Raw genomic sequence first — 47,884 nt, forward strand, 5'->3', positions numbered from 1 at the left:
GGGCGAGGCTGCGGCGGACCGCCGATTCGTTCCGGTGCCGCCCGGCCGGTCCTGCGCCGGCGCAAGCATTGCGGCAATCCTGCTGCTCGACCCGCAGACCGACGGCAATGGCGATGCAGTCCGGCTCGATCCGGTCGCGGCTGTGACGGGCCTGCTGACGCACCGACACCGGCCGCGCGTGCCGGCGCTGCTTGGGCGCCTCGCCGAGTCTTTGCGTCATGCCACTCTACTCGCCAGCGAAATCCCGCTCTATAGCTGGCACCGACGTGCGGGCGTGGCGCTGCTCACGCCCGGCGAGTTGATGATGCTCGAGCGGATCGGGATGGGGAAAGAGATCGAATGACCGACGCAAAATGGACACGGAACGACGACTGGGTCGGCACGGCGATCGAGGACAGTTTCGTGATGGTGAACATCGGCAATGGCAGCTATGTCGCGCTGAACGAGACCGCCCGGGCGATCTGGGAAGTACTTGATGCCCCGCGGACCCAGGCCGAGATCGAGGCCAGCCTGCGAGCGCAGTTCGACGTTACGCCGGACGCCTGTACCGCTGCCGTGACGCGTACGCTGGCGGACATGGAGGTCCAGCAGCTCGCTCATGTTGCCTGAGCCGCTCCACGCGGCGCATGCCTATGGACTGAACTGGACCAGCGCATTTCCGCTCGCTCAATTCGCACCGGGGATGCGCGCGGAACGCGCAACGGTGGCCGTGCATCGGGTGGCCGCGCTACAGCCGCGTACGCCGCTGATGCCCGTGCGGGCCGGGGCGGTCTATGCCGATGGAACGCGCTTTCCCTGGCATCGCCAGGCGGTTTTCGACATGCGCGACGGGCAAGAAATCGACGTGCTGCCCGGGCCGGGCTGGAGCGGGGCCTTGCCCCACGCCTTTTACGGGACCGTCGTCGCGCACCTGCTCGCGTGGCGCGGGCTGATCCCGATGCACGGCTGTGCCGTGGCGGTCGACGGGCGCGCCGCGCTGATTCTCGGCACCGCCGGCGCGGGCAAGTCCAGCCTTACCGCCGGGCTGATTGCGGCGGGTGCGACATTGGTCAGCGACGATCTGTCGGCTGTGGCGGTCGATGCCGCGGCGGGGGGCCATGCCATGGTCCTTCCCGGACGCACGACCATCCGGCTCGATCCACTGGTAGCCGACTGGATCGACGGTGAGCGACTGGCGCTGCCGGCGCACGACACGCGCGGCAAGGCGGTGCTGCGTCCTGCAGCGCTCAGCGGAACAGAGCCATTGCCGCTCGCCGGCGTGATCATCCTGCGCCGCAGGACGGAGGCGATTCCGCCGCTGGCGCGTGCCGCGCTGTTCGCAAGCCATCTGTTCCGCCCGGCATGGATGGCAGCGCTCCCCAACAGAGCGGAGCGGACGCGCGCCTTGCTGATGCTGGCGGCGAACCTTCCGGTCACCGACTTTCCGGCCGTCGCCGACGGCGGAGAAACAGCGCACCGGGAGCGTGCCCGCGCCGCACTCGCGCACATCCGCAATCTATAGCAATCCGCGCCACCAGGCGAAGAACGCTCCGGCCAGCGCCGTCAGCTGAACCCGGACCGCCTCGCTATAATCCGCAGTGGCACCGCGCGCCGCATGGGCGAGGCCGCGGTCCAGCGCTTCGAGATCGATCCACTCATCCGCCCCGGCGCGGCGGAACAACGGGATCTGCGCGCGCGCGGCCTCAGCTTCGCTGCGCAGCCTGAACATATAGTCCGGCGCGAACCCCGGTCCCTTGCCGCGCTGCACGATCGAGTCGGGCAGCTTGCCGGCGAGCAGCCGGCGGGCAGGGGTGCGCGCACCCGGCTCCGGGTACAGCATCGCCGCGGGAAAGCCGGCGAACAGCGCAATCAGCCGCGGATCGCGAAACGGCATCGCCACGCGCACCCGACCAAGGTCGAGCGAGGCGGGTGAGCGCACCGCCTTGGCGATGCCCTGGCTGACGCCCCATAGTGCGCCGGGTTCGGGAAGGCGCATCGGGCTGGCGGGCTGCTGCAGCGTTTCGCGCAGCGGCGCGGGTGGCTGGGCGAGCCAGTGCGGGGCAAGATAGACGTGAAAGGCCGGTCCGGGCCTGGGGGCCGATGTGCGCAGCCGCTGGCGCGCGGCGCGCCACCAGGATTCCCGGCGATGCAGTGGCAGCGGATTGGAGAAGGTGAGCTCGCCGAACAGCCCATCGAACAGCACATTGGACCCCGCAGCGTGGCACTGTTCGGCGAAGCGATGATAGAGATAATGCCGAACGCTAAGGCTCGGGCCGTTGGCGTCGCGGAATAGCTTCGGATCGGGGCGATAGGGACCAGGCAGAGCCGTGGTCACCACCGGCTCATGCGCAATGCCGAGATGGGCGGCAACGATTGCAGCTTCTGCGACTTCGTCGATCTGATCCGTGCCCGGGGCCGCCGCAGAGGTCAGGAATCGCAGCTGCTCGCCGGAATGCAACGCCTGCGCCGTCGCCCAGGCCAGTGTCGCGGAATCGAGCCCGCCGCTCAGCATGCACGCATAATTGCCGCCGACCATGCGCTGACGCACGATGCGCAGGATCATCTCCGCAGCCTCGGCCATCGCCGCGTTCAGGTCGCCGCGCCAGTCGGGATTGGCCCCGATCGCAACTGGCGGTGCCGTCCGGACGCCTTGTCGGTCGATCGTCACATGTTCGCCCGCGTCGAGCGCGCAGATCCCCTCGACCGGCGTGCGGGCGTCTCCGGTAGGTCGCAGGATCGGGCGCCCCAGCGCCATGAACAGCCCCGCCGGGTCGAACCGGTCGCCCACCCAGGATATTTGGCTCAACTGGCGCAGATCCGGGCCGATCGCGATCCGGCGGCCGCGCACGGCATAGAGCAGCGGGTCGCGCAAGGCAAGCGACGCGACCATTACCACTGCGCGACCGTCCCAGCGGACCAGCGTCCACTCGCCATGGAGCAGCGCCCGGATGTCGGAACCGTATCGCGCCAGCGCCGCGCGCGCGATCTCCACATGCGGCGTCTCCGGGCTCAGGCCGAGCTGCCGCGCAACCGGCACCGGTTCATCCAGTCGACCGAGGAACAGGGTCAGTGCGCCGTCATCCTGCGCGCACTGCGCCGCGCCGGGATCGGCCAGGTCAATCACAGCGGCAACGCCACCCGACCCGCCATCGTCAGGCCCCAGGCCGAGGATCGCCGCGGCCGCTGCATCGGGCGGTGCGCCGTCGAGATCGAACAGGCCGTAAAGTCCAGTGCGGTCCATCGCTTACCAGCTCCATCCGCGCCTGATCGCGTCCGCCGACCGGGGACCGTCGCACCGACAGGGGCATCGATCCTCCGCAAACGCGCGCGCTGGGAAGGCTTTACGCCGAGGCGGTGCCACGGTGCGCACTATTCGAAATGTCGATTAAGCCAGCCTGACCATTCAGGTCGCTGCGCTGCGACACCGTGTCTGCGGTGCGGTCATGCCCGCCGGACCGTCGGCACATCACCGCTCGACGGCGCACACCAATGATCGTCGCTGCCACCGGCAGCGGATAGGCAAAGGCGGGGCACGGTCGGTGACCGTTGCCCAGCGCCATGTGTTCAAAATCTGCTCAGGATTTCGTGCAATCAGACTTCGGGCCACCATCGAAACCGGCGGTTGGAAGACCGGCAGTCTCCTCGATCGCGAGCGTCGAGATTTCGGGCTCAACCCAGGTCCGCAGCGCTGCGACCGGCTGTTCGATGTCGTTACGATCCGTCATGATTACCCCTCTTCAGATCTAAGCCGTCTACACAAGCCAAGGTCGTGTGATCACATTCCTTGACGGCGCGCCTTAAGGCTCTGCGACTGTTACCTAACCATGCTCAGTATCGCTGACAAGTTACCAAATCATAGCGGACCAATTCGGTACAGTAACGAAATTCACGCCGCAGCGCGCAGCGCGAGGCGCTCCCAGATCTCCACCAGTGCCGCGGTCAATTCGGCCATCATCGCTTCGTCATGCGCCGGACCGGGGGTAAAGCGCAGCCGTTCGGTCCCGCGCGGGACGGTCGGATAATTGATCGGCTGAACATAAACACCATATTCGGCAAGCAGGATGTCGCTGATCTTCTTGGCGCGGACGGGGTCGCCAACCATGAGCGGCACGATGTGCGTCGTCGTGTTCATCACCGGCAGCCCGGCATCGGCGAACATCGCCTTGAGCGTTGCCGCTGCCGCCTGCTGCCCATCGCGCTCTTCGCTCGATTGCTTGAGGTGGCGCACCGACGCGAGCGCCCCCGCGACCAGCACGGGCGAGAGCGAGGTGGTGAAGATGAAGCCGGGCGCATAGCTGCGGATCACGTCGATGATCGTGCGATCGGCCGCGATATATCCGCCCATCACCCCAAACGCCTTGCCCAGCGTCCCTTCGACGATCGTGAGGCGCGACGCCGCATCGTCACGCTCCGAAATCCCGCCACCACGCGCGCCATACATGCCGACCGCATGCACTTCGTCGAGATACGTCAGCGCGTTATACTTGTCGGCAAGGTCGCAGATCGCGTGAATCGGCGCGACATCGCCGTCCATCGAGTAAACGCTCTCGAACGCGATCAGCTTGGGCACCGACGGATCGTCCGCCGCCAGCAATTCCTCGAGATGCTCCAGGTCATTGTGGCGCCACACCCGCTTCTCGCACCCGGAATTGCGGATGCCGGCGATCATCGATGCGTGGTTGAGCTCGTCGGAATAGATGATGCAGCCGGGCAGCACCTTGGCCAGCGTCGACAGTGTGGCCTCGTTTGAGACATAGCCGCTGGTGAACAGCAGCGCCGCTTCCTTGCCGTGCAAATCGGCCAGCTCGGTCTCCAAGTCGACGTGATAATGGGTGTTGCCGCCGATATTGCGGGTGCCGCCCGACCCGGCGCCGACATCGTGCAGCGCCTCTTCCATCGCGGCGATCACCTTGGGATGCTGACCCATGGCGAGATAGTCGTTGGAACACCACACGGTGATCGGCTTCGGCCCGTTATGCCCGGCAAAGCAGCGCGCGTTCGGGAACATGCCCTTGTTGCGCAAGATATCGATGAAGACGCGATACCGCCCTTCGGCATGGAGCCGGTCGATCGCCTGGTTGAACACGCGCGAATAATCCACCGCGCGCGGAGTTGCCTCGCTGGTCATCCGATCCCGTTAGCGAAATTCGGGGCGGCGCGCCACTGTGCCAATCACCTAGTTTTTCGATCAGCACGATCGGAACCTCGTTGCGCCCCTGCTTGCCCCAGATCAGGACTCGGGACTACCCATTATGGTATGATCTCCGCACCGCGGAACGGGACTCCGGGCATTTCCGTGGCTGAGAGACCATAGCGCTTCCGCTTGAAAAATTGGGAGATTACGATGTCGCAGACCGATATCGACTATTTTACGCGGCGTGAGCAGGCCGAGCGTGACCGGGCGGCCAAGGCGAACGACTCGGGCGCACGCTACGCGCATCTCGCCATGGCCGATGGGTATGCCAGGCGCGTCAAGGTGATGAGCGAGATCCCCGCGATCCCGCTGCGCTGAACGCAAGTTCCCGCGTCAGAGCGTCTCGACGCGGTCGAGGCCATAGGTCGCCAGCGCCGGGACCAGCGCGGGATCAGGTGCCGCGGTGAACACCGCCACGCCGGGCGCGGGGCGACCCGCCCAGGCCTGCCCCGCCGTCAGATGTGCGATTCGTCGCGATATCCCCGGCCCGCCATCGACGAAGCGCACGGGATGCGGCGCGGCGATGGCAAGTTCCTCTGCTACCAGTGGAAAATGGGTGCAGGCGTTGACGATCACGTCGATCCGCTCCCCCCCGGCCTGCCCGAACAGACCGTCGAGCACGGCGCGATAGTGCGCCGGATTCTGTTCCGCGCCGCGCAGTTTCGCCTCGGCGAGTTCGACCAGCGCCGCGCTGCCGTGGCGCAGGACGATGCAGTCGGCAGCAAAGCGCGCGGTCAGATCGTCGACATAGGGCTGGCGCACCGTCGCCTGCGTCCCGAGCACGCCGATCACGCGTGTGCGCGACGCTTCGGCTGCTGGCTTGATCGCCGGCACGGTGCCGACGATCGGCACGTGTAGCGCGGCGCGGACATGGGCAAGCGCGATGGTCGACGCGGTGTTGCAGGCGATGACGATCAGCCGCGGCTTGTATCGCTCGGCCAGCCGCCCGAGCAGCGCGGGCACGCGCGCCGCAATCTCCGCCTCGCTGCGCGTGCCATAGGGGAAACCGGCGCTGTCGGCGGCATAGACCAGGGGCGCGTTGGGAAGCAGCGCGCGCGCCGGTGCCAGCACCGACAATCCGCCCACGCCCGAATCGAAGAAGAGAAGGGGCCGGCTGTCGGCCATGCAGTGCGTCCGCTGATCGAGAATGTTGCGCCCGATTAGCGAACGACCTAGCCTTTGTCCAAGCAAGGGGACTCATGCACACGCAACTCACCACTATCGCGCCGGTGCTGGCCATCGTGCTGGGCTATCTCCTCGGGTCGATCCCGTTCGGGGTGATCCTGACCCGCCTCGCCGGGGCGGGCGACCTGCGCCAGATCGGGTCGGGCAATATCGGCGCGACCAACGTCCTACGTACCGGGCGCAAGGGACTGGCGGCGGCGACACTGCTGCTCGACCTGCTCAAGGGCGCGGCGGCGGTGTGGATTGCCGAGGCCCTCTGGCCCGGCCTCGGCATGCTCGCGGCGGCGGGCGCGTTCATCGGGCATTGCTACCCCGTCTGGCTGAAGTTCAAGGGCGGCAAGGGCGTGGCGACACTGATGGGTATTGTCCTCGCACTGCACTGGCCGTCGGGCATCGTGTTCGCGGTCGTGTGGCTGGTGCTGCTGGCGACGCTGCGTATCTCCTCGGTCGCCGGAATGGCGGCGGCAGTCAGCGCGCCGGTCAGTGCGGCGATCATGCACCGCTTCAACCTCGTCCTGCTGCTGGTCGTGCTCGCGCTGATCGTGTTGTGGAAGCATCGCGAGAATGTCGAGCGGCTGCTCGCCGGGACCGAGCCGCGCATCGGGCGCAAGCATGGCTGACGAGGCCGCGCGCCTCGCCCGCCTCCGCCTGATCCGGTCGCCGCGCATCGGCCCGGTCACCTATCGCCAGCTGATCGCGCGCTTCGGTGACGCCCAGGCGGCGCTCGATGCGCTCCCTGCACTCGCCCTGCGCGGGGGCGGGCAGGGCGCGACGCTCGCCGATCCCGCGCATGTTCGACGCGAGCTGGCGGCAGTCGAACGACTTGGTGCGCGCCATGTCTTTCTCGACGACCCCGATTATCCGTTTCTGCTGGCCGAGCTCGAAAATGCCCCGCCTGCGCTGATCGTGCGCGGCGATCTCGGGCTGCTCGCGCGGCCGTGCGTCGCGATGGTTGGCGCGCGCAACGCATCGGCGGCGGCGTGTCGCTTTGCGCGGCAGCTGGCACAGGGGCTGGGGGATGCCGGGGCGACGATCGTCTCGGGTCTGGCGCGCGGCATCGACACCGCCGCGCATCACGGCTCGCTCGCCAGGGGAACGGTCGGCGTGATCGCGAGCGGCATCGACATCGCCTTCCCGCCCGAAAATGCCGAACTTCAGGAACAGGTTGCGCAGCGCGGCCTGCTGATCGCCGAACAGCCGCCGGGCGCCGAACCGCTCGCGCGTCACTTCCCCTCGCGCAACCGCATCATCGCCGGGCTCGCGCAAGGGACGGTGGTGGTCGAGGCTGCGCCACGCTCCGGCTCGCTGATCACCGCGCGCATCGCTGCGGAGGCGGGACGTGAGGTGATGGCGGTTCCCGGCTCGCCGCTCGACCCGCGCGCGCAGGGCTGCAACCAGCTGATCCGCGAAGGCGCGACCCTGGTGCAGGGCGTCGATGACATTCTCGAAATGATCCGCCCGATCGACGCGCGCGCGGTCCGCTCGCCCGTTACGGGCTTCGGTGCCGAGCCGGGGAGCGAACCCGACGCGGCCGAGCGCAACCGGGTCGAGGGACTGCTCGGCCCGGTGCCGGTGCCGGTCGATGAACTGATCCGCCAGTCGGCCCTGCCCGGGGCGGCGGTGCAGCTGGTGCTGCTCGAACTCGAACTTGCGGGTCGGCTGGAGCGGCACGCCGGCGGGCGGGTCAGTCTGCGGTGAGCGCGCCGACCGCTCAGCGCAGATAACGGTCTTAACCCGCCATCATCCGCGCACCGGCCTCGCGCAAGGTGAGCGTGCCACAGGCAAGCGCCAGCGGATACAAAATCTCGTTTTCGATTCGCACCCGTGCCGCCAGCGCGGACAGGACGCGCTTGCTCGCCTCGACGAACAGCTCGCGGTCGCCGTCGATCTCGTCGGCGGTCCATTCATCGACATAGGCGCGCCATTGCCTGGCCAGCTGCTCGAAATCGCCCATGGCGATCTCCGCCGCCTCGCGCTGTGCCATGTCGCCCTTGGCGAGCAGATGCGGATAGACTTCAAGGTCTTCGGTCGCGAGATGCGCGACCAGGTCAGTGTCGAGCGCGACGATCATCGTGCGCAGCAACGTCGGCGATGCGCTGGCAGCCGCGCGGATCAGCGCGTCGCCACGGGCGGCGATCTGGGCATGTTCGGCAATCAGACGCTCGATCGAAACCATTCCTCACCCCTTCTCCGCCGACTCGTATAGGCCAAGCTGGTTAAGAGGGGGTGGCGTTCCGCTTGACGCCCGCTATTCAGCCTCCCCATCCTCGCGCGTACACGTAAGGACCGCCAGATTTCATGCAGCTCGTCATCGTCGAATCGCCCGCAAAGGCGAAAACCATCGAGAAATATCTGGGCAAGGATTATCGCGTCCTCGCCTCCTATGGCCACATCCGCGACCTGCCGCCCAAGGATGGGTCGGTGCAACCCGATGACGGCTTTGCGATGGAGTGGGAAACCTATCCCGACAAGGCCAAGCAGCTCAAGGCGATCACCGACGAGGCGAAGAAGGCCGATCGCCTGATCCTCGCCACCGACCCCGACCGCGAGGGGGAGGCGATCAGCTGGCACGTTCAGGAAGTGCTCGCGAAGAAGAAGGCGCTGCCCAAGGAGGTCGAACGCGTCACCTTCAACGCGATCACCAAGGCGGCGGTGACTCAGGCGATGGCCGCGCCGCGCCAGCTCGATACCGACCTGATCGACGCCTATCGCGCGCGCCGTGCGCTCGACTATCTGGTCGGCTTCACCCTCTCGCCGGTGCTGTGGCGCAAACTCCCCGGTGCCAAGTCGGCGGGCCGCGTCCAGTCGGTCGCGCTGCGCCTGATCGTCGAGCGCGAGCGTGAGATCGAGCTGTTCAAGGCACAGGAATATTGGTCGGTCGTCGCGCATCTGGAGCACGACGGCACCGCGTTCGACGCGCGGCTAGTGCGGTTCGAGGGCAAGAAGCTCGACCGGCTGTCGATCGGTACCGAAGGCGTGGCGATGCGCGCGAAGGCCGCGGTCGAGCAGGGCCGCTTCACCGTCGCGAGCGTCGAGACCAAGCCGGCGATGCGCAATCCGCCGCCGCCCTTCACCACCTCGACCCTGCAGCAGGAGGCGGCGCGCAAGCTCGGCTTCTCCGCCAGCCACACGATGCGGATCGCGCAGGCGCTCTACGAGGATGGCGCGATCACCTATATGCGGACCGACGGCGTGCAGATGGACGGCAGCGCCATCGACGCCGCGCGCAAGGCGATCCACGACCGCTATTCGGGTGCGTACGTTCCCGACAAGCCGCGCCAATATCAGACCAAGGCCAAGAATGCGCAGGAAGCGCATGAGGCGATCCGTCCGACCGATTTCAGCAAGGATCGCGCCGGTTCGGGCGACCATGCCAAGCTGTATGAGCTGATCTGGAAGCGCGCGCTGGCGAGCCAGATGGCGTCGGCGCGTATGGAGCGCACCACGGTCGAGCTGGAGGAGCCGACCGGCCAGGATGCGCTGCGTGCGACCGGGCAGGTGGTGCTCTTCCCCGGCTATCTCGCGCTCTATGAGGAAGGCCGAGACGACGAGGGCGATGAGGACAGCCGCCGCCTGCCGGTGATCCGTCAGGGCGACACCCCGGCGAAGAAGGGCGTCGATGCCGAACAGCATTTCACCCAGCCGCCGCCGCGCTTCTCCGAAGCCTCGCTGGTCAAGCGGCTGGAGGAACTCGGCATCGGTCGTCCCTCGACCTATGCCTCGATCATTCAGGTGCTCAAGGACCGCGCCTATGTGCGGGTCGAGAAGAATCGTTTCTTCGCCGAGGAAACCGGGCGGTTGCTGGTGGCGTTCCTGGAACGCTTCTTCGAGAAATACGTCAATTACGACTTCACGGCGGGGCTTGAGGAAGAGCTGGACGACGTGTCGGGCGGGCGCGCCGGGTGGCAGGCGGTGCTCGCCGCCTTCTGGCGCGATTTCCAGCCGCGCACGGCGGAAGTCATGGAGCGCAAGCCGAGCGAGGTGACCGAGGCGCTCGACCAGTTCCTCGAACCCTATCTCTTCCCCGACAAGGGCGACGGCACCGATCCGCGGCTCTGCCCGTCCTGCGGCACTGGGCGGCTGGCGCTGCGGGGCGGCAAGTTCGGCGCGTTCGTCGCCTGCTCAAACTATCCCGACTGCAAATTCACCCGCCGCTTCGGCCAGCCGGGCGGCGCGGACGGCGGGGACAGCGGACCGGAAGTGATCGGCACCGACCCCGACACGGGTGAGGAAATCAGCCGTCGCTCGGGCCGGTTCGGACCGTACATCCAGCGCGGCGAGGGCAAGGAGGCGGCGCGCGCGTCGATCCCGAAGGACATCCCCGAGCTGGATCTGGACTGGGCGGTCAAGTTGCTCAACCTGCCGCGCACGATCGGCGACCATCCCGAAAGCGGCAAGCCGATTACCGCGTCGATCGGTCGCTATGGCCCCTATCTGGCGCATGACGGCAAATATGCCCGGCTGACCTCGACGGCGGAGGTGTTCGAAACCGGCATGAACGCGGCCGTGGTGAAGCTGGCCGAAGCGGCAGCGGGCGGCGGACGACCGCAGCGCGGATCGCGCGATGCCTTGAAGCTGCTGGGGGCACACCCGGTGTCGGGCGCGGAGATCAAGCTGATGGAGGGGCGCTACGGCGCGTACCTCACCGACGGCACGACCAATGCGACCCTGCCCAAGACGGTCGATCAGGCGGCGCTGACGCTCGACGAAGCGGTTCAGCTGATCGATGCCAAGGCCACGGCCGGCCCTGCCAAGAAGAAGGGCGGGCGCAAGGCTCCGGCGAAGAAGGCACCGGCCAAGAAGGCCGCGCCGAAGAAGAAGGCGGCGGCGAAGACCTAACGGATCAGGCCGCGCGCAGGCTCGTCATCTGCAGCCAGGCGCGCGCCTGCTTCTGCGCTTCGATGATCTCGCGCGCGGTCATTTCTTCCGCGACTTCGGCCCGCATATAGGGGGCGTGCGCGCTGCCCTTCAGGGCGGCGATGTTGAACCATTTGTGGGCTTCGATCAGGTCCATGTCGACGCCCGACGCGCCGCTGGAATAGACCATGCCGAGCTCATAGGCCGCGTCGGCGCTACCGCGCGCCGCATCCGCCAGCCGGCTGTCGATCAGGAACTGTGCGCTCTTAATGCTGTTGCCCATGACTTTGCCCCACTTTGCTTCGCTCTCATCATGACAGCGAGCTTGGGGCATTCATGGTAAGCAAATGGTTAACGCGATTTACCGGTCAATCCGGGGCGGCCACAGCGACATTGTCGATCAGACGCGTGCCCGCGATCCGGGCGGCGGCGAGCAGTCGGCGGGCCTGGCCCGCGACTGGTGCGCCAAGGCTCGCGGCGTCGACCAGCTCGACATAATCGACGTCGAACCCCGCAGCTTCGAGCGACGCGCGGGCGGTGGTGAGCGCAGCGGCGGGATCGTCGCCCTTTTCGATCGCGCGCACCGCGACGCCCAGCGCGCGGGGCAGGGCGACCGCCGCCGCGCGATCCTCGGGCAAGAGATAGGCGTTGCGGGAGGAGAGGGCGAGCCCGTCATCGTCGCGCTGGGTCGGCACGCCACGGATCTCGATATCGAAATCCAGGTCGGCGACCATGCGCCGGATCACCGCGAGCTGCTGGAAATCCTTCTCCCCGAACAGCGCGACATCGGGCTTCACTTGGTTGAACAGCTTGGCGACCACGGTGGCAACGCCATCGAAATGACCGGGCCGGGCAGCGCCGTCGAGCGGCTCGCTGACGCCCGCCACCGAGATGTTGGTTGCGTGGCCCTCCGGGTACATGGCTTCGACCGGCGGCATCCACAACAGGTCGACGCCGGCTTCGCTGAGCATCCGCGAATCCGCGAGCTCCTTGCGCGGATAGCGGGCCAGATCCTCATTCGGCCCGAACTGCTTGGGGTTGACGAAGATCGACACCACCACGCGCTGCCCGGCCAGCTTTGCCTGCGCCACCAGCGCCATATGTCCTGCATGCAGCGCGCCCATGGTGGGCACGAACGCGATCCGCTCCCCATTGGCACGGAATCCCGAAACGGCATCGCGAAGGTCGGACAGCTGACGGATGGTTTGCACGCGCACAAGGCCTTGGATATGGAACGAAGCGCGGCCTTCTATGGGGGGCGGGCCGGCTGTTCAATCAGGGAAGTTGAGTGACCGACGCATCGAACTCGCTGCACGTGATCGTCTTCGCCAACGAAAAGGGCGGGACTGGCAAATCCACCACCGCAGTCCACACCGCGATCGCACTCGCGATGAAGGGCGCGCGGGTGTCGTGCTTCGACCTCGACCATCGTCAGCGAACGATGGGCCGCTATCTCGACAACCGGCTCGAAACGATGAATCGCGCTGGGCGTCCACTGCCGATGCCGCGTTACGAGACGCATGATGGGGACAGCATCGCGCGCTTTTCCGAATCGCTGGAGCGGTTGGGGCAGGATACCGACTTCCTGATCATCGACACGCCGGGGCGCGACGACAAGTTCGGGCGGATCGCGATCACCAATGCCGACACGCTGGTGACGCCGATGAACGACAGCTTCGTCGATTTCGACCTTATCGGACAAGTCGATCCCGATACCTTTCGGGTGACGCGGCCAAGCTTCTATTCCGAGCTGATCTGGGATTCGCGCAAGCGCCGCGCCAAGGCGGACGGCCAGACGATCGATTGGGTCGTCCTGCGCAACCGCATGCAGCATATCGAGGCGCGCAACATGAAGCGCGTGTCGGAGGCAATCGACCAGCTCGCCAAGCGCGTCGGGTTCCGCGTCATCCCGGGCCTCTCCGAACGCGTGATCTATCGCGAACTGTTCCCCAAGGGGCTGACCATGCTCGACAGCCGCGAGTTCGGTGAAATGGGCCTCGCCCATGTCGCCGCGCGGCAGGAATTGCGCGAGATGATGGCAGGCCTCGCTCTGCCCGAGGTCGAAGCGGCGATGCCGCTGTTCGCATGATCTTCAAATTCCTGATCGGGCTGCTGCTCGCCTGGATTGGCTGGCGCTTGTGGCATGGCTGGGGACGGCCGCTGCCCGGCACGCCCAAGCCGGCCCCGGCACCGGCCGCGCGCGATCCCGAAGAGGCGGCGGCCTATGCCATTCTAGGCGTCGCGCCCGGTGCCGATCCCGACGAGATTCGCGCCGCGCACCGCCGACTGATCGCCAGCGTCCATCCCGATCGCGGCGGATCGCCCGAGCTGACGCGCCAGGTCAACGCCGCGCGCGACACGCTGCTCAAACCCAAGCTCGGCCCGAAAAACTGAAACGCATTGCGCTTAGCCGCGTTTCACGGTTGCACTTTGCGGTACGCGCGCGAAATGAAGCGCGTGGAATTTCCTCCGGAGGCCCAATGACCCATCGTTTCGATCCGACCTCGCTGCGCGAATATGACATCCGCGGAATCGTGGGCAAGACGCTGGGGCCGGATGATGCGCGCGCGATCGGCCGCGGGTTCGCGACGCTGCTGCGCCGCGCCGGCGGCACCCGCGTCGCGGTCGGTCGCGACGGGCGCGTGTCCTCGCCCGTGCTGGAGGCGGCGCTGGTCGAGGGGCTGACCGCATCGGGCTGCGACGTGGTGCGGATCGGCCTAGGGCCGACCCCGATGCTCTATTATGCCGAAGCGATCCTAGAAGTGGATGGCGGCATCCAGATAACCGGCAGCCATAATCCCGGCGATTACAATGGCTTCAAGATGGTGTTTCAGCACCGTCCGTTCTTTGGGCAGGACATCCAGACGCTGGGCAAGATGGCGGCCGAGGGCGACTGGGAAGACGGCGAGGGCACCGTTTCGGACGCCGATATCCTCGACGACTATGTCGGTCGCCTGCTGGCCGGCTATTCCGGAGGCACCTTCCGAGTCGGTTGGGACTGCGGCAATGGCGCGGCCGGCCCGGTGATCGAAAAGCTGGTCAAGCTGCTGCCCGGTGAGCATCACACGCTGTTCACGGATGTGGACGGCAATTTCCCCAATCATCATCCCGATCCTACCGAAGAGAAGAATCTGGCGCATCTCAAGGCGCTGGTCGCGGAGAAGAACCTGGATTTCGGACTGGCGTTCGACGGCGATGGCGACCGGATCGGCGCGATCGACGGGCAGGGCCGGGTGATCTGGGGCGATCAGCTTCTGTCCATTCTGGCCGAACCTGTGCTGCGCAAGGATCCCGGCGCAACGATCATAGCCGACGTGAAGGCCAGCCAGGCGCTGTACGACCGCATCGCCGAACTCGGCGGTCAGCCGCTGATGTGGAAGACCGGCCACAGCCTGATCAAGACCAAGATGAAGGAAACCGGTGCGCCGCTGGCAGGCGAAATGAGCGGGCATATCTTCTTCGCGCAGGATTATTATGGCTTCGACGACGCGCAGTACGCCGCGGTCCAGCTGATCAACGCGGTCCACCTGATCGGCAAGTCGATGAGCGCGATCCGCAGCGCGATGCCGGCCATCGTCAACACCCCCGAGATGCGTTTTCAGGTCGACGAAAGCCGCAAATTCGCGGTGATCGACGAGGTGCTGGCGCGGCTCAAGGCGGACGGCGCGGACGTCAACGACACCGATGGTGCACGGGTCAACACCCCCGATGGCTGGTGGCTGCTGCGCGCATCGAACACGCAGGACGTGCTGGTCGCTCGTGCCGAGGCGAAGGACGAAGCCGCGCTCGAACGGTTGCTCGCCATGATCGACGCCCAGCTGGCCGCCAGTGGTCTCGAACGCGGGCCGCAAGCCGGGCATTAAAGCCGATTGGGGGGTGGTGGAATCGCGGGTCTGCCTCCACATGGGGGGCATGGCTCCCGCCCCGCCCCAGATCATCCGCGTCATCGATCTCGAAACCACCGGCAACGCGCCGCCGCAGCATGGCGTGTGCGAAATCGGGTGGCAGGATGTCGCGCTGGGCAAGGACGGACGCTGGGAGCTGGAGGGTGAAGGCGGTGCGCGCCTGGTCAATCCCGGCCGGCCGATTCCGCCGCCGACCATGGCGATCCACCATATCCGCGACGAGGACGTGGCCGACGCGCCTTGGTGGCACGATGTCGCACGCCCGGTGCTCGACCCCTGGCCGCGCCGCGTCGCGCTGGCGGCGCATCGTGCGAGTTTCGAGGAGCAGTTCTGCACACCATCGCTGACGCGCGGGGCGGACTGGATCTGCACCTACAAATGCGCGCTGCGGTTGTGGCGCGACAGCCCGGGCTTTTCCAACCAGTTCCTGCGTTATTATCGCATGCCGGCGGGGCTGGAGCATGAGCGCGGGCTGCCCGCGCACCGCGCCTTTCCCGACGCCTATGTCACCGCACACCATCTGCGCGACATGCTGAACGAGGCGGGGGTGGCGCAGCTGATCGAATGGTCGAAGCTGCCCGGCCTGCTGCCGCGCGTCCGCTATGGTCCGGACCGCGGCAAGGAATGGAGCGAGATCGACGACGAGGCGCTCGACACCTTTCTGCAGGATCGCGACGAGGACATCCGCTACACCGCGCAGGTCGAACTGGAACGCCGCCGCGGCCGGGGGCCGGAGTTCAAACCGGTCCGCCAGCCGCAGCTGTTTTAAGGAGCGCTGCCACGAACAATCCTCCCCCGCCAGGGGGAGGTGTCGCCGAAGGCGACGGAGGGGGAGGAAGCGCCTCGGCCAGCGACATAGGGGTGTCGCTGTCCTCCCCCCCGTCAGGCTACGCCTGCCACCTCCCCCTGGCGGGGGAGCATCAAGGCGTCGCCCGCCAGCTCAATACTTGATTCGCGCGCTCTTGATCTGCCGCTTCTCGAGCATGACCTGAACGCTGTCCGGTCCGGACAGATGGCCCGCACCGACCGCCATGAACACCACGCCCGGCTTGTCGAGCCGCGTGTCGATCCACTCGGCCCAGCGCGCATTGCGGTCGGCGAGCAGCATCTTGCTGAGTTCCGGCGAGCTGCGCATCGCTTCGTTCATGATCGCGGCAAGGCCCTCGGCGTCGCCCTGCGACCATTCGGCCACCATCTTTTCGAACTCGGGGCCGATCTGGCCGAGCTGCGTCAGCGTTTCGGTCAGGAACTGGATCTGCGCGGCTTCCGACAGGCTGTCGAAAAAGCCGAACTGCTGTTCGATCGATTCCACGCCCGAGATCGGCTTGTTCGCCGCCTTGGCCGCGGTCGTCAGCGCGGTTTCCGCACCCGACGCCGGATTATAGCCCGCCTTCATCAGCGCCACGAGCGACAGCTGGTTGGCGGCGAACCACGGCTTCAGCCGCGCAAAGGCTTCGGCCGGAATGCCGGCATCGGCGACCGCCTTGGCAAAGGCTTCGCGCTTGTCGGCGGGCAGCCGGTCGGCCAGCGCGGGGCCGGTCGCCGCGACGCCATATTTCATGATCAGCGGCTGGACCGCGGCTGGATCGGGCATGTCCCCAATCTCGGTGACCAGCTCGCCGCTCGCGTCGAACGCGGTCTTCACCGCTTCGTCGAACCAGCTGAGGTTGGACGGCAGCACATGGATCGTGCCGAACAGATAGATGGTCGTGTCATCATCCTTCACCACCCACAGGGCGGGATCGGCGTCCTTGACCGCAGTGGCCGGGGCGGAGGCCGGGGCCTGCTGCGCCAGGGCGGCAGGAGCGACGAACAACAGGGCAAGCGCCGTCGCTGCGCGCGGCAGGTACTTCATCATCACAAACTCTCCGATGTTAACGGGTTGAGACAGGTTCAGGGTCGTAATTTCTTGTAGCCATAGGCCAGCAGCATCACCGCAAAGGTGGCGACGGCGAGTGCTTCATGCTGCGGCTCGCGGACCAATCCGCCGCGCCACCAGAGATACCAGTTGGCGTAGAGCGCGAGGTAGAAATTGAGCGCGATCGCCGATGCCCACAGATTGTCGCGGCGCTCCAATTCGTCGGTGACGCGATGATAGCGCCAGCCGCCATAGGCGATGCCGATCGTGGTGAGCAGCGACGCGGCGATCGCCCAGGCGGCGGGGATGCCTTCGAGGAACTCGCCGCCATCGACCTCGAACATCGCCGAGAAGAAGCCGACGACTGCGCCAAGGCCCATCAGCGTGAACAGGATGATCCGCTGGCGCCGGGTGCGGGCGCGGGCTGCGGCCAGACCGTCCTTCATTTCATTCGGCATCGTCATGCTCCGCGTCATCGAAAATCTCCTCGATGCTCAGGTCGAACAGTCGGGCGATGCGGAAGGCGAGCGGGAGCGAGGGATCGTATTTCCCCGTCTCGATCGCATTCACCGCCTGGCGCGACACGCCCAGATGCCCGCCCAGCTCGGACTGGCTCCAGTTGCGTTCGGCGCGCAGCACTTTCAGGCGATTTCGCATTCGTCACCGTTCCCTGACATTGTGTCAGCCACGGATGACTATATGTCAGGTGAACATGACACGTGTCAAGCGGCTTTTTTGCCCCTGGGAATTGCGGCGACGATGGCCGCCGCCAGCGTGCCGATGCACAGCTGATAGGGGAAGGCGAGCCCGATCGGGCCGATCATGAACGGCTGGAGCAGCAGCACGGTGACGAACCCGGTGAGCAGCGCGGCGATCACCGATGCGCTCGTCCCCCGTCTCGTGAACACCGCGATGGCATAGACGCCGAGCAGCCCGGCATAGGCGAACGCCATCACCTGCAACGCGAATTCGAGCAGCGGCATGTCGGTGTAGCGCTGCCAGTAGAAGCTGAGCACTGCCATCGCGAACATGGCGATGCCGACGACGCCCATGCCCCAGCGCCCGGCGCGCACATAATGTTTGGCGCTCGCGCCTCCGCGCCTTTCGCGCCAGGGCTGGTAGAAATCGGCGATCATCACCGACGACATGGCGTTGAGCGCCGAGTTGGTGGTCGCCACCGCCGCCGCGGTCACGCCGACACTGACCAGCCCGCGCAGTCCGGGCGGCACCTGCGTCAGGATATAGTGGACGAACACGGTGATCTTTTCACCCTCGAAGCTGGTCACCGCCTGATTGGCGGCGCCCATCAGATCGGGGCGGTTGTAGAAGACGTGCAGCAGCAGCCCGATCGTCACGAACATCGCGATCAGCGGGATGCTGGCGAGCTGCGACAGGATCAGGCCGCGCGCGCCGGTCTTCGCGTCCGGGCTCGCCAGCAGGCGCTGGGTCGTATCCTGATCGAGCCCGGCATTGGCGGTGTTGAGCAGGAACAGCCCGGTAAAGATCGCCAGCACCGTGAAGGGCTTCGACAGGTCGGTCGAGAAATCGAACAGGCGCAGCTTGTTGACCCCGTCGGGCGCATTGGCGAGCGCGTCGATCAGCTCGCCATTGGTCGCGGGAATCGACAGGCGGAGGAACACCAGCACCGCGACCGCCGATCCGGCATAGATCACGAACTGGAGCAGGTCGTTCCAGATCACCGACTTCAGCCCGCCGTGGAAGGTGAACAGAAAGCTGACCAGCATCACCCCGGCGGCGGACAGGATGATTGCGTGCGCCTCGATGCTGCCGAACGCGACCATCGCGATGGCAATGGCGGCGAGATAGACGCGCGCGCCCCCGGCGAACACGCGCCCGACCAGGAACATGCCGCCGGCCCAGCGCTTGGCCCGCGCGTCATAGCGCGCTTCGAGCAGCTCATAGACCGTCGTCGCGCGCATCGCGTAGAAGCGCGGGATCAGTACATAGGCGACGAAGATCGCGGCCAGGATCGCGGACACGACCGCACCGAGATAGCTGTAATCGCCGCGATACCCCTGATCCGGCGCGCCGAGAAAGGTTGCGGCGGACTGGGTCGCCGACAGCACCGACACGGCGGCGAGCCACGCCGGGACCGTACGCCCGGCGAGGAAATAATCCTTCGTGTCATCGGCATGAAAGCGCGAGAACAGCCACCCGCCCGCAAGCAGGACCAGCACGTAAAGCCCGACCACGATCCAGTCGAGCGCGGCAAATTGCGGCGTCATGGCCAAGGTGTAGCAGCGCCGCAGCGCGCGTCACCGGGAATCTTCGGAACGACTCCCGCGCTCAGGCTTTGAATCGGCCTCGCAACAACAAGGACGTCCGATGGCAGCGCGCGCATATTGGCAGGGGCAGATCCGTCTCGCGCTGGTTTCGATCCCCGTCGAAATCTACAGCGCGACCAGATCCGGCGCGCAGGTCGCCTTCCACCAGGTCCACGAACCCTCGGGCAAGCGGATCAAGTACGAAAAGGTCGTCCCGGGCATCGGACCGATCGACACCGATGAGATCATGAAGGGGTTCGAGGTCGAAAAGGGCGAATATGTCCTGCTCGATCAGGACGAGATCGACGCGGTGAAGCTCGAATCGAAAAAGACGCTGGAACTCACCCAGTTCGTCGACGCGCATGAGATCGACGTGCTCTATTACGAAAAGCCCTATTTCGTCGTCCCCGCCGACGACCTTGCCGAAGAGGCATTCGTGGTGCTGCGCGAGGCATTGAAGCGCACGAAGAAGGTCGGGCTCGGCCAGCTGGCGATGCGCGGGCGCGAATATGTCGTCAGCCTGAAACCCTGCGGGCGCGGGATGGTGCTGGAAACGCTGCGTTACGCCGATGAGGTGCACAAGGCACAGGGCTATTTCCGCGACATCCCCGACGCCGAACCGGATGCGGATCTGCTCGGCCTGGCCGAATCACTGATCGAGAAGAAATCGGCGAAGTTCGATCCCGCCACCTTCCACGACCGCTATGTCGACGCGCTCAAGGGACTGATCGCACGCAAGCAGAAGCAGAAGGGCAAGCGCAAGATCATCGAGGACAGCGATTCGGGCGACGACGCGCGCGGATCGAACGTCGTCGACCTGATGGCGGCGCTCAAGAAGAGCCTCGAAAAGCCGGGCGGTGCGGCCAAGTCGGCGAGCAAGGCACCCGCAAAGAAGGCTCCGGCGAAGAAGCCTGCGGCCAAGGCCCCGGCGCGCAAGCGGGCGTGAAGCGATGGAGCTGAACCCGCCGGTCACGTTCGACGCGCTCGGCTGGGACCCGTGGCTGCGGCTCAGCGGAGCAGCGATTGCGGGACTGCTGCTCGGCCTCGACCGCGAAGTGCGCGGCCATGGTGCGGGGCTGCGCACTCACGCCATCCTGTGCTTCTCCGCCGCGCTGATCACGTTGTCCGCGCTCGCGCTCTACTACCAGCTCGGCGGCACCGAATCCCAGGCAGACCCGCTCCGCGTGATCGAGGGGACGGCGGCGATGGCTGGCGTCATCGGCGGCGCGCTGATCGTGTTCGCCAAGGGCGAGGTCAAGAACCTCACGACCGCCGCGCATATCTGGCTCGCCGCGTCGATCGGCATCGCATTCGGTGCCGGGCTCTATCCGATCGCGGTGATCGGCACGCTGGGTTCGGTGCTGCTGCTCACCCTGTTCGGCTGGATCGAACTGCGCGCCTTCAGGAAGAGCCATGGCCAAGACTGATCCGCTTGAACGCTACAACGCGATGCGCGACTTCGCGAAGACGGCGGAGCCGCGCGGCGAGATCGCCAAGGGGGAAGGCCGGACCTTCATGGTCCAGAAGCATGATGCGACGCGCCTCCACTGGGATTTCCGCCTCGAGATCGACGGCGTGCTCAAAAGCTGGGCGGTGACGCGCGGCCCCAGCCTCGACCCCGGCGAAAAGCGCCTCGCGGTGCGGACCGAGGATCACCCGATGTCCTATGCGACGTTTGAGGGGACGATCCCCAAGGGCGAATATGGCGGCGGCACGGTGATGCTGTGGGACCGCGGAACCTGGGCACCCGTGCCGGGCAAGAGCGCCAAGGATCTGGACAAGGGCCATCTCCACTTCACCCTCGACGGCGAGCGGATGAAGGGCGAATGGCTGCTGATCCGCCTGAAGCCGCGCGGCAAGGAAAAGCGTGAGAACTGGCTGCTGCGCAAGATCGACGATGCGCATGCCGGAGCGACCGATGCGCTGGTCGAAACCGGCCTGACCAGCGTCGCCACCGGGCGGACGATGCAGGAGATTGCGGAAGGCAAGAAACCGTCGACTCGGCGCAGGCCGGGGCCGCAATCGGCACGCGCCAAACAGAGCGGCCCCGGCCTTCGCCGGGGCGACGCCAAGGCTCCCGCCTTCCGACCACCCCAACTCGCCACGCTCGTCGATAGCGTCCCCGCCGGAAACGGCTGGCTGCATGAGATGAAATATGACGGCTATCGCGCGCTGGTTGCGATCGGCAAGGGCGGGCCGCGCGTCTACACGCGCAGCGGGCTCGACTGGACCGACAAGTTCGCGAGCATCGCCGAGGCCGCCGCCAGCCTCCCCGCGTCCGCCGCGCTGATCGACGGCGAAGTGGTCGCGTTCAAGGACGGCAAACCCGATTTCTCGACGCTGCAAGACGCGCTGTCCAACGGCAGCGGCGACCTCGCTTTCTTCGCCTTCGACCTGCTCGAACAGGACGGCGAGGACCTGACCGGCCTGCCCCAGATCGAGCGCAAGGAGCGGCTGCGCACCCTGCTTGAGGGAGCTGACCCCCGCCTGCTTTTTTCCGAGCATGTGCTCGGCGCAGGCGAAAAGCTGTTCGAGGCAATGTGTCGCGAGGGGCATGAGGGCGTGATCTCGAAACGCGCCGACGCCCCCTATCGTGGCACGCGCAGCAAGAGCTGGCTCAAGACCAAATGCACGCGGCGGCAAGAATTCGTCATTCTCGGCTGGCTGCCGAGCAGCGCGAGCGGGCGCGGGCTGCGCTCGCTGCTGCTCGGCGTGCACGAAGACGGCGCGCTGCGCTACGCGGGCAAGGTCGGTACGGGATTTAACGCATCGAACTCAACCGCGTTGATGGACAAGCTCGCGCGCATCGCCCGCAAGACCCCGCCCGCCGATGTGCCCAAGGTCGCGGCACGCGGCGCGCAATGGGTTTCGCCCAAGCTGGTCGCGGAGGTCGCCTTTGCCGAATTCACCGCCGAGAATGTCGTCCGCCACGCCAGCTTCATCGCGCTGCGCGACGACAAGCCCGCCGACGAAATCGTGACCGAAACCGCCGCCCCGCCGCCGCCCGCGCCGCACAGCGACGTCAAGATCAGCAGCCGCGACCGCGTGATCTTTCCGGATTCGAAGATTACCAAGGGGCAGCTCGCCGATTATTATGCCGCAGTCGCGCCGATCCTGCTGCCCTGGCTGGCCAACCGCCCGATCAGCCTGGTGCGCTGCCCACAGGGGCGGGCCAAGCAATGCTTCTTCCAGAAGCATGACGCGGGCAGCTTTGGCGCACATGTCCACCATGTCGATATTCGCGAAAAGGATGGCTCGACCGAACCCTATCTTTGGATCGACGATGCCGATGGCGTACTTGCCTGCGTCCAGATGGGGACGATCGAGCTTCACGGCTGGGGCAGCCGCGTGGACGATGTCGAAAAGCCCGACCGGCTGGTGTTCGATCTCGACCCCGATGAGGGCCTCGACTTCGCCAAGGTCAAGAAAGCGGCGGAGGATCTGAAAGAACATCTCGCCGATCTCGGCCTCACCAGCTTCCCGATGCTGACGGGCGGCAAGGGCGTGCATGTCATCGTGCCGCTGAGCCCCCAGGCGGAGTGGCCCGCCGCCAAATCCTTTGCCGAACGCTTCGCCCGCGCGCTGGCACAGGCCGAGCCGGAGCGGTTCACGGCCAATCTCAAGAAGGCCGAGCGCAAGGGCCGCATCTTCATCGATTACCTCCGCAACCAGCGCGGCAGCACGGCGGTGATGCCCTATGTCGCCCGCGCGCGCCCCGGCGCGCCGGTATCGGTGCCCTTGAGCTGGAGCGAGTTGCGCGATGTCGACAGCGCGCAACTGTTCAGCGTCCGCGACGCCGCGACACTGCTCGATCGCGCAACCGGGCGCGCGCTCGCGGGTTGGGGGCAGGCGGATCAGCGTCTGCCCGACCTGTGATCTTTGTTGCACCTGCGCAGCAACCCCGCCACAGAACGTCCGGTCCAGGGGGTAAAGCATGGCGAGTGCGGCTGCGGATACCGGCGAAGATTCGGCAACGATCGCGCGCAATTGGCTGACCGAGTATCGCGCGGCGACCCCGGCTACCGATATGCTCTACGCCGCCGGGCTCGACGATCCGGCGTGGAATGCCGCGCTGGAGGAGCTGGCCGAACGCGCGGGCGAAGACCTGACGGCCGCGCGTGAGCGGGCGCAGCGGCACGCCGAGGATATCGGCACCGGCTTCCGCATCGCGGGCGAAGGCGAGGAACGGCCCTGGCCGCTCTCGCCCGTTCCGCTGCTGATCGAAAAACGCGAATGGCAGGGGATCGCCGAAGGAATCGCACAGCGCGCCGACCTGCTCGAAGCGATCCTCGCCGACAGCTATGGCGAGCAGGCTCTCGTGCGCGGCGGCAGCCTGCCCGCAACATTGCTGACCGGCAGCCCCTATTTCCTGCGCCCCATGATGGGGCTGGAGCCGCCCGGCGGCTGTCATCTCCACTTCGTCGCATTCGACCTGTGCCGGGGACCGGCAGGTGAGTGGCGCGTGCTTGCCGATCATCTGCGCGCACCGGCTGGGGCGGGCTATGCGCTCGAAAACCGGCTGGCGATCGCGCGCATGCTGGGCGGGTTGCAGGGGCGACTCAATGTCGAGCGGCACGCGCCGTTCTTCGCCGCCTTCCGTGAGGGGATTGCCGCGCGGTGCAAGCGCGCCGATCCGCGCATCGGCCTGCTCACCCCGGGCCGCCTCAACCCCAGCTATGCCGAACAGGCGCATCTCGCCCGCTATCTCGGCTTCCTGCTGGTTGAGGGCGGCGATCTCGCGGTGCTCGACGACCGCGTCTATCTGCGCACCATCGCGGGCCTGAAGCGCGTCGATGCGCTGTGGCGCCGCGTCGATCCGCGCATGATCGACCCGCTCGCGTTCGATTCGCACTCGGCAATCGGCGTGCCCGGCCTGATCGATGCGATGGCGCAGGGAGAGGTGGTGATCGCCAACTCCCCCGGCGCGGGGATGCTGGAGGCGCCGGCCTTCGCCGCCTTCCTGCCGCGCATCTGCGCCCGGCTGACCGGCGAGAGCCTGAAACTGCCCAACATCGCCACCTGGTGGTGCGGCCAGCCGCGCGAATGTGCCGAGGTCGCCCGCGACCTCGACAATATGGTGATCGCCCCCGCATTCGGTGTCGCGACCAATGTCCTGACCGATGCGATGCTCGGTTCGGCGATGTCGCCCGAGCAGCGCGCGGCGCTCATCGCCGATCTCGACCGCCGCCCGCAGGATTATGTCGGGCAGGAAGTCGTCCGCCTCTCGACCATGCCGGTCGTGAACGCCGGGCGGCTGGAAGCGCGTCCCTTCACCTTGCGCGTGTTCGCGGCGCGCGGTGCGGATGGCCGCTGGCACGTCATGCCCGGCGGCTTCGCGCAGATCGGCGAAAAGCCCGATGCGCGCGCGGCGGTGATGGGGGAGGGCAATTGGTCCGCCGATGTCGTCATCCATGGCGGCGATGCGGTCGCCCCGGTGACCCTGCTCCAGCCGAGCGACTCGACCCAGCTGCGCCGCAACCCCGGCACGCTGCCCAGCCGCGTCGCCGACAATCTCTTCTGGCTCGGTCGCTATCTCGAGCGCGGCGAGGCGCGGCTCGGCGTAATCCGCGCGCTGCTCGGCCATTCGATCAGCGCCGATAGCGGCGCGGCGCTCGCCGCCGACACCGTCGGCCGGCTGGTCGGGCTGGTGGTTCAGGCGGGGGCAGCGCCGCAGCCCGATAATCTCGGCCGCGCCCAGCTCACGCGCTTTGCCGAAGCCGCGATGGACGCCACCGATGGCTGGTACAGCGTCCGCGCGATCAACCGACAGGCGCGCGCGATCGGCGCGATCAGCCGCGACCGGCTGTCCGCCGACATGATCCGCCTGCTCGACGCACCCTATCCGACCCGCGGCAGCGCGCTCGACCGTGCCGGGTCGCTGCAGCGGCGCTATTCGGCGCTGGCAGGTTTGTCGTCCGAACATATGGCGCGCACCGATGCGTGGCGCTTCCATGACCTGGGCCGCCGGGTCGAGCGCGCGGTGGCGACCGTTTCCGCCCTTCTCGCGCTCGGCGATCCGCAGGCGACCAGCGACGACCTTTCGGCGCTGCTCGACCTTGCCGACAGCCAGATCAGCTATCGCCAGCGCTACCTGACCGGCATCGCGCGCGTGCCCGTCATCGACCTGATCGCGCTCGATCCCGGCAACCCGCGCGCCATCGCGTTCCAAGTGGCGGCGATCGCCGCGCATCTCGAAGCACTTCCGCGCCTGTCCGACGATGGCCTTGCCGAACCGCAACAGGCGCTGGCGCGCGAACTCGCGGCGATGGTCGCGACGGCGCAGGCGGCCAGCTTCGGACGCGATCAGCTGTTCGCGATCGACAATAAGCTCGCCGATCTGTCGAACGCCGTGGCGCGGCGCTATTTCCTCCACGGCTCCGAACCCCTGCGCGCCGCCGGGCTGGTGGTCGGCTGATGCGCTACGCCATCCGCCACATCACGCAGTTCGATTACGCCGAGCGGGTCGGTTTCGCCCGCTGCAATTTGCGCCTCAAGCCGATCCACTGGTCGGGGCAGGAACTGCACGACTATCGCCTGACAGTGCAGCCCGGCGGCAGCACCGCGCCCGCGCGCGCCGAGGCGGGGCTCGCCAATGTCGTCCGGCTCGTCGTGACCCAGCCGGTGCAAAGCCTGACAATCGAAAGCAGCTGCACCATCACCGTCGACCGCCCGGTGCCGATGCCCAGCGCGGACGATCCGACCCTGGCGCAGATCGCGGCGGATGCGCGCGCCAGCCGCGATGCGGGCCCGGCCAGCCCCGCCTCGTATCTCTTCCCCTCGCCGCTCATCCCGCTCGACCGCGACATCGCGCAATGGTGCGCGCAGGACCTCGACCCGCAGCGCGGCGCGCTCGAAGCCGCGATCGCGCTCGCCCGCCGCATCCAGGACGAGTTCGCCTTCGATCCCACCGCGACCTTGGTCGACACGCCCCCGCGTGAGGCGTTTCTCAAGCGAGGCGGCGTGTGTCAGGATTTCGCGCAGATCATGATCTCCGGCCTGCGCGCCGCCGGCCTGCCCGCCGCCTATGCCTCGGGCTATCTGCGGACGCTCCCCCCGCCCGGCCAGCCGCGGCTGGTCGGGGCGGACGCCACCCATGCCTGGGTGTTGCTGTGGTGCGGACCGGAGCGCGGCTGGGTCGGCGTCGATCCCACTAACGGCATCTGGATGGCAAGCGACCATGTCGTCGTCGCGATCGGCCGCGACTATACCGACATCGCCCCGATCGACGGTATCGTGCTGGGATCGGGAGCGCAGAATATGACGGTGTCGGTGGACGTCGCGCCGCTGGACTAGGGCGAAACCCTTGCACTCTACTCCCGCCGCGCCGATGTAGCGGGCTAACACGCCGAACGACAATCAACAGGGAAACACCGTGGCCGATCCATACGCAACCTTGGGAGTCTCGCGCGGGGCCAGCGAGGACGAGGTCAAAAAGGCGTATCGCAAGCTCGCCAAGGAACTCCATCCCGACCGCAACAAGGACAATCCCAAGGCGGCGGAAAAGTTCAGCACCGTGACGCAGGCATACGACCTGCTGATGGACAAGGACAAGCGCGCCCGCTTCGACCGGGGTGAGATCGACGGCGATGGCAACCCGACCTCCCCCTTCGGCGCCGGGTTCGCCGGCGCGCGCGGTGGGCCGCAGGGCGGGTTCCGTCCGGGCGGGGCGCAGTTCGATTTCGGCGGCGGCGGTGGCGGCGACGCCGGGTTCGAGGATATTCTCGAAGGGCTGTTCGGCGGCCGCGCGGGCGGGTTCGGCGGCCAGCCGGGCGGCTTCTCCAGCGGCTTCGGCCGCCGCCCGCCGCCGGCCAAGGGTGCGAACGTCGCTTATCGCCTGCGCGTCCCGTTCGAGGATGCCGCTGCGCTCAAGCCACAGCGCATCCAGCTGCGCGACGGATCGACCATCGACCTCAAGCTGCCCAAGGGCCTCGAAACCGGCACCCAGATGCGCCTGGCGGGCAAGGGCGATGCCGGCCCGGGCGGCAATGGCGACGCGATCGTGACGATCGAGGTCGAGCCGCACCGGTATTTCACCCGCGACGGCGACCATATCCGCCTCGACCTGCCGATCACGCTCAAGGAAGCGGTCGCGGGCGCAGCAGTGCGCGTGCCGACGCCCGAAGGACCGGTGAACCTCAAGGTGCCCGCCGGATCGAGCTCGGGCAAGACGCTGCGGCTCAAGGATCGCGGCTTTCACGGCAAAAGCGCGCGCGGCGACCTGCTCGTGACGCTGATGATCGAAATTCCGGGGAATGACGCAAAGCTCGCCGAATTCGTCGCCGGTTGGACCGATCAGGGGAACCCGCGCGCCCGGCTGGGCGTCTGATCCGATAGCGTGACCGATCCCGTCTCCCCCGAATCGCCCGAGGCGCGGCGGCACGGCTTTCACAAAAGGCTGTCGGATCTGGGCGTCACCGATCGGGCGATTGAGGTGACGAAGCGGGTGGCGGTCGGGGCGTTCAACGACGGCTTCACCCATGCCGGCAACCTCGCTTATCTGAGCCTAGTCACGCTGTTTCCGTTCTTCATCGTCGCCACTGCAGTGGCGCGGCTGGTCGGACGGACCGGCGACGGGCTTCAGGCGGTCGCGGCCTTCCTGCGCACCGTTCCGCCCGAAGTCGCCGATCTGCTGCGCCCCGCGATCCTGGAGGTGCTGGAGGCGCGCTCGGGCTCGCTGCTGTGGCTTGGCGCACTGGTCGGGCTGTGGACCACCTCAGGCTTTGTCGAGACGGTGCGCGCGATCCTGCGTCAGGCTTATGGCATCCCGTCGGGCACGCCCTTCTGGCGGCTGAAGCTGGCGACGATCGGCATGGTCATCGCGTCGGTCATCCTGGCGATGATGGCGTTCAGTTTCCAGCTGCTGCTCAGTGGTGCGGAGCAGTTCATCCTGCGCGTGATCCCCTTTGCCTCGGACGCGGCGCGGATGATCTCGCTGACCAAGGTTGCGCCTGCCATTGCGCTGTTCGGCGCGCTTTACATCCTGTTCTACACGCTGACCCCGTCGCGCTACCGCAGGTCGGGCTGCCCCAAATGGCCGGGGCCGGCCTTCGTTACCTTGTGGTGGATGGGCTGCACCGCAGCCTTGCCCGCAGTGATTGCCACCTTCGGCGGCTATGGCCTGACCTATGGCAGCCTCGCCGGCGTGATGGTCGCGCTCATCTTCTTCTTTCTCATCGGCTTTGGCGTCGTTATCGGCGCCGAACTCAACGCCGCACTGGCAGAAACGCCCGAAACCGGGCTAGAGAAGCCGCACGAGGGACCGGAGGGTAAGACGTGACCGGATTGATGCAGGGTAAACGCGGGCTGATCATGGGGCTCGCCAATGATCGTTCGCTAGCATGGGGCATCGCCAAGAAGCTGCGCGAGCACGGCGCCGAACTGGCGTTTAGCTATCAGGGCGAAGCGCTGGAGCGCCGCGTGCGCCCGCTCGCGGCGGAACTGGGCAGCGATTTCCTGATCGACTGCGATGTCAGCGACATGGCGGAGCTGGACAAGACCTTCGCCACGCTCGCGGAGCGCTGGCCGACGATCGACTTCGTGGTCCATGCGATCGGCTTTTCGGACAAGAATGAGCTGCGCGGCGGCTATGTCGACACCAGCCTCGACAATTTCCTGATGACGATGAACATCAGCGTCTATTCGTTCGTCGCCGTGGCCAAGCGCGCACAGGCGATGATGCCGAACGGCGGATCGCTGCTAACGCTCAGCTATTATGGCGCGGAGAAGGTGATTCCCCACTACAACGTGATGGGCGTGGCCAAGGCGGCGCTGGAAACCAGCGTCCAGTATCTCGCGGTCGATCTCGGCAAGCAGAATATCCGGGTCAACGCGATCAGCGCCGGGCCGATCAAGACGCTCGCGGCCAGCGGAATCGGCGACTTCCGCCTGATCCTCAAGTGGAACGAGCTCAACGCCCCGCTCAAGCGCAACGTGACGATCGAGGATGTCGGCGGCGCCGGCCTCTATTTCCTGTCCGACCTGTCGAGCGGCACCACCGGCGAAACCCACCATGTCGACGCCGGATACCACGTCATCGGCATGAAGGCCGAAGACGCCCCGGATATCGCGCTGGTCTGATGATCGCGATCCGCCCCGCCACTGGTGGCGATGTCGCTGCGATCGACGCGCTCCTCCGGCGCAGCTTTCCGGCGGCGGATGAGGCGTTGCTGGTCCAGCGGCTGTGCATCGATGGCGACATGGTGCTGACCCTGGTCGCGGATGACGAGGAGACCGGCGCGCTCGCAGGGATGGTTGCGTTCAGCCGGATGGACGTGCGCGTCAACGACGTCGCCCTTGCCGCAGTCGCCCTCGCGCCGGTGGCGGTCGAGGCGGCGTATCGCCAGCAGGGCGTGGCCGAGGCGCTGATCGCCGCTGGCCACCAGCATCTTGGTGATGCCGGCTATCTGCTCAGCTTCGTGCTCGGCGATCCGGCTTATTATGGTCGCTTCGGCTATGCCGCCGACCTCGCGCGCGGGTTCGACTCGCCCTATGCCGGGGAGTATCTGATGGCGCTGGCGTTGCAGGACGGGAAGCTGCCATGCGGCGTGCGCGGTGTCGCGGCCCACGCCGGTGCCTTCGCGGCGCTGGGGGAGCAGGCGGGAGCATAGCGGGCGTTGCCCGACCCCGCGCCCTTCTTGCTTCCAAATCGCGATGTAATCGGCGAGGGATGATGCCATGAGCTTCAACACCTTCGGCCGCGTGCTGCGCTTCACCACCTTTGGCGAAAGCCATGGCCCGGCAATCGGTGCCGTGGTCGATGGCTGCCCTCCCGGCCTCGACCTGTCCGAAACCGATATCCAGCCCTTCCTCGACAAGCGCCGCCCCGGTCAATCCCGCTTCACCACACAGCGGCAGGAGCCGGATCAGGTCCGCATCCTCTCCGGCGTGTTCGAGGGGCGCACCACCGGTACGCCGATCGGCCTGTTGATCGACAATGTCGACCAGCGCTCAAAGGATTATTCGGAGGTCGCGAGCGCCTATCGCCCCGGCCATGCCGACTATGCCTATGACGCCAAATACGGGTTCCGCGACTATCGCGGCGGCGGTCGCTCCTCGGCGCGCGAGACGGCGATGCGTGTCGCGGCAGGTGCGGTGGCACGCAAGGTGATCCCGGAGGTCTCGATCACCGCCTGGGTCGAGGCGATCGGCGGCGACGCCATCGACTATGCGAAGTTCGACGCGGCCGAGATCGGCAACAACCCGTTTTTCTGCCCCGATCCCGATGCGGCGGCGCGCTGGGAAACGCTGGTGGACGCTTCGCGCAAGGCCGGCTCGTCGCTCGGCGCAGTGATCGCGTGCGAAGCGACCGGCGTTCCGGCGGGCTGGGGCGCGCCGCTTTATGCCAAGCTCGACAGCGAGCTGGCCGCTGCGATGATGAGCATCAATGCGGTCAAGGGCGTCGAGATCGGCGATGGCTTTGCGGCGGCTGCGCTGTCGGGGGAGGAAAACGCCGATCCGATGCGCCCCGGCGCGGACGGCCCGGAGTTCCTCGCCAATCATGCCGGCGGCATTGCGGGCGGCATCTCCACCGGTCAGCCGGTGCGCGTGCGCGTCGCGTTCAAGCCAACCAGCTCGATCCTCACGCCCGTAGAAACCATCACCCGCGACGGCGAGGCCGCCGAGATCCGCACCAAGGGCCGCCACGACCCGTGCGTTGGCATCCGCGGCGTGCCGGTGGTCGAGGCGATGATGGCGCTGGTACTGGCCGATCAGAAACTGCTCCACCGCGCGCAGTGCGGCTGATCGCCCTGCCGCTTGCACGGCGCAGCTGAGGGGCGAGCCGGGCACCATCGCCGATGGAGCGAGGAACCAGCGTGGGACTTCGGGTGATGGCGCACGTTGATGTCGCGCCGTGTAACCAGGAGTATCCCATGCGCCACAAGACGCTGTTCAGCCTTATCGCCCTTGGCGGATCGTCCGCCGCCATTGCCGCGATCGGCACGCCGCAGATCGAACCGCCGCTGCAGAACGAGATTGCCAACGAAGTGGTGACGGACGACACCACCGCTCCGGAGACGCTGTCGAACCGCACCGACGTCGAGCCGAGCGCTGAGCCGACCGACCCGACGCAGGGCGGGAGCGACACCGCGCCCGAGCCTAACTCGACCTTCTACTGACGATTTTCGTCCCCGGGCGCGGTCCGCCGCGTCCGGGTTAGCTTCAGTCCGCGAACGGATCGCGGACCAGGATCGTGTCCTCGCGCTCCGGGCTGGTCGAGACCAAGGCGACCGGGCAGCCGATCAACTCCTCGATCCGCCGGATATATTTGATCGCCTGGGCCGGCAGCTGCGCCCAGCTGCGCGCGCCCGCGGTCGATTCGCTCCAGCCCTCGATCTCCTCATAGACCGCGATCGCACGCGCCTGATCCTGCGGGCTGGGGGGCAGATAGTCGTAATGCTTGTCGCCGACAGTGTAGCCGGTGCAGATCTTCAGCGTCTCCATCCCGTCGAGAATGTCGAGCTTGGTCAGCGCGATGCCAGTGACCCCGCTCAGCGCGACCGACTGGCGCACCAGCACCGCGTCGAACCAGCCACAGCGGCGCTTGCGCCCCGTGACGACGCCGAACTCACGCCCGCGCGTGCCGAGCAACTCGCCGATCTCGTTATCCTGCTCGCTGGGGAACGGGCCGGAGCCCACGCGCGTCGTATAGGCCTTGACGATCCCCAGCACGAAACCGACCGACCCCGGGCCAAGGCCGGAGCCGGACGCCGCCGACCCGCTGACCGTGTTGGACGAGGTCACGAACGGGTAGGTGCCATGGTCGATGTCGAGCAGCGCGCCCTGCGCCCCTTCGAAGAGGATGCGCTTGCCCGCTTCCTTCGCGCCCTTGAGCGTCAGCCACACCGGCGCGGCATAGGGCAGCACCGATGGCGCGATCTCGCGCAGTTCCGCGATCAGCGCGTCGCGGTCGATCGGCGGCTGGCCGAACCCGGCGCGCAGCGCATCGTGATGCGCGCAGAGGCGATCGAGCTGCGGCCCCAGATCGTCGAGATGCGCCAGGTCGCACACGCGGATAGCGCGGCGGCCGACCTTGTCCTCGTACGCCGGGCCGATGCCGCGGCGGGTGGTGCCGATCTTGCCCGACCCGCTCGCGTCCTCACGCAGCGCATCGAGATCGCGGTGGAAGGGGAGGATCAGCGGCGCGGTCTCGGCGACCTGCAGCGTCCCAGGCGTGATCGCGACGCCCTGAGCGCGCAGCTTTTCCATCTCGTCGCGGAAGTGCCACGGGTCGAACACGACGCCATTGCCGATCAGCGACAGCGTGCCGCGCACCAGACCCGAGGGGAGCAGCGAGAGCTTGTACACCTTGTCGCCGACGACCAGCGTGTGGCCGGCATTATGCCCGCCCTGAAAGCGGACGACGAGGTCGGCGCGGCTGGCCAGCCAGTCGACGATCTTGCCCTTGCCCTCATCGCCCCACTGGGCGCCGATCACCGCGACGTTCGCCAACTATCCGATCCTTTCCGGTATGCGCGGCTCCCCTAAAGGGCAGCGACGGCTACGTCCAGCGCTGGTCAACCGTCCAGCGCAGCCCGAACCTTGGCGGCGAGCTGAACAACCCCGAACGGTTTCGCAATCAGCGCGGCGGCAATTCCCGCGTCATTGGTGATCGCGTTCTCGTCGGGCGTATAGCCGCTGGTGAACAGCACCTTGAGCCCCGGCTGGCGCTCGCGCGCGCGGCGGGCGAGCTCGTCGCCGGTCATCTCGGGCATCACGACGTCGGTGAAGAGCAGCGAGATCGGCTGCTGCCCGCGCGCCATGATGCGCAGCGCCTCGATCCCGTCGGGTGCCTGCAGCACGGTATAGCCAAGCTCGCGCAGCGCCTCGACCGAATGGTTGCGCACGCGCTCCTCGTCTTCCACCACGAGCACCACCTCGTCGGGCGATCCGGTGCGGAGCGCTGCCGCTTCCGCCCCGGGATCGGACTCCGCAGGCGCGACATCGTGGCGCGGCAGCAACAGGGTGACGCGGGTCCCCCGGCCCGGCGCGGTGTCGATCGCGACATGTCCGCCCGACTGGCGCGCAAAGCCGAAGACCTGGCTCAGCCCCAGCCCGGTACCCTTGCCCACGCCCTTGGTGGTGAAGAACGGATCGAACGCGCGCGCCGCGACCTCGTCCGACATGCCGACGCCGGTGTCGGCGACGGTCAGCGCGACGTAATCGCCCGCCGCCAGGCCCAGGTCGCCCGCCTCGGCCGCATCGAGCGTCCGGTTGGCAGTCTCGATCGTCAGCCGCCCACCATCGGGCATCGCATCGCGCGCATTCACCGACAGGTTGAGGATGACATTCTCGAGCAGATTGGGGTCGGCCAGCGCGGGTACGAGCTGGCCCTGCAGCCGCGTCTCGACCGTGACCTTCTCGCCCAGCGTGCGCATCAGCAGGTCGATCATGTCCGACACCAGCGCATTGATGTCGAGCGGCACCGGCGCAAGCGGCTGTTGCCGGGCAAAGCCGAGCAGCCGCTGGGTCAACGCGGCCGCCCGCGTCGCGCCGTCGCGCGCGGCGACGATGTAGCGCTCCAGATCGGTCGTTCCCTGCGCGATGCGCCGCTCCAGCATGTCGAGCGAGCCGATGATCACCGCGAGCATGTTGTTGAAGTCATGCGCGATGCCGCCGGTCAGCTGGCCGACTGCCTCCATCTTGTGCGCCTGCCGCAACCGCTCCTCGGCGGACATCAGCTGGCGCGTGCGCTCCTCGACCGCCTGTTCCAGCTCCTGCCGCGACCGGGTCAGCACTTCGCGGGCGTCGACGATATCCTGAATGTCGGTGCAGGTCCCGAACCAGCGGGTGATCGCGCCATTATCGTCGCGGACCGGCTGCGCCCGACCGAGCACCCAGCGATAGACCCCGCTATGATGCCGCAATCGATATTCGATATGATAGGGGTCGCCGGTTTCCAGGCACCGCTGCCACACGGCCCAGGCGCGCGGCTGGTCGTCGGGATGAAACATGTCGTTCCACGCCGCGCCATCGGTGGAGCCATAGGGCACGCCGGTGAACTCGTACCAGCGATCATTGTAATAATCGTGATAGCCGTCGGGCAATGTCGACCACACCATCGGATCGATCGAATTGGCGATGGCACGGAACTTTGCCTCGCTCTCGCGCAGCGCGATGACGGCGGCGGCGCGCTCGACCGAGTCCCAGGTCGATTGCGCGACCGCCTCGATCAGCGCGACCTCCTCCGGACGCCAGACGCGGGGTCCAGCCTGATTGGCATAGAGGCTGCCGACCCAGACCCCGCCGCGCATCAGAGGGACGCCGACCGCCGCAGGTGAGTAACGCGACAGATCGCTGCCGGTAAACCGGGCATCATTTGCGGCGTCATGCGATACGAGGGTCAGCCCCTGCCGATAAATCGTGTTGGCGGCACCCATGTCGAGCCGGAGCGTTCCCTCGAGCGAGGGCAGCTTGCCGCTGGTGACGCACGGGCCGAACTGGACCGCATCATTATCGGCGACACGGTAGAAGCCGACCCGGTCGATGCCCAGCCGCTCGGCGATCGCCCCTGCGCCAAGCCGCATGATCGCCTCGGGCGAGTCCAGCGCACGCTGGCGTCCGGCCAGGTCAAACAGGAACGCCTGATCCTGCGTCGCGGCTTCCAGATCGGCGGCAGCCTTGCGCGCGGCTTCCTCCGCCTCGCGCCGCTCGGTGACCTCGAAAATGACGCCGGGAAAGCGCACCGCGCGACCCTCGGCATCGTAACTGGCGCGCCCTTGCGCCGTGACCCAGCGCACGCGGCCATCGGCGTCGATCAGCCGATACTCGCTCGAAAACGGGTCGCCGCTGCGAACCGCCTGACTGACTCCCGCGCGCAGCCGCTCCGCATCGTCGGGGTGGACATGGCTGAGGAACGCGGCGCTCGACTCGCCTTGTTCCGCCAGCGCTGGTTCCACGCCGTAAAGGCGCGCCAACCGCGCATCCGTCTTCAGCCGGTCGGTGACCAGATCCCAGTCCCATACCCCGACGATGTTGGTCGCCTGCAGTGCCAGCTGCAGCCGCTGCTCGCTTTCGCGCAGCCGCGTTTCGGCGACGACGCGCTCGGTGACGTCGTTCGCCTCGATGAAGATCGCGGTCGTCGCGCCGGCGGCATCCTTGATCGGCTGAAACACGAAATCGACCATGCGGGTCTCTTCGACGCCGTCGCGCACCAGCTGCACCGGCTGGGCGCTGGCACGATAGGCGACTCCGCTCTTAAACACCTGATCGAGCAGGGCGACAAACCCCTGTTCGACAATCTCCGGCAGCGCTTCGGCGACGGGCTTGCCGATCAGCTCGGCGCGTCCGGTCAGCACATGATAGGCGGGATTGGTCAGCGCAAAGACATGATCCGGCCCCTCCAGCAACGCGACCGCGCCGGGCGCTTGCTGGAACAGCTCGTGCAGCCGCTCGATCTCGGCGCGACGTTCGCGCTGCGACAGCACTGTCGCGGTCGTCTCATTCCCCTGGTTGAGAATGCCGCACACCCGGCCGAATTCGTCGCGGATCGGGGTGAAGCTGTAATTCCAATAGGTTTCTTGCGGCTTCCCGCCGCGCTCCATGTCGAGCCGCTGGTCATAGGTGGCGAAGCCTTCGCCCGTTGCCATGACGCGCTCGAACTGCGGACCCACCACGTCCCAGATTTCGGGCCAGACTTCGGCACCGGGACGGCCCAGCGCGCCGGGATGGCGCTCCGCCGGGATCGGTGCCCAGGCGTCGTTGTAGAACAGCCGCAGCTCCGGACCCCAATAGATCGCGGTCGGCATCTCCGATCCCAGGCAGATGCCAAGCGCAAAGCGCAGCGGTTGCGGCCAGCTGTCGGGCGGGCCGAGCGGGGTCGTGGCCCAGTCATGCTCCCGAATACGACGACCCATCTCGCCGCCTTGCTCCAGGAATCGAAGCTCGGAATACATGTGTTCTGCGTTGCGGGTTGCGCTCGCGCCTGTCAATGCAACTTGGGTAAGGACCCGCCGAAAACCAGCCGGTTAGAGCAGGCGGGCCAGGAGCAGGAGAAGCAGCGTGAAACTCGCCAGTTTGAAGCACGGACGCGACGGCCGCCTCGTCGTCGTGTCGAGCGATCTCGCCTGGTATGCCGATGCCGGCCATATCGTCGGCACGTTGCAGGCCGCACTCGACGATTGGGATCGGTACGAAGGCGCATTGCGCAATCTCGCCACCGATCTCGATCATGAGGTGATTCCGCGCGAACGCTTTCACGAGCGGGAGGCCGCCGCGCCGCTGCCGCGCGCCTATCAATGGGCCGATGGCTCGGCCTATGTGAACCATGTCGCGCTGGTGCGGCAGGCGCGCGGGGCGGAAATGCCCGAGAGCTTCTGGCACGATCCGCTGATGTATCAGGGCGGCAGTGACGGGTTCCTCGGCCCGCGCGACCCGATTCCGCTCGCCGACGAAGACTGGGGCTGCGATCTCGAGGCCGAAGTGGTGGTGGTGACCGGCGACGTGCCGCTGGGCGCGAATTGTGAGGAGGCGCTGGCCGCGATCCGGCTGGTCGGCCTGACCAACGACGTCTCCTTGCGCAACCTGATCCCGGGCGAGCTGGCCAAGGGCTTCGGCTTCTTCCAGTCCAAGCCCGCCAGCGCCTTCTCACCCGTGTTCGTGACGCCCGACGCGCTCGGCGACTGGTGGCGCGACGGCAAGCTGCACCGCAAGCTGATGGTCGATCTGAACGGCCAGCCCTTTGGTCGCGCCGAGGCAGGCGAGGACATGACCTTCGATTTCGGCACGCTGATCGCGCATGCGGCAAAGACCCGCGCGCTGGGGGCGGGGACGATCATCGGATCTGGCACCGTATCGAACCGCGACGCGGATGGTGGTCCGGGCAAGCCGATCGCGCAGGGTGGCGTCGGCTATTCGTGCCTCGCGGAAGTCCGCACCGTCGAAACGATCCGTGACGGCAAGCCGTCCACCCCGTTCCTCAAGGCCGGCGACACGGTCCGCATCTGGGCCGAGGACGACCGGCACCACCCGATCTTCGGCACGATCGAGCAGACCGTCGGGGGGTGACCGCCGCTATTCCTCCCCCAGCTCGCTGGGGGAGGCGGTTTGCAGTTCGTCGCGTCCGGCTTGCCAAGCATGCGCCGGGCCGTATCATCGCGCTATCACACCATTTCCCAGGGGAAGTTCATGAAGCCCGTATCCGGCGCGATTTTGCTCGCCACCGCCTCGTTCCTGTCGATCCTGCCCGCCGCTGCCCAGACCCCGGCGGCCAAGCCTGCGCCCGCCAGCGTCGATGCGACACCGATGCTCGCGCCGTGGCCCGGTCCGTTCGACGGCGTTCCCCAGTGGGACAAGGTGACCCCGGCGATGTTCCCGGCGGCGTTCGAAGCGGCGATGGCCGAGGCGCGCGCCGCCTTCATCAAGGTGCGCGACAATCCCGAAGCGCCGACCTTTGCCAACACGATCGAGGCGCCGGCGAAGGCGACGACGTCGCTGTCGCGCGTCTTCCCGGTGTGGGGCGTCTATACCAGCAACCTCGCCAGCCCCGAGGTGCAGAAGATCGCGCGCGAATGGAGCCCGAAGCTGTCGGCCTTCTCGACCGAACTCAGCCTCGACCCCAAGATGTTCGCGCGGGTTAAGACGCTCTACGACAAGCGCCAGACGCTCGGCCTCAACGCCCAGCAGATGCGCCTGATCGAGCGGACCTATCGCGATTACGTGACCTCGGGCGCGCTGCTCAACGAGGCGCAAAAGGCCGAGATCAAGCGCATCAATGGCGAGCTGTCGGTCGCCTATACCGAATTCAGCCGCCGCGTGCTGGCGGACGAAGAAACCGCGATCATCATCGACGATGAGGCCGACCTCGCCGGTCTGCCCGACAGCTTCAAGGCGAGCCTTGCCGAAGAGGCCAAGGCGCGCGGGCAGGCAGGGAAGTGGGCGGTCAAGAACACCCGCTCGTCGATGCAGCCCTTCCTGATGTACGCCACCAACCGCGCGCTGCGCGAGAAGGTGTACAACGCCTATATCAATCGCGGCGACAATGGCGGCGCGAACGATACCAATGCGATCATCGCCAACATCCTGAAGCTGCGTCAGGAGCGTGCCAAGGTGCTCGGCTTCAAGACGCACGCCCATTACCGCATGGACGACACGATGGCGGAAACGCCGGAGAACGCGACCAAGCTGATGATGTCGGTCTGGCCCGCCGCGGTCGCGCGCGTCCGTCAGGAAGTCGCCGACATGCAGGCGCTGGCCGATGAAGAGGCGAAGGCGGGCAAGGGGCCGAAGATCAAGATCGAGGGCTGGGACTATCGCTATTATGCGGAGAAGGTCCGCAAGGCGAAATACGACCTCGATGAGAGCGAGGTGAAGCCGTATCTCGAGCTCAACAACATGGTGAACGCCATGTTCTACGCCGCCGGACGGCTCTATGACCTTGAATTCAAGGAAAATACCGGCACGATCCCGGTGTTCCAGACCGATGTGCGGACGTTTGAGGTCAAGCGCCTCGGCAAGACGATCGGCGTCTTCTACCTCGACAATTTCGCACGTGCGGGGAAGCGTTCGGGTGCGTGGGCGACCAGCTATCGCAGCCGTTCGGGGCTGCGCGGCGACGATATCGTGCTGGCGTCGAACAACAACAACTTCACCAAGGGCGGCGCGGGTGAGCCGACGCTGATCAGCATCGATGATGCCTCGACGCTGTTCCACGAATTCGGCCATGCGCTGCACAGCCTGCTCGGCAACGTCTATTATCCGGGCCTCGCCGGCACGCCGCGCGACTTTGTCGAATATCCGAGCCAAGTGAACGAAAACTGGCTGCTGACCCCCGATGTGCTCAACCGCTTCGCCAAGCACTACAAGACGGGTGAGGTGATCCCGGCGGCTTTGGTGGAAAAGATCGAGAAGGCGTCGACCTTCAATCAGGGCTTCGACACGGTCGAATATCTCTCATCGGCAATCGTGGACATGCAACTCCACAATCGCGAAACCCCGGTGACCGATCCCGACGCGTTCGAACGCGACACGCTCGCCTCTCTGGGCATGCCCAAGGAAATCGTGATGCGGCACCGCCTCCCGCAGTTCAACCACCTCTTCTCCTCGGACGCCTATTCGGCGGGCTATTATTCCTACCTCTGGTCGGAAACGATGGACGCCGACACCTGGGCCGCGTTCGAGGAAAGCGGCAATGTCTGGGACAAGGGCGTGGCGGACAAGTTCCGCACGATCCTGCTCGAAACCGGCAACGAAACCGACCGCAAGGAAGCGTATAAGGCGTTTCGCGGCCGCGATCCGGACGTCAACGCGCTGTTCAAGCGCCGCGGATTCCCGACCGGAAACTGAGTTCAGAACGCCGCCGGGTCACTCCGGCGGCGTTATTTCCCAGTCGATCGGCTTGAACGACCCGTTGTTGGACTGCAGCGCCGAACAGGCGGTCAGGCCGATCACCAGATCCTCCATCGCCCGAAACACGATCCGGTCCCCCGCTTTGCTCAGCGGCGGATCGACGCGCAATTCGCCGGTTTGCCCATCGACCGGCACATTCATGAAGCAGTTGAACGCCGTCGGGATCATGTCCTCGTCGATCCCATAAGGCGCAAGCGCGGCGGCGAGGTTGCCGAAGCATCCGCGATGCGGGGCGGTGTCGCCATAAATGATCCGGAACGTGTCCTTCGAACATGGCGTGAGCAGGAAATCATGCCGCCCGACATCGTCGGCGACGATCTCGAGCAGCACATTGCTGCGGTTCGAATAGAGTTTGTCGCCCGTCGTCAGATAGATGCGGCTCGCATAATCCAGTGTTCGGCCCGAGGAGATCACTTCGCCGACATCGTCCTTGCGAAAGGCGAGCAGGTCGGCGACCTGTTCACCGGTCGGGTCGGTGACGGTGAGCAGCGCCCCTTTGGGCAGTTCGAACGCGACGCCGGAGCGGGGTTCAATCCTATGCGGCATGCTGGTCACCTCCGCGTCCGCGGAAGGGGCAGCGCCATTCGGGATCGACCACCCGCCCGCTATATTGCCGTGCTTCCGACACGGTGCCATGCTGCGCCAGCATCGGGTTGGGCGCGCCTGCCAGTGCGACATCACGCGCGACGATCGAATCGCGCAGCTTCTCATAGCGGCCCTGCGCGCGCAGTTGCTCGAACTGGTCATGCAGGTTGAACACCAGCGCCGGGCGCTCGAACCGGCGCGCGGGGCGGCTCGCCTGGGGGTGCAGGCCGACCACGAAAAACGCCTCGCCGCCGAAGCTCAATGAGAAATGCGGATCGTCGGGATCATGGCTGACGCGCGGGTCGCCCGGCTGTCCCAGCCATTCATCCTTGTCGGTCAGCGACTGCAGCCGCGCCCACAGATTGTCTTCAAAGGCGGGCTCGTCGAGTTCGCGGTCCTGTTCGAACAGCACAACGAGCGACTGGAACAGCTCGGGCTCGGCGCGGTAGCTGGCAGCGAGGTCGTGCAGATTGGGCAGGATGCGCAGATCGTCCCAGGCCGACCCGATATCCTTGCCAACCACAAAGCGCATGCGGTCGCGGCTCAGCGCCGACTTGGCACCAACACAGGGGAATTCGGTCGATTTGACGAACGCGCGAAAGCGCTCCGCCAGCGGATGCGCGGAGTCATTGCAGGGTTTCAACATGACCGCCCAACGCGCCGATGGCCGAGTTGTTCACACGAAAAGGGCCGACCTCGATGGAGGCCGGCCCGTTTCTTTATGCTTTTCCGCGCTTAGCGGCGGCAATAGCCGGGACGATCGGCCCGGTCGATTTCGCGCCCGGCGAGTGCGCCGACGACGCCACCCAGAATGGTGCCGATGGTCTTGTCGCCGCGACCCGCGATCGCGTTACCGGCCAGGCCGCCGGCAATCGCACCAACGATCGCGCCGCCTTCGCCGTCGCGGCACTGATCCGCCGCACGTCCGCGATAATTGTAGCGGCGGTCATAGCGACGATTGTCGCGGCGATAATCGCGATAGCCATCACCATGATAGCTGCGACCATCACGATATTCATAGCGGCTCTGCGCCGCAGCCTCGGTCGCGGGGACCAGTGCGGTGCCGGTCATCGCCAGCGCGGCACCGATCAGAGAAAGCTGCTTGATCATGTCGTATCTCCGTGTTCGTTCGATCTCGTTGAACAGGGGATTCGCACAACCGCATTGAGCCGTCCCTGAACGCTGCTGTTATCCGCGGTTCAGGATCGTTGCGGGACCGTAAAGGGGGGTGCCGGTGCGGCCGTAGCGCCCAAGGGGGAGTGCCCAGTCCCGATACGCAACACGGGAAATCGGGCGGGGCGTTCGGATCGCACCGGCATGTCGGGCAGGTCCGCGAGATACGCCGCGGAACAGCTTGTCTGTCGTTTAGCTGAACGGCGTCCAACCCAGGCTGAACAAGGCTGTTATCTGAGGTTCAGCTTTGCGGCGCGATTGCGGCCGCTATGAAGGGCGCGCGATGCGCATCCTTCTGTCGATCCTGCTGATCCTGGTGTTCGTCCCCGACTGGTCGGGCGAGGCGCGGCTGCCGCTGTTGCCGCGCGATCCATCGATTCGGGCGACGCAGGTAACGCTGCGGGTAGGGGACACCAAGCAAACCCGACTGGGCGGACTGACCTTCCTCGGCGGGGTTGCACTGGACGGTCCGGGTCACGCGTTCGGCGGCTTTTCGGCAATGGCGGTGGACGGCGACCGGTTCATGCTGTTGAGCGACGGCGGCAACATCGTCTCGTTCACCATGGGCGCGGACTGGACCGCGCGCGCAGTTCGCTTCGCCGAACTTCCGGCCGGTCCCGGCAAAGGATGGCGCAAGCAAGATCGCGACAGCGAGTCGCTGACCACCGATCCTGCCACCGGCCAGATCTGGGTCGGGTTCGAGCGGGCGAATGCGATCTGGCGGTATGAGCGTGGCTTTGCGCGTGCGCAGGGGCACGCAACGCCGCCCGCTTTGTCAAACTGGTCGAGCAATGGCGGCGCGGAGGCGATGGTGCGCCTGCGCGATGGGCGCTTCATCGTCCTGGCGGAGGATCGCAAGGGCGACGCTGCGGGGACCGTGCGGGGCATCATGTTCAGCAGCGATCCAGTCGCGGCGCCGCGTCGCGGCTTCGCTTTCAGCTATCGCCCGCCGCGCGGCTTCAAGCCGACCGACATGGCGGAGTTGCCGGACGGGCGGATCGCGGTCCTCAACCGGCGATTTGCCTTGCCGCTGTCATTTACCGCGACGCTGACGCTGATCCCGCGCCGGGCGATTCGGCGCGGGGCGATCGTGACAGGCCGGGAAGTTGCGCGGTTCGAAGGGCCGGTGCTGCACGACAATTTCGAGGCGCTGGCGGTCGTGCGCGAGGGTCGGGACACGATCCTGTGGATTGCGTCGGACGATAACCAGCTGTTTCTGCAGCGGTCGCTGCTGCTCAAATTCCGGCTGAACCGATAGCGCGCGTCGGCGGCGAATCGGCTCGGGACACAAACGCCGAACGGCCCGCGTCCCGAAATGGGAGCGGGCCGATCAGAAACCCGGTCGCCGAAGCGAATCAGGCGGCGGCAGTCGCCTTCTTGACGATCTCGCGCTTCAGGCGGCGGGCACGCAGCGACAGCTTGTCGTCGCCGGTCTTCAGCAGCCAGTTGTCGAGGCCGCCATTATGCTCGACCGAGCGCAGGCCGTGCGTCGACACGCGCAGGCGAATCGAGCGCTCGAGCGCTTCCGACATCAGCGTCACATTCTGCAGGTTGGGCAGAAAGGTCCGCTTGGTCTTGTTATTGGCGTGGGAAACATTGTGACCCACCTGCCGGCCCTTGCCGGTCAGCTCGCAAATGCGCGACATCGAATCGTTCCTAGGTTTCAGCCTGTCCAGCGGCGCTGGGAAAGAGCGGCCCGATAACGGGACAGCGCGATTTCGTCAACCGTGCATCGCCCTGTTTCGCACCGTGCGTGCAACCCCTATGGTCAATGATGCGTTATTTCGCAAACGATTCGAACAGGGAGATCGGACTCGATGCGTGGACTTCTGGCAATTCTCGGCCTCGCGGCCGTCGTCATCGTGGTGCTGATGTCGCTCGGCATGCTGAGCATCGACATGAAGCCGGGCGCGCTCCCGACCGTGAAGTTCGAGGGCGGCAAGGCCCCGACCGTCGCTGCGGACGTTGGCGATGTCGGCATGGGCACGACCAACACGACCATCCAGGTGCCGACCATCACCATGGAAAACAAGACCATTCAGGTCCCGACGGTCGAGGTCGAGAAGGCGCAGCCGACTCCGGCTGCCAAGTAATTGCATGATCAGGCGGCGCGTCGGCATCTATGGCCGATCGCCGCCACTTGCGGCATAGCGGCGGCATGTTCCCGCTGCCCGAACCGATGCGCGCCGCACTCGACGCCGCGCGTGCTGCCGCCGAGACGAGCGAAGTTCCGGTCGGTGCGGTGGTGATGCAGGGCGAGCGCGTGGTCGCCGTTGCAGCCAATGCGCCACGTACCTTGCACGACCCCACCGCGCATGCCGAGATTCTGGCGATCCGCGCGGCTGCCCAGACGCTGGGCCGCGACCGGCTGGAAGATTGCGACCTGTGGGTCACGCTCGAGCCGTGTGCGATGTGCGCGGGCGCGATCGCCCATGCCCGCATCGCGCGCGTTTATTATGGCGCCAGTGATCCCAAGGGCGGCGCAATCGAGCATGGTCCGCGTTTCTTCACCCAGCCGACCTGCCATCACCGTCCTGAGGTCTATCCAGGGATCGGTGAGGGCGAGGCCGCTGCGCTACTGCGCGATTTTTTCGCCGCGCGGCGGTGATCCCCCTCTCCCCGCGAGCGGAGAGAGGGATGCATTCAGCGCCGCATATCGCTTTCGCGAATTGGCACGATCTTGATCTCGACGCGGCGATTCTGCGCGCGCCCCTCGATCGTGTCGTTCGACGCGATCGGCTGGGTCTCGCCATAGCCGAGCGTTTCGAGGCGGGCGGCCTCGACGCCGCGTGAGACGAGATAATCGGCGACGGCCACGGCGCGGCGCTCCGACAGCGTCTGGTTATAGGCGTCCGATCCGGTCGAATCGGTATGGCCGTACACGTCCACATAGGTCTGGTTGTAACGGTCGAGCACGTCGGCGACCTTGTCGAGCGTCGGCCGGAACTGCGCCTGCACCGTCGAACTGTCGGTCGCGAAGGTGATGCCCGACGGCATCGACAGGATCAGATCGTCGCCGCGGCGGATCACTTCGACATCGGTGCCGGCGGTGCGTTCGCGGATCTCGCGCTCTTGCCGGTCCATATAATTGCCGATCGCCGCGCCCGCGACCGCGCCGATGCCCGCGCCGACGATCTTTTCGGTGCGATCGCGGCGCCCGCCGACGATATCGCCGAGCAGATAGCCGCCCAGTGCGCCGCCGATCGCGCCGATGCCGGCCTTTGAGATACGCTGCTCGCCGGTCACCGGGTCGGTGACGCAGGCGCCGGTCAGCGCGAGCGCCGCGATGGCGGGGATGAGAGGCCAATTGGCGGGAATACGCATTACTTCCTCCTTGAAACTTGCGCGCGACAAACGGCCCGGACCGCGCCCTTGTTCCGCCTGCGCACCGACAATGCATGAATCGGGCGTTGTGAAACGGGGATGAATGCGACTATGGGAGGGACAGGCCAATGGACCCGCTTCCCCCCATACCCTGGATCGACGTCGCGATCATTCTCGCACTGGTCGCGCTCAACGGCGTGTTCGCCATGTCGGAGCTTGCGATCGTGTCAGCGCGCAAGGCGCGGCTGGAGGGGATGGCGCGTTCCGGAAAACGGGGCGCGCAGACGGCGATCGATCTGGCCGCCGATCCCGGCAAGTTCCTGTCGACCGTCCAGATCGGGATCACGCTGATCGGCATCATCAACGGTGCCTATTCGGGCGCGAGCCTCGGCACGCCGACCGGCGCGCGGATCGCTGCGCTGGGCGTCGAGCCGGAGCTGGCGCAGACGATCGGCTTCGCCATCGTCATCGCCTTCACCACCTATGTCTCGCTGATCTTCGGTGAGCTGGTACCCAAGCAGTTTGCGCTGCGCTCGCCCGAGCCGTTCGCGGTGGTGATCGCGCCGATGATGAAGCTGCTCGCGCGCATCACCGCGCCGATCGTGTGGGTGCTCGACCAGAGCAGTGCGCTGGTCTTCCGCCTGCTCGGGCTCAATCGCGAGTCCGAAAATCGCGTGACGGCCGAAGAGCTGCACATGATCGTCGCCGAGGCGACCCATTCGGGGGTGATCGAGGAGCATGAACGCTCGATCATCTCGGGCGTGGTGCGCCTGGCCGACCGACCGGTGCGCGAGGTGATGACGCCGCGCACCGATGTCGACTGGATCGACGTCAACCTCGATGAGGCCGCGATCCGTGCTGCGCTGTCCGCCACGCCGCACACCCGCCTTCCGGTCGCCGACGGGTCGGTCGATGCGGTGATCGGCGTGGTGCAGGCGCGCGACGTGGTGACGGCGCTGATCGAAGGGCGCCCGCTCGACCTGCGCGCGCTGGCGCAGACCGCGCCGGTGCTGCCCGATCAGGTCGATGCGATGGACGCGCTCGGTGCGCTGCGCCGTGCGGCGGTCCCGATGGGCTTCGTCCATGACGAATATGGGCATTTCGAGGGGATCGTCACGCCCGCCAATCTGCTTGCGGCGATTGCGGGGGAGTTCGCGTCGGATGCCGATGCGGGCGACAATCCTGCGATCACCGTGCGCGACGACGGGTCGCTGCTCGTTTCGGGGCAACTGGCGGCCGATGCGCTCGCCGACCGGATCAAGATCGAGCTGCCCGAGGATCGCGATTATGCGACCGTCGCCGGCCTCGCGCTCGCAGTGCTCAAGCGGTTGCCGAATGAGGGCGAGAGCTTCGTCGAGCAGGGCTGGCGCTTCGAAATCGTCGATATGGACGGCCACAAGATCGACAAGCTGCTGCTGAGCGAGATCGCGGACTAGCTGTCAGCGTCGCGCTCCTGCGCTGCCCGTGCGGCTTCTTCACGCGCCTCTTTCCAGCGTCGGTGCAGGTGCCGACCCCACCAGATGATCGCGATTGCCCCCGCCGCGAGCAGCGCGATCACCAGGAAGTGGGTGACCGTCGCCCATTCGAATGCTTCGGCCATTCCTGCCGGGGGCACATAGGGTTTCTCGTTCATTCCGCCGTCTCCCCGCGCACGTCCTCAGGGACAATGCGCGAGGAGGGCGATCGGGTGCATCAGTCCTTCGCTGCGCTGCGCACTTCCTGCACCGCCGCGAGCTGGGCGAGCTTGAGGAATTCGTTGCGCCAATAGCCCTGCGGGTTGCCGGCCAGCCCGCGGATCGCGGCATAGCTGTAGCCGCCGAGATATTTGTCACCGCGCAGCTTCTGTCCGAATGCCGCGACCGCGGTGGCAAAGGCCATGTCGCCGCTCGGCGTGGAGGCTGTACGCAGCAGCGATGCCGGTACCGGCTTTTCGATCAGCCGCGACGCGTCCTCGCCCGGCAGCTTGTAGCGCAGCTTGACGAAGGCGAGTTCGCGCCCCGACGCGCTCGGCGCAGGCGGGCGGTTGCCGTCGTAGCGGCGATCGGGCAGCCAGCCCTTCGCCCCGGTCGGCACCACTTCGTACAGCGCGGTCACCTGATGCCCCGCGCCGATATCGCCGGCATCGACCGCGTCATTGTCGAAATCCTCCTCGGCCAGCGCGCGATTCTCATATCCGATCAGGCGATACTGGCTGACCTGCGCCGGGTTGAACTCGACCTGGACCTTCACATCCTTGGCAATGGTGAAGAGCGAGGCGCTGAGCTCGTCGTCGAGCACCTTCTGCGCCTCCATCGCGCTGTCGATATAGGCGTAGTTGCCGTTGCCGAGATCGGCGATGCGCTCCATCAGCGCCTCGTTGTAATTGCCCTCGCCAAAGCCGAGCGTGGTGAGGGTGACGCCGCTGTCGCGATATTTTTTCACCATCGCCTCCAGCGCCTTGTTGTCGCTGACCCCGACGTTGAAATCGCCGTCGGTGGCGATGAAGATGCGGTTGATCCCGCCCTTGATGAAGTTCGCGCTGGCGATGTCATAGGCGAGCTGGATGCCCGCTGCGCCGGCGGTCGACCCGCCCGCTTCGAGGCAGTCGAGCGCGGCGCGGATATGTTTGGGATTTGCAGTGGGATCGAGCACGACGCCCGCCGCCCCGGCATAGACGACGATCGAGACGCGGTCCTTCGCTGTCAGCTTGTCGGCCAGCATCGTCAGCGCGCGCTTGACCAGCGGCAGCTTGTCGTCGCTGCTCATCGATCCCGACACATCGACGAGGAAGACGAGGTTGGCGGCGGGTCGCCCCTGCGCCGTCACGTCATAGCCGCGCAGGCCGATGCGGACGAGGCGGGTGTCAGGGTTCCAGGGCGTCTGCGCGACATCGGTGGTCACGCTGAACGGTGCCTGTCGCGACGCGGGCAGGGGATAGTCGTAGCGGAAATAGTTGATCATCTCCTCGGTCCGCACGGCTTCGGCGGGGGGCGTCTGCCCCTTTTGCAGGAAGCGGCGGACATTGGAGTAGGCGCCGGTGTCGACATCGACCGAGAAGGTGGAGACCGGCGCGGCCGCGACCGACTGGACCGCGGCGACCTCTTTGCCCGCATAGCGTTCGCGATTGTCGGCCGAGCCATAGGGCGCGGCGGCGGCTTGGCCGGGCGCGACCCGTTTTGCGGCATATTCGGCGGCAGAGCCCGGCGCGATGGCGCGG

At 66.7% G+C, this 47,884-nt stretch carries 49 protein-coding genes; 28 read left to right on the plus strand and 21 right to left on the minus strand.

From position 1 onward, the window contains the following. The 3 genes from AX681_RS22520 to AX681_RS13210 form a co-directional block, all read left to right on the plus strand. Positions 1-343, plus strand: a 343-nt coding sequence (locus tag AX681_RS22520) for a hypothetical protein (protein ID WP_197424293.1), incomplete at its 5' end; no start/stop codon positions are given. Then, entirely contained in the window at positions 340-609 is a 270-nt protein-coding gene (locus AX681_RS13205) for a PqqD family protein (RefSeq protein ID WP_066662873.1), read from the plus strand. The genes AX681_RS22520 and AX681_RS13205, both read left to right, overlap by 4 nt. Then, positions 599-1,501, plus strand: a complete 903-nt coding sequence (locus AX681_RS13210; RefSeq protein ID WP_066682394.1) for a hypothetical protein — start codon at positions 599-601, stop codon at positions 1,499-1,501. The genes AX681_RS13205 and AX681_RS13210 overlap by 11 nt, the downstream gene beginning before the upstream one ends. Here the strand turns inward: AX681_RS13210 and AX681_RS13215 are convergent. The 4 genes from AX681_RS13215 to hemA form a co-directional block, all read right to left on the minus strand. After that, the gene (locus AX681_RS13215; protein ID WP_066665361.1) at positions 1,496-3,220 is read right to left on the minus strand and encodes an asparagine synthase-related protein; all 1,725 of its coding nucleotides are present in this window, start codon (positions 3,218-3,220) and stop codon (positions 1,496-1,498) included. The genes AX681_RS13210 and AX681_RS13215 overlap by 6 nt on opposite strands. Before the next feature lie 100 nt (positions 3,221-3,320). Then, complete coding sequence (locus tag AX681_RS13220; protein ID WP_066665355.1) at positions 3,321-3,539, minus strand: hypothetical protein; 219 nt, start codon at positions 3,537-3,539, stop codon at positions 3,321-3,323. Positions 3,540-3,554: 15 nt separating this feature from the next. Continuing rightward, positions 3,555-3,704 (minus strand): hypothetical protein, encoded by a 150-nt coding sequence (locus AX681_RS22005; RefSeq protein ID WP_156442964.1) that lies wholly within the window; start codon positions 3,702-3,704, stop codon positions 3,555-3,557. A 161-nt stretch (positions 3,705-3,865) separates the two neighbouring features. After that, on the minus strand, positions 3,866-5,107 hold the full coding sequence (gene hemA / locus AX681_RS13225; RefSeq protein ID WP_066665351.1) for a 5-aminolevulinate synthase: 1,242 nt from the start codon (positions 5,105-5,107) through the stop codon (positions 3,866-3,868). 216 nt (positions 5,108-5,323) lie between these two features. Between hemA and AX681_RS22010 the strand changes: the two genes are divergently transcribed. After that, complete coding sequence (locus AX681_RS22010) at positions 5,324-5,491, plus strand: hypothetical protein (RefSeq protein ID WP_156442963.1); 168 nt, start codon at positions 5,324-5,326, stop codon at positions 5,489-5,491. Positions 5,492-5,506: 15 nt separating this feature from the next. On the opposite strand, the gene murI is transcribed toward AX681_RS22010, so the two are convergent. Further along, positions 5,507-6,298: a glutamate racemase gene (murI, locus tag AX681_RS13230; RefSeq protein WP_066665342.1), complete on the minus strand. Its 792-nt coding sequence runs from the start codon at positions 6,296-6,298 to the stop codon at positions 5,507-5,509. Positions 6,299-6,372: 74 nt separating this feature from the next. Between murI and plsY the strand changes: the two genes are divergently transcribed. After that, the gene (gene plsY / locus AX681_RS13235; protein ID WP_066665341.1) at positions 6,373-6,978 is read left to right on the plus strand and encodes a glycerol-3-phosphate 1-O-acyltransferase PlsY; all 606 of its coding nucleotides are present in this window, start codon (positions 6,373-6,375) and stop codon (positions 6,976-6,978) included. After that, entirely contained in the window at positions 6,971-8,056 is a 1,086-nt protein-coding gene (dprA, locus tag AX681_RS13240) for a DNA-processing protein DprA (protein WP_066665338.1), read from the plus strand. Before plsY ends, dprA begins: the two co-directional genes overlap by 8 nt. A 31-nt stretch (positions 8,057-8,087) precedes the next feature. Here the strand turns inward: dprA and AX681_RS13245 are convergent, their stop codons facing one another. Then, on the minus strand, positions 8,088-8,534 hold the full coding sequence (locus tag AX681_RS13245) for a hemerythrin domain-containing protein (protein ID WP_066665336.1): 447 nt from the start codon (positions 8,532-8,534) through the stop codon (positions 8,088-8,090). A 122-nt stretch (positions 8,535-8,656) separates the two neighbouring features. On the opposite strand from AX681_RS13245, the gene topA reads away from it, so the two are divergent. Next, positions 8,657-11,197, plus strand: coding sequence for a type I DNA topoisomerase (topA, locus tag AX681_RS13250; protein ID WP_066665334.1), 2,541 nt, complete (start codon positions 8,657-8,659; stop codon positions 11,195-11,197). Between the two features lie 4 nt (positions 11,198-11,201). Here the strand turns inward: topA and AX681_RS13255 are convergent, their stop codons facing one another. Next, the gene (locus AX681_RS13255; protein WP_066665332.1) at positions 11,202-11,498 is read right to left on the minus strand and encodes a hypothetical protein; all 297 of its coding nucleotides are present in this window, start codon (positions 11,496-11,498) and stop codon (positions 11,202-11,204) included. 85 nt (positions 11,499-11,583) lie between these two features. Then, the gene (gene panC, locus AX681_RS13260; RefSeq protein ID WP_066665370.1) at positions 11,584-12,426 is read right to left on the minus strand and encodes a pantoate--beta-alanine ligase; all 843 of its coding nucleotides are present in this window, start codon (positions 12,424-12,426) and stop codon (positions 11,584-11,586) included. Positions 12,427-12,503: 77 nt separating this feature from the next. Between panC and AX681_RS13265 the strand changes: the two genes are divergently transcribed. From AX681_RS13265 to AX681_RS13280, 4 genes are all read left to right on the plus strand, one after another. Continuing rightward, the gene (locus AX681_RS13265; protein ID WP_066665323.1) at positions 12,504-13,304 is read left to right on the plus strand and encodes a division plane positioning ATPase MipZ; all 801 of its coding nucleotides are present in this window, start codon (positions 12,504-12,506) and stop codon (positions 13,302-13,304) included. Further along, positions 13,301-13,609 (plus strand): J domain-containing protein, encoded by a 309-nt coding sequence (locus tag AX681_RS13270; protein ID WP_082738194.1) that lies wholly within the window; start codon positions 13,301-13,303, stop codon positions 13,607-13,609. Before AX681_RS13265 ends, AX681_RS13270 begins: the two co-directional genes overlap by 4 nt. An 86-nt stretch (positions 13,610-13,695) precedes the next feature. After that, the gene (gene pgmG, locus AX681_RS13275) at positions 13,696-15,078 is read left to right on the plus strand and encodes a phosphoglucomutase/phosphomannomutase PgmG (RefSeq protein ID WP_066665322.1); all 1,383 of its coding nucleotides are present in this window, start codon (positions 13,696-13,698) and stop codon (positions 15,076-15,078) included. Positions 15,079-15,127: 49 nt separating this feature from the next. After that, positions 15,128-15,889: an exonuclease domain-containing protein gene (locus AX681_RS13280; protein WP_066665365.1), complete on the plus strand. Its 762-nt coding sequence runs from the start codon at positions 15,128-15,130 to the stop codon at positions 15,887-15,889. Positions 15,890-16,060: 171 nt separating this feature from the next. Here AX681_RS13280 and AX681_RS13285 read toward each other — a convergent pair whose 3' ends face one another. The 4 genes from AX681_RS13285 to AX681_RS13300 form a co-directional block, all read right to left on the minus strand. Next, positions 16,061-16,978 (minus strand): TraB/GumN family protein, encoded by a 918-nt coding sequence (locus AX681_RS13285; RefSeq protein WP_066665318.1) that lies wholly within the window; start codon positions 16,976-16,978, stop codon positions 16,061-16,063. A 35-nt stretch (positions 16,979-17,013) separates the two neighbouring features. After that, entirely contained in the window at positions 17,014-17,454 is a 441-nt protein-coding gene (locus AX681_RS13290; protein ID WP_156442962.1) for a hypothetical protein, read from the minus strand. After that, on the minus strand, positions 17,426-17,635 hold the full coding sequence (locus AX681_RS13295) for a helix-turn-helix transcriptional regulator (protein WP_066665316.1): 210 nt from the start codon (positions 17,633-17,635) through the stop codon (positions 17,426-17,428). Before AX681_RS13295 ends, AX681_RS13290 begins: the two co-directional genes overlap by 29 nt. Positions 17,636-17,700: 65 nt before the next feature. Further along, complete coding sequence (locus AX681_RS13300) at positions 17,701-19,224, minus strand: sodium:solute symporter family transporter (RefSeq protein ID WP_066665315.1); 1,524 nt, start codon at positions 19,222-19,224, stop codon at positions 17,701-17,703. A gap of 100 nt (positions 19,225-19,324) precedes the next feature. On the opposite strand from AX681_RS13300, the gene ku reads away from it, so the two are divergent. The 11 genes from ku to AX681_RS13355 all read left to right on the plus strand — a co-directional run bounded on the left by ku (position 19,325) and on the right by AX681_RS13355 (position 31,379). Beyond that, positions 19,325-20,209, plus strand: a complete 885-nt coding sequence (gene ku / locus AX681_RS13305; protein ID WP_066665312.1) for a non-homologous end joining protein Ku — start codon at positions 19,325-19,327, stop codon at positions 20,207-20,209. Positions 20,210-20,213: 4 nt separating this feature from the next. Next, positions 20,214-20,690, plus strand: coding sequence for an MgtC/SapB family protein (locus tag AX681_RS13310; protein ID WP_066665311.1), 477 nt, complete (start codon positions 20,214-20,216; stop codon positions 20,688-20,690). Further along, the gene (gene ligD, locus AX681_RS13315) at positions 20,677-23,139 is read left to right on the plus strand and encodes a DNA ligase D (RefSeq protein WP_066665310.1); all 2,463 of its coding nucleotides are present in this window, start codon (positions 20,677-20,679) and stop codon (positions 23,137-23,139) included. The genes AX681_RS13310 and ligD overlap by 14 nt, the downstream gene beginning before the upstream one ends. Before the next feature lie 58 nt (positions 23,140-23,197). Further along, on the plus strand, positions 23,198-25,678 hold the full coding sequence (locus tag AX681_RS13320) for a circularly permuted type 2 ATP-grasp protein (protein ID WP_066682395.1): 2,481 nt from the start codon (positions 23,198-23,200) through the stop codon (positions 25,676-25,678). After that, positions 25,678-26,556 carry a transglutaminase family protein gene (locus AX681_RS13325; RefSeq protein WP_066661780.1) on the plus strand — a complete coding sequence of 293 codons (879 nt, stop codon included), beginning with the start codon at positions 25,678-25,680 and terminating at the stop codon, positions 26,554-26,556. Before AX681_RS13320 ends, AX681_RS13325 begins: the two co-directional genes overlap by 1 nt. Before the next feature lie 79 nt (positions 26,557-26,635). After that, entirely contained in the window at positions 26,636-27,589 is a 954-nt protein-coding gene (locus AX681_RS13330) for a DnaJ C-terminal domain-containing protein (protein WP_066661781.1), read from the plus strand. A gap of 9 nt (positions 27,590-27,598) precedes the next feature. After that, positions 27,599-28,540, plus strand: coding sequence for a YihY/virulence factor BrkB family protein (locus AX681_RS13335; protein WP_066661782.1), 942 nt, complete (start codon positions 27,599-27,601; stop codon positions 28,538-28,540). Continuing rightward, positions 28,537-29,340: an enoyl-ACP reductase FabI gene (fabI, locus tag AX681_RS13340; RefSeq protein WP_066661783.1), complete on the plus strand. Its 804-nt coding sequence runs from the start codon at positions 28,537-28,539 to the stop codon at positions 29,338-29,340. Before AX681_RS13335 ends, fabI begins: the two co-directional genes overlap by 4 nt. Then, positions 29,340-29,870, plus strand: a complete 531-nt coding sequence (locus tag AX681_RS13345; RefSeq protein WP_066661785.1) for a GNAT family N-acetyltransferase — start codon at positions 29,340-29,342, stop codon at positions 29,868-29,870. The genes fabI and AX681_RS13345 overlap by 1 nt, the downstream gene beginning before the upstream one ends. A gap of 67 nt (positions 29,871-29,937) precedes the next feature. Beyond that, positions 29,938-31,005 (plus strand): chorismate synthase, encoded by a 1,068-nt coding sequence (aroC, locus tag AX681_RS13350; RefSeq protein WP_066661788.1) that lies wholly within the window; start codon positions 29,938-29,940, stop codon positions 31,003-31,005. A 128-nt stretch (positions 31,006-31,133) separates the two neighbouring features. Beyond that, on the plus strand, positions 31,134-31,379 hold the full coding sequence (locus tag AX681_RS13355; protein ID WP_066661791.1) for a hypothetical protein: 246 nt from the start codon (positions 31,134-31,136) through the stop codon (positions 31,377-31,379). 43 nt (positions 31,380-31,422) lie between these two features. On the opposite strand, the gene AX681_RS13360 is transcribed toward AX681_RS13355, so the two are convergent. Beyond that, positions 31,423-32,712, minus strand: coding sequence for an adenylosuccinate synthase (locus AX681_RS13360; RefSeq protein WP_066661794.1), 1,290 nt, complete (start codon positions 32,710-32,712; stop codon positions 31,423-31,425). A gap of 65 nt (positions 32,713-32,777) precedes the next feature. After that, entirely contained in the window at positions 32,778-36,116 is a 3,339-nt protein-coding gene (locus AX681_RS13365) for a PAS domain-containing protein (RefSeq protein ID WP_066661844.1), read from the minus strand. 145 nt (positions 36,117-36,261) lie between these two features. On the opposite strand from AX681_RS13365, the gene AX681_RS13370 reads away from it, so the two are divergent. Beyond that, positions 36,262-37,266: a fumarylacetoacetate hydrolase family protein gene (locus AX681_RS13370; protein ID WP_066661796.1), complete on the plus strand. Its 1,005-nt coding sequence runs from the start codon at positions 36,262-36,264 to the stop codon at positions 37,264-37,266. 120 nt (positions 37,267-37,386) lie between these two features. Further along, complete coding sequence (locus AX681_RS13375; RefSeq protein ID WP_066661798.1) at positions 37,387-39,543, plus strand: M3 family metallopeptidase; 2,157 nt, start codon at positions 37,387-37,389, stop codon at positions 39,541-39,543. Between the two features lie 18 nt (positions 39,544-39,561). On the opposite strand, the gene AX681_RS13380 is transcribed toward AX681_RS13375, so the two are convergent. From AX681_RS13380 to AX681_RS13390, 3 genes are all read right to left on the minus strand, one after another. After that, a complete protein-coding gene (locus AX681_RS13380) occupies positions 39,562-40,152 on the minus strand; it encodes a DUF1989 domain-containing protein (RefSeq protein WP_066661799.1) in 591 nt (196 codons plus the stop codon). Further along, positions 40,142-40,837, minus strand: coding sequence for a guanitoxin biosynthesis heme-dependent pre-guanitoxin N-hydroxylase GntA (gene gntA / locus AX681_RS13385; protein ID WP_066661810.1), 696 nt, complete (start codon positions 40,835-40,837; stop codon positions 40,142-40,144). The genes AX681_RS13380 and gntA overlap by 11 nt, the downstream gene beginning before the upstream one ends. Before the next feature lie 89 nt (positions 40,838-40,926). Next, entirely contained in the window at positions 40,927-41,301 is a 375-nt protein-coding gene (locus AX681_RS13390) for a glycine zipper 2TM domain-containing protein (RefSeq protein ID WP_066661814.1), read from the minus strand. Between the two features lie 346 nt (positions 41,302-41,647). Here AX681_RS13390 and AX681_RS13395 point away from each other — a divergent pair, with 346 nt between their 5' ends. Continuing rightward, entirely contained in the window at positions 41,648-42,622 is a 975-nt protein-coding gene (locus AX681_RS13395) for an esterase-like activity of phytase family protein (protein ID WP_066661818.1), read from the plus strand. A gap of 97 nt (positions 42,623-42,719) precedes the next feature. On the opposite strand, the gene rpmB is transcribed toward AX681_RS13395, so the two are convergent. After that, entirely contained in the window at positions 42,720-43,010 is a 291-nt protein-coding gene (gene rpmB, locus AX681_RS13400) for a 50S ribosomal protein L28 (RefSeq protein WP_066661821.1), read from the minus strand. Positions 43,011-43,181: 171 nt separating this feature from the next. Between rpmB and AX681_RS13405 the strand changes: the two genes are divergently transcribed. Both AX681_RS13405 and AX681_RS13410 read left to right on the plus strand, forming a co-directional pair. Continuing rightward, positions 43,182-43,457: a hypothetical protein gene (locus AX681_RS13405; protein ID WP_066661823.1), complete on the plus strand. Its 276-nt coding sequence runs from the start codon at positions 43,182-43,184 to the stop codon at positions 43,455-43,457. 86 nt (positions 43,458-43,543) lie between these two features. Continuing rightward, a complete protein-coding gene (locus AX681_RS13410; RefSeq protein ID WP_082738029.1) occupies positions 43,544-43,972 on the plus strand; it encodes a nucleoside deaminase in 429 nt (142 codons plus the stop codon). A gap of 35 nt (positions 43,973-44,007) precedes the next feature. On the opposite strand, the gene AX681_RS13415 is transcribed toward AX681_RS13410, so the two are convergent. Then, entirely contained in the window at positions 44,008-44,688 is a 681-nt protein-coding gene (locus AX681_RS13415; RefSeq protein WP_066661830.1) for an OmpA family protein, read from the minus strand. A 128-nt stretch (positions 44,689-44,816) separates the two neighbouring features. On the opposite strand from AX681_RS13415, the gene AX681_RS13420 reads away from it, so the two are divergent. Continuing rightward, positions 44,817-46,124: a hemolysin family protein gene (locus AX681_RS13420; RefSeq protein ID WP_066661836.1), complete on the plus strand. Its 1,308-nt coding sequence runs from the start codon at positions 44,817-44,819 to the stop codon at positions 46,122-46,124. Here the strand turns inward: AX681_RS13420 and AX681_RS13425 are convergent. Both AX681_RS13425 and AX681_RS13430 read right to left on the minus strand, forming a co-directional pair. After that, positions 46,121-46,321, minus strand: coding sequence for a hypothetical protein (locus tag AX681_RS13425; protein WP_066661840.1), 201 nt, complete (start codon positions 46,319-46,321; stop codon positions 46,121-46,123). The genes AX681_RS13420 and AX681_RS13425 overlap by 4 nt on opposite strands. 59 nt (positions 46,322-46,380) lie before the next feature. After that, a partial coding sequence (locus AX681_RS13430) for a VWA domain-containing protein (RefSeq protein ID WP_156456098.1) occupies positions 46,381-47,884 on the minus strand: 1,504 nt, incomplete at its 5' end.

The organism is Sphingomonas sp. CCH9-E2 (genome assembly GCF_001557215.1).
In the GTDB taxonomy this organism is placed as follows: Bacteria; Pseudomonadota; Alphaproteobacteria; order Sphingomonadales; family Sphingomonadaceae; genus Sphingomonas.

Excerpts from the sequence above, each read along its gene's own strand:
- AX681_RS13205 (WP_066662873.1), top strand. The coding sequence starts at position 340 with ATGACCGACGCAAAATGGACACGGAACGACGACTGGGTCGGCACGGCG.
- AX681_RS13210 (WP_066682394.1), top strand. The coding sequence starts at position 599 with ATGTTGCCTGAGCCGCTCCACGCGGCGCATGCCTATGGACTGAACTGG.
- AX681_RS13215 (WP_066665361.1), bottom strand. The coding sequence starts at position 3,220 with ATGGACCGCACTGGACTTTACGGCCTGTTCGATCTCGACGGCGCACCG.
- AX681_RS13220 (WP_066665355.1), bottom strand. The coding sequence starts at position 3,539 with ATGGCGCTGGGCAACGGTCACCGACCGTGCCCCGCCTTTGCCTATCCG.
- AX681_RS22005 (WP_156442964.1), bottom strand. The coding sequence starts at position 3,704 with ATGACGGATCGTAACGACATCGAACAGCCGGTCGCAGCGCTGCGGACC.
- hemA (WP_066665351.1), bottom strand. The coding sequence starts at position 5,107 with ATGACCAGCGAGGCAACTCCGCGCGCGGTGGATTATTCGCGCGTGTTC.
- AX681_RS22010 (WP_156442963.1), top strand. The coding sequence starts at position 5,324 with ATGTCGCAGACCGATATCGACTATTTTACGCGGCGTGAGCAGGCCGAG.
- murI (WP_066665342.1), bottom strand. The coding sequence starts at position 6,298 with ATGGCCGACAGCCGGCCCCTTCTCTTCTTCGATTCGGGCGTGGGCGGA.
- plsY (WP_066665341.1), top strand. The coding sequence starts at position 6,373 with ATGCACACGCAACTCACCACTATCGCGCCGGTGCTGGCCATCGTGCTG.
- dprA (WP_066665338.1), top strand. The coding sequence starts at position 6,971 with ATGGCTGACGAGGCCGCGCGCCTCGCCCGCCTCCGCCTGATCCGGTCG.
- AX681_RS13245 (WP_066665336.1), bottom strand. The coding sequence starts at position 8,534 with ATGGTTTCGATCGAGCGTCTGATTGCCGAACATGCCCAGATCGCCGCC.
- topA (WP_066665334.1), top strand. The coding sequence starts at position 8,657 with ATGCAGCTCGTCATCGTCGAATCGCCCGCAAAGGCGAAAACCATCGAG.
- AX681_RS13255 (WP_066665332.1), bottom strand. The coding sequence starts at position 11,498 with ATGGGCAACAGCATTAAGAGCGCACAGTTCCTGATCGACAGCCGGCTG.
- AX681_RS13270 (WP_082738194.1), top strand. The coding sequence starts at position 13,301 with ATGATCTTCAAATTCCTGATCGGGCTGCTGCTCGCCTGGATTGGCTGG.
- pgmG (WP_066665322.1), top strand. The coding sequence starts at position 13,696 with ATGACCCATCGTTTCGATCCGACCTCGCTGCGCGAATATGACATCCGC.
- AX681_RS13280 (WP_066665365.1), top strand. The coding sequence starts at position 15,128 with ATGGCTCCCGCCCCGCCCCAGATCATCCGCGTCATCGATCTCGAAACC.
- AX681_RS13285 (WP_066665318.1), bottom strand. The coding sequence starts at position 16,978 with ATGATGAAGTACCTGCCGCGCGCAGCGACGGCGCTTGCCCTGTTGTTC.
- AX681_RS13290 (WP_156442962.1), bottom strand. The coding sequence starts at position 17,454 with ATGACGCGGAGCATGACGATGCCGAATGAAATGAAGGACGGTCTGGCC.
- AX681_RS13295 (WP_066665316.1), bottom strand. The coding sequence starts at position 17,635 with ATGCGAAATCGCCTGAAAGTGCTGCGCGCCGAACGCAACTGGAGCCAG.
- AX681_RS13300 (WP_066665315.1), bottom strand. The coding sequence starts at position 19,224 with ATGACGCCGCAATTTGCCGCGCTCGACTGGATCGTGGTCGGGCTTTAC.
- ku (WP_066665312.1), top strand. The coding sequence starts at position 19,325 with ATGGCAGCGCGCGCATATTGGCAGGGGCAGATCCGTCTCGCGCTGGTT.
- AX681_RS13310 (WP_066665311.1), top strand. The coding sequence starts at position 20,214 with ATGGAGCTGAACCCGCCGGTCACGTTCGACGCGCTCGGCTGGGACCCG.
- ligD (WP_066665310.1), top strand. The coding sequence starts at position 20,677 with ATGGCCAAGACTGATCCGCTTGAACGCTACAACGCGATGCGCGACTTC.
- AX681_RS13320 (WP_066682395.1), top strand. The coding sequence starts at position 23,198 with ATGGCGAGTGCGGCTGCGGATACCGGCGAAGATTCGGCAACGATCGCG.
- AX681_RS13325 (WP_066661780.1), top strand. The coding sequence starts at position 25,678 with ATGCGCTACGCCATCCGCCACATCACGCAGTTCGATTACGCCGAGCGG.
- AX681_RS13345 (WP_066661785.1), top strand. The coding sequence starts at position 29,340 with ATGATCGCGATCCGCCCCGCCACTGGTGGCGATGTCGCTGCGATCGAC.
- aroC (WP_066661788.1), top strand. The coding sequence starts at position 29,938 with ATGAGCTTCAACACCTTCGGCCGCGTGCTGCGCTTCACCACCTTTGGC.
- AX681_RS13355 (WP_066661791.1), top strand. The coding sequence starts at position 31,134 with ATGCGCCACAAGACGCTGTTCAGCCTTATCGCCCTTGGCGGATCGTCC.
- AX681_RS13365 (WP_066661844.1), bottom strand. The coding sequence starts at position 36,116 with ATGGGTCGTCGTATTCGGGAGCATGACTGGGCCACGACCCCGCTCGGC.
- AX681_RS13375 (WP_066661798.1), top strand. The coding sequence starts at position 37,387 with ATGAAGCCCGTATCCGGCGCGATTTTGCTCGCCACCGCCTCGTTCCTG.
- AX681_RS13380 (WP_066661799.1), bottom strand. The coding sequence starts at position 40,152 with ATGCCGCATAGGATTGAACCCCGCTCCGGCGTCGCGTTCGAACTGCCC.
- gntA (WP_066661810.1), bottom strand. The coding sequence starts at position 40,837 with ATGTTGAAACCCTGCAATGACTCCGCGCATCCGCTGGCGGAGCGCTTT.
- AX681_RS13390 (WP_066661814.1), bottom strand. The coding sequence starts at position 41,301 with ATGATCAAGCAGCTTTCTCTGATCGGTGCCGCGCTGGCGATGACCGGC.
- AX681_RS13395 (WP_066661818.1), top strand. The coding sequence starts at position 41,648 with ATGCGCATCCTTCTGTCGATCCTGCTGATCCTGGTGTTCGTCCCCGAC.
- rpmB (WP_066661821.1), bottom strand. The coding sequence starts at position 43,010 with ATGTCGCGCATTTGCGAGCTGACCGGCAAGGGCCGGCAGGTGGGTCAC.
- AX681_RS13405 (WP_066661823.1), top strand. The coding sequence starts at position 43,182 with ATGCGTGGACTTCTGGCAATTCTCGGCCTCGCGGCCGTCGTCATCGTG.
- AX681_RS13410 (WP_082738029.1), top strand. The coding sequence starts at position 43,544 with ATGCGCGCCGCACTCGACGCCGCGCGTGCTGCCGCCGAGACGAGCGAA.
- AX681_RS13415 (WP_066661830.1), bottom strand. The coding sequence starts at position 44,688 with ATGCGTATTCCCGCCAATTGGCCTCTCATCCCCGCCATCGCGGCGCTC.
- AX681_RS13420 (WP_066661836.1), top strand. The coding sequence starts at position 44,817 with ATGGACCCGCTTCCCCCCATACCCTGGATCGACGTCGCGATCATTCTC.
- AX681_RS13425 (WP_066661840.1), bottom strand. The coding sequence starts at position 46,321 with ATGAACGAGAAACCCTATGTGCCCCCGGCAGGAATGGCCGAAGCATTC.